Genomic DNA, 56,326 nt, shown 5'->3' on the forward strand with positions numbered 1-56,326 from the left:
TCAAACGCAATCTGCTGGTGATGGGCCTCGCCGTTCTGCTGAGCGCCTGCGGTTTCCAGCTGCGTGGTACCGGCACCAATGAACTGACGATCAAGGAGCTCGACCTGAGCGCCCGCAACGCTTATGGCGAGACCGTCACCCAACTGCGTCAGGTGCTGGAGTCCAGCGGCGTCAAGGTTTACAACGGTGCACCGTACAAGCTGTACCTGGCTGACGAGCAGGAGAGCCAGCGTATCCTCAGCTACGCCGGGGCCGGCCGTACGGGCGAATACCAGGTCAGCACCGTGCTGAACTACGACATCGTTGGCGAACATAACCTGAACCTGCTGAGCGACAAGCTCGAAGTGCAGAAAGTGTTCATTCACGACGGCAACAACCTCGTCGGCTCCGATCAGGAAGCCAACGACGCCCGTCGCGAAACCCGTCGCGAATTGGTTCAGCGCATGATGCTGCGCCTGCAACAGCTGACGCCGGGCCAACTGCAGCAATTGCAGCAAGCGGCCAACGACCGTGCCCGGGCCGAAGCCGATGCACTGAAGGCGGCACAGAAGGCTGAAGCGGAAACACCGCGTCAGTCGCCGCTCGAACTGCCGCAGCAGTAAGACGTACGGGGCGCTCAGGCGCCCCGTACGCCCTCTCTTATGAAGCTCGCTCCCGCTCAACTCGGCAAACACCTGCAAGGCGCGCTCGCGCCCGTCTATATCATCAGCGGCGATGACCCGCTGTTGTGTCAGGAAGCCGCCGACGCCATCCGCAGTGCTGCCCGCCAGCAAGGTTTCGACGAACGCCAGGTGTTCGCCGCCGACGCCAATTTCGATTGGGGTACCTTGTTGCAGGCCGGCGCCAGCATGTCGTTGTTCGCCGAAAAACGTCTGCTGGAGCTGCGCCTGCCTTCAGGCAAGCCCGGTGACAAGGGCGCTGCCGCACTGATCGAATACTGCTCACGCCCCGCCGAAGACACCGTGCTGTTGATCAGCTTGCCCAAGCTCGACGGCAGTGCGCAGAAGACCAAGTGGGGCAAGGCGCTGGTCGAAGGTCAGCAGACCCAGTTCATTCAGATCTGGCCGGTGGATGCCAATCAGCTGCCGAGCTGGATTCGTCAGCGCCTCTCCCAGGCCGGGTTATCGGCCAGTCAGGATGCGGTCGAACTGATTGCCGCACGCGTGGAGGGCAACCTGCTCGCCGCCGCGCAGGAAATCGAAAAGCTCAAGCTGATGGCCGAAGGTGGGCAGATCACCGTCGAAACCGTGCAGGCCGCGGTGGCCGACAGTGCGCGCTTCGACGTGTTCGGCCTGACCGATGCCGTACTCAAAGGCGAACCGGCCCACGCCTTGCGCATGCTCGAAGGCCTGCGCGGTGAAGGCGTCGAGCCACCGGTGATTCTCTGGGCTCTGGCACGGGAGTTGCGCCTGCTGGCCAATATCTCGCTGCAGTACAGCCAGGGCACACCGCTGGACAAGTGCTTCAGTCAGGCGAAACCGCCGGTCTGGGACAAACGCAAACCGCTGATGAGCAAAGCCCTGCAACGCTACTCGGCGCCACGCTGGGCGCAGTTGCTGCTTGAAGCCCAGCGCATCGATGCGCAGATCAAGGGTCAGGCCGCCGGCTCGCCATGGATGAGCCTGAGCCGATTGGCGTTGTTGATGGCGGGCCAACGCCTTTCGCTGCCCGCCGAATAATCTGTCATACCGCAAACGACTCTTCGCGAGCAGGCTCGCTCCCACATTGAAACGCATTCAAATGTGGGAGCGAGTCTGCTCGCGAAAGCGTCAGAACATTCCTACCTATCAGGGACTGGACAGGCGTCCAACATCGGCAGATTATTTCCCCCGCAAAACCACTCAATCGAGAGAACCCTCATGAGCAAAAAGCCATCAAAACATGGCCCGAACAAGGCCAAATCCATCGTCGCCCAACCCCTGTTCCGCAGCCGCCAGGAACGACCGTCCAAGGGCAAAGGCAGCTACCGCCGCGAAGCCTTCCAGTCTGACAGCTGGGAGGCTTCTTACTTTCTGGCTGCCTGAAGCGCAGTACCCCCCGGTCATGTTAAGGTCTGTACCTGAATCGTATCCCCTGGAACCGTGCATGCCCTTTCGTCTTTCCCGTCGTTGGCCCGTTCGCCAACTGATCGCTGCCTCCAGCTTCATTTTGCTTGTCGCCTGCGCGGAAAAACCTACCGCCGCCGATGCGCAACCTCTCCAAGCCGCCCCTGTCGCAACAGCCCCGGCAATCATCCCGCCGGTAGTGCCGTCCGCCGACCCTCTTGATCTTCAGCCCACCCAGACCTTTGCCGAATGGCAGGCCGGTTTCCGCAAGGATGCCCTGGCGGCCGGGATCCGCGCCGAGCTGTTCGATCGCGCGTTTGCCAATGTCAGCTTCGATGCCAGCGTGATCAAGGCCGACCGCAGCCAGCCGGAGTTCTCACGTCCGGTGTGGGAATACCTCGACGGCGCCCTCTCGCCACTGCGAGTGCGCAAGGGCCAGGCGCTGATCAGTCAGTACGCCGACATCCTGCAAAGCATCGAACAGCGATATGGCGTCGATCGTCAGGCACTGGTGTCGGTGTGGGGCATGGAAAGCAATTTCGGCCAGTTCCAGGGCACCAAGTCAGTGATCAACTCGCTGGCGACCCTGGCCTACGAAGGTCGTCGTCCGGGCTTTGCCCATGCGCAACTGATTGCGGCGCTGCAGATCCTGCAACAGGGCGATATCACCCCAGAGAAGATGTTGGGCTCGTGGGCCGGTGCGATGGGCCAGACCCAGTTTATTCCGACCACCTACAATACCCACGCGGTGGATTTCGACGGTGACGGTCGCCGCGACATCTGGGGCAGCCCGGCCGATGCTCTGGCCTCTACCGCGCACTACCTGCAAAGCTCCGGCTGGCAGCGTGGTCAACCGTGGGGCTTCGAAGTGCAATTGCCGAGCAGCTTCAACTACACCCTGGCCGATGGCGCGATTCGCAAAACTGTCGCCGAATGGCGTCAACTGGGCGTGAGCCTGCCCAATGGCAGTCAGGCACCGGCCGGCTCGGAACAATTGTCCGCCGCCCTGCTGCTACCAGCCGGTTATCGTGGCCCGGCGTTTCTGATCCTCGACAACTTCCGGGCGATCCTCAAATACAACAACTCGTCGTCCTATGCACTGGCGGTGAGCCTGTTGTCCGAGCGCTTCAATGGCGCTGGCCTGATCAACGGCACGTGGCCGAAAGATGATCTGCCACTGAGCCGTACCGAGCGTATCGAATTGCAGACCCTGCTGAGCGCACGCAATTACGATGCAGGCACGGCTGACGGGATCATCGGCGCCAATACGCGCAAGGCGATCCGCAGTGCCCAGCAGGCGTTTGGCTGGCCCGCGGACGGGTACCCGACGCATAAGTTGCTTGAGAGCCTGCGTACTCAATAAAGCAAAATCAAAAGATCGCAGCCTTCGGCAGCTCCAACAGGGTATGTAGCAATCCCATACAGGAGCTGCCGAACGCTGCGATCTTTTTGCGTCACCCGAGCATTATCGGGTGACCACATCCTGCTCCAGCATCAACTCCTTCTTCCCTGCATCCAAGCGAACCAGCGCCCCCATCGGCAGGGTCAGGTTCGGATCACAATGCCCGCTGCGCCACCCCGACAGCACCGGAATCCGCAACGGCTCGAACGTCTGCTTGAGCAGACGGTTCAACGCATCGATATCGACCCCGGCCACATCACCGACCAGCACCCCGCGCAATCGGGCCAGTTTGCCGGCCAGACGCATCTGCGTGAGCAAACGGTCGATGCGATACAGCGGCTCGTTGACGTCCTCGATCAGCAGAATCACCCCTTCCACGTCGATTTCATAAGGCGTCCCCAGCGTCGAGGCAATCATCGCCAGATTGCCGCCGAGCAAGCGCCCGTGAGCGATGCCCGGTTCGACCGTGGTCAACGGATAAGCCACTGGATGGCTCAGCACACTGCCCGCCTTCAACTGACCGCGCAGCATGGCGAAGAATGAGGTGACCGTCGGTGGTTCCTTGTCGCCCAACAGATCGGCGTTGAGCAGCGGGCCGTGGAAGGTCACGAACCCGGCGTAGCGACTGATTGCCAGATGCAGCGCGGTGATGTCGCTGTAGCCGACAAACGGCTTGGCGTGACGACTCAGCAGGTCGTAATCGATCCGGTCCAGCAAGCGCGGCGTACCGTAGCCGCCACGCAGGCAGATGATCGCGTCGACTTCTGAGTCGGCGAATGCCGCGTGCAGGTCATGGAGGCGTACGTCATCGCTGCCGGCCAGATAGCCATCCTTCTCGTAGACACCGGGGAACACCTTCAGCGCATAACCGCGGGTGCGCATCCACTGCACAGCCTTTTGCGTGTCCAGCGCGCCGGGGCCGGCGGGGGCGATCACGCCGATCAGCCCTTCGGATGGCAGCGCCGGTACGGGTTTATGCGGAAAAAGGCTGTGGGTCGGTCGAACGGTCATCCATGGTCTCCCTGTGAACTCATGCACACACAGTAGTCAGGTACAAAGACAAACAAAAGAGTGCGCGGCAGGCGCAAACAAAAATACCCGCCGAGGCGGGTATTTTCGCAAAGCGCTCAGCGCCGGATCAGGAACCGAGCAGCTCGGCCTTGACCAGTTTCGCCTGCTCATCGGCGTGGTACGACGAACGTACCAGCGGACCGGAAGCGACGTTCTTGAAGCCCATCTTGTAGCCTTCTTCGGCGAACCAGGCGAAGGTGTCCGGGTGCACGAAACGCTGCACCGGCAAGTGGCTGCGGGACGGTTGCAGGTACTGGCCCAGCGTCAGCATGTCGATGTCGTGTTCACGCATGCGCTTCATGACTTCGATGACTTCGTCGTCGGTCTCGCCCAGACCCAGCATCAGGCCGGATTTGGTCGGAATGTGCGGCATCATCTGCTTGAAACGCTGCAGCAGGGTCAACGACCACTGGTAGTCCGAACCCGGACGCGCAGCCTTGTACAGGCGCGGCACGGTTTCCAGGTTGTGGTTGAACACATCCGGCGGCTCGGCGGCAGTGATTTCCAGGGCGATGTCCATGCGGCCACGGTAGTCCGGGACCAGGGTTTCCAGTTGTACATTCGGCGACAGCTTGCGGATTTCGCGAATGCAGTCGGCAAAGTGCTGGGCACCGCCGTCACGCAGGTCGTCGCGGTCAACCGAGGTGATCACCACGTACTTGAGTTTCAGATCGGCGATGGCGATGGCCAGGCTTTCCGGCTCGTTGACGTCCAGTGGTTTCGGACGACCGTGGCCAACATCGCAGAACGGGCAACGACGGGTGCAGATGTCACCCATGATCATGAAGGTCGCGGTGCCGCCGGAGAAGCACTCGCCCAGGTTCGGGCAGGACGCTTCTTCACAGACGCTGTGCAATTTGTGTTTGCGCAGCAGGCTCTTGATCCGGTCGACTTCCGGCGAAACCGGAATGCGTACGCGAATCCAGTCGGGCTTCTTCGGCAGTTCGGTGGTCGGAATGATCTTTACCGGGATGCGTGCAACCTTCTCGGCGCCGCGCAGCTTGACGCCGGCTTCAACCTTGGGACGCGGGGCCGGGCGCTCGGTCACGTCGAGCGTCGGGATCATGGTTTGCACTGCATCAGTAGTCATATCAGTCGATTCCGCCCGTCAGGGTCGTCTGCTCAGCATAGTCGAGGTGTTTGACGAGCTGCGCGCGCAGCCGGGCACTTACCTCGGCAAATTCAATCGATCCTGCGTGATCGCTCAGCTGGGTCATCGCCAGCCCGGCATAGCCGCAGGGATTAATCCGTCGAAACGGTTCCAGGTTCATATCCACGTTCAAGGCCAGGCCATGAAAGGAGCAACCGTGGCGAATCCGCAAACCCAGAGAAGCGATTTTCGCTCCGTCGACGTAGACGCCGGGAGCATCTGGCTTGGCGGCGGCGGTGACGCCGTAGCTGGCCAGCAGTTCGATCAGGCACTGTTCCATGCGCGTGACCAGATCACGTACGCCGAAACCCAGCTTGCGCACATCCAGCAACAGGTAGGCGACCAACTGGCCCGGGCCATGATAAGTCACTTGCCCGCCGCGATCGACCTGTACTACCGGGGTATCACCCGGCAGCAGCAGGTGTTCGGCCTTGCCGGCCTGACCCTGGGTGAACACCGGAGGGTGCTCGACCAGCCAGATTTCGTCGGCGGCATTGCTGCCGCGTTCGTTGGTGAAGCGTTGCATGGCATGCCAGACCGGCTCGTAAGCCATCTGGCCAAGTTCGCGAAAGCCCAGCGTGCCCGGCATCACAACACCATGTGCACGAAACCGGAAGCCCGCAGTTCGCTGTTGATGTTGTACAGCTGATCCTGGTCTGTCGCGACGATGTGCAACTGGATGGTGGTGTACTTGCCGTTGCTGCTTTGACGCTCGTCGATGCGCTCATCATTGATGGTCGCGTGTTTCTTGACGATGTCGATGATCTTGTCTTTGTTGCCGACGCCCGTATCGCTGATCACCTTAATCGGATAATCAGTTTGCGGAAATTCGATCTTTGGCGCCTTTACTTCGGTATCGGTCATGGCGTAACGGCCTCTAGAGCGCAAGCCGTGGTAACGCACATGGCCCCGCACCGGAACGGGGCGGGGCCATGCAGGTCAACACAAATCAGTTGAACAAGCCGTAGAAGAATAGACGGATGCTATCCCACATGCGGCGGAAGATACCACCCTCCTCGACAGCGTCCAGAGCGATCAGGTCGGCGCTGTGCACCACCTTGTCGTCCAGTTTCACTTCGACTTTACCGATCACGTCGCCCTTGGCGATTGGCGCGGTCAGTTGCGGGTTCATGGTCATGCTGGCAGCGAGTTTTTTCAGCTGGCCTTTTGGCAGGGTCATGGTCAGATCCTCAGCCAGGCCGGCCTTGACCTGGCTGGTGGTGCCTTTCCACACCGGGGCCTGAGCCAGTTCGGTGCCCTTCTGGTAGAAGGTCTGGGTTTCGAAGAAGCGGAAGCCGTAGGTCAGCAGCTTCTGGGTTTCAGCGGCGCGGGCCACTTCGCTGTTGGTGCCGAACACCACAGCAATCAGACGTTGGCCGTCACGTACAGCCGAGGACACCATGCAGTAGCCGGCTTCGTCGGTGTGACCGGTTTTCAGACCGTCAACGGTCTTGTCGCGCCACAGCAGCAGGTTGCGGTTAGGCTGCTTGATGCCGTTCCAGAAGAACTCTTTCTGCGAGTAGATCGCGTAGTGAGCCGGGTCTTCGTGGATGATCGCACGGGCCAGGATCGCCATGTCGTGAGCCGACGAGTAGTGCTCAGGGTTCGGCAGACCGGTCGGGTTCATGAAGTGCGAGTTGGTCATGCCCAGATCGGCGACCGTCTTGTTCATCAGGTCGGCGAACGCGTCTTCGCTGCCGGCGATGTGCTCGGACAGCGCCACGCTGGCGTCGTTGCCGGACTGAATGATGATGCCGTGCAGCAGGTCGCTGACGGTCACTTGCGAGCCGACCTTGATGAACATCCGCGAACCGCCGGTACGCCAGGCGTTTTCGCTGACGGTCACCGGGTCGTTCTCACCGATCTGGCCGCGACGGATTTCCAGCGTAGCGATGTACGCGGTCATCAGTTTGGTCAGGCTGGCTGGCGGCAGACGCTGGTCACCGTTGTTCTCCACCAGCACGTTGCCGCTGCTGGCGTCCATGAGCACGTAGGCTTTTGCAGCCAGTTGAGGTGGCGACGGCATCATCTCGGCCGCGAAGGCGGCTGGCGAGAGGAGCAGCGGGACTAGCAGACACAGGCGTTTGGCAAAGGTGGTGATGTTCATCCGTCTCTCGAAATCGCTAATGGAAACTTGCCCGAAGGCAAAACTATTCAGACAGCCTTCTAACGGGCCATCGCGTGTTCAGTTGCTCACTCCAGTCACCCTTGCCGGGCTTTTGTTCTTCGACGAGCCAACAACCTGGTCCACCCCCAAAAACCGCAAGTGAACCGTCAATCAAGTGCTACGTTTCTTACTCGGTGACCACGCTCGGCGAGCCGAGATTGGCCAGGCGTACACTGTTCTGCACCTGGGCGATTTCACCCGGCGAACCGATCGGCCCCAGGCGTACCCGGTGCAGGGTCTGCTGATTGCGCACGATCGAGCTGATGAACACCGGAGCGCTCACCATCCCGCTGAGCTTCGACCTCAGGAGTTCTGCAGCGTCCGGGTTGGCGAACGCGCCCACCTGCAGATACTGGCCAGACGCTGGTGCAGAAGCGTTTTTTTTTGCGCTGATCTGTACAGGGACAGTGTCAGAGGCATGTTGTTGCGGCGGCGGGGTCCACTGCTCGATGGTACCGGCCGACGCCGTGATCACCGGGGCGCTATTCTGCGCGACTTGCGGCTCGTTGAGCATCAGCGGCGCCGGACGGCCCTTGGCGGCCCACCATTGTTGCGGATCGATACCTTCGACCTTGACCCGCGCGGTGCCGATTTCGGCATAACCGAGCTTCTTCGCGGCCGCGTAGGACAAGTCGATGATCCGGTCCGAATAGAACGGCCCGCGATCATTGACCCGCAGGATCACGCTCCGGTTGTTGTCCAGATTGGTCACACGCACGTAACTGGGCAGTGGCAGAGTCTTGTGGGCGGCACTCATGCCGTACAGGTCATACACTTCGCCGTTGGCGGTGTTCTGCCCGTGGAACTTGGTGCCGTACCAGGAAGCGGTGCCCGAGGCGACGTAGGTCTTGGATTCCTGCAACGGGAAATAGGTCTTGCCCAGCACGGTGTACGGGTTGGCCTTGTAAGGACCGGTGTGCAGGGTCGGCGTGGCGTCGGGGATGCGCGAAACATCGACATCCCACCACGGCGCGCCATCTTTGTGCGCGCGGTTGATGTCCAGCCCCGGCTGCGCACGCACCGCAGTGGACGGGGTCTTCTGGGTCGGCGCGCGGCTGGTCGAACAGCTGGCGACCAGCACCGCCAACGCGGCGAATGCCACCAGCTTCAGGGGTTTATTGATAGGCAATGCCCGCATTACTTGACGCCCCGTGCTTTTACCAGCTCTTCAGACAGTTGATGTACGGCCATGGCGTACATCACGCTGCGGTTATAACGCGTGATCGCGTAGAAATTCTTCAGGCCCATCCAGTATTCAGGGCCGTTGTCGCCTTCGAGGCGAAATGCAGTAACCGGCATATCATCGCGCAGCGCATCATGACTTGACCAGCCCAGCGCCCGCAACTCTCCAACCGTTTTCGTCGGCTCGATGCCGGTGGTCAGACCTTCGTCGACCTGTTCGCCGCGCACGTCGGCGCGGCTCACCACCGGTTCCCCGGCGACCCAGCCGTGACGCTTGAAATAGCTGGCCACGCTGCCGATCGCATCATCCGGATTGGTCCAGATATTGATGTGACCGTCACCGTCAAAATCCACCGCATAGGCGCGAAAGCTGCTCGGCATGAATTGCGGCAAGCCCATCGCCCCGGCGTACGAGCCCTTGAGGGTCAATGGATCGACCTGTTCCTCACGGGCCAGCAGCAGGAACTCACGCAATTCCTTGCGGAAAAATTCGGCACGGGGAGGATAGTCGAATCCGAGCGTGGACAATGCATCAATCACCCGGTAATTGCCGGTATTGCGTCCGAAAAAGGTCTCGACGCCGATGATCGACACGATGACTTGTGCCGGTACGCCGTATTCCTGCTCGGCACGGGCCAGTACGGCCTCGTGCTGGCGCCAGAAGTCCACACCACGGGCGATGCGCGCGTCGGTGATGAACATCGGGCGATATTCTTTCCACTGTTTGACCCGCTCGGCGGGCTTGGAGATGGCGTCGAGAATCGCCTGCTTGCGCTGGGCCTCGCGGAACACGGCCATCAGTTGCTCGCCGGCAAAACCGTAGTCGCGGGTCATTTCGCCGACGAATTCAGCCACCTGTGGCGAGCCTTCGTAATCGCCGGCCAGCACTTCCTGCGCGCTGCCAAGGATGCCGACCAGGCCGACCCACGGCGCGTAACGAGTCGCCCAGCTGCGCATGACTTGCATTGAACTCTTCACCTTATTCAAACCTGTGCGATCCACTTGCGATGCGTATGAATCGACATCAAAACCCCAAACGCTGACAGCAGTGTCACCAGCGAAGTTCCTCCGTAGCTAATGAAGGGCAACGGCACCCCCACCACCGGCAACAGGCCACTGACCATACCGATGTTGACGAAAACGTAAACAAAAAACGTCATGGTCAACGCACCGGCGAGCAATTTGCCGAACAGCGTCTGCGCCTGGGCGGTGATCACCAGGCCGCGACCGATCAGCAACAGATAGATCAGCAGCAGCGCGCAGATGCCGACCAGACCAAACTCTTCGCCGAGTACCGCGATGATGAAGTCGGTATGGCTCTCCGGCAGAAAGTCCAGGTGCGACTGGGTGCCCAGCAGCCAGCCCTTGCCGAACACGCCGCCGGAACCGATCGCGGCTTTCGACTGGATGATGTTCCAGCCAGTGCCCAGTGGATCACTTTCCGGATCGAGGAACGTGAGGATCCGCTGCTTCTGGTAGTCGTGCATGATGAAGAACCACATGGCGATCGCCACCGGCACGGCCGCAGCCAGCACGCTGAGGATCCAGCGCCAGCGCAGCCCGCCCATGAACAGCACGAACGCGCCGCCGGCCAGAATCAGCAGCGACGTCCCGAGGTCGGGTTGGCGCACGATCAGAATGAACGGCACACCGATCAGCATCAGGCTGATGCCGACGTGCTTGAGCTGCGGCGGCAGCGTGCGCTTGGACAGATACCAGGCAATCGTTGCCGGCATCAGGATCTTCATGAACTCCGAAGGCTGGAAGCGGATCACTCCGGGGATGTTGATCCAGCGCGTCGCACCCATGGCGTTGTGGCCCATGATGTCCACCACCATCAGCAGCACCACGCCGACCACATAACCGAGCGGCACCCAGCGGGCCATGAAACGCGGTTCGAACTGGGCGATGACGATCATCGACACCAGGCCGATGCCGAACGAAGTGGCTTGTTTGCCCAGCAGATCCCAGCTCTTGCCGCTCGCCGAATACAGCACGAACAGACTGCCCGCGGCGAGAATCAGCAGCAGGATCAACAGCGGGCCATCGATATGCAGACGTTGCAGCAGCGTCGCACGACGACGCATCACATCCTCACTGGAGAGCATGCGATCAAAATTATTCATCACGGGCCGTAGCCTCCGCACTGATAGGACCGGCGTATTCGGCCTTCAATCGACCCTCCTGATCCAGAAGCCAGGCATCCATGACCTGACGCACGACCGGCGCGGCGACACCGGAGCCGGACTCACCGTTCTCGACCATCACCGAAACAACGATTTTCGGGTTGTCGGCCGGAGCGAAACCGACGAACAAGGCGTGGTCGCGGTGGCGCTCCTGAACCTTGGACCGGTCGTATTTTTCACCTTGCTTGATCGCGACCACCTGAGCCGTACCGGACTTGCCGGCGATGCGGTATTGCGCACCGATTGCCGCCTTGCGCGCGGTCCCTCTGGCGCCGTGCATCACTTGCTGCATGCCGTGGTTGACCTTGGTCCAGTCCGACGGATCGCGCAGGACGATATCCGGCATCGGGTTTTCATCTACCGGTTTGGCACCTTCTATGGTCTTGGCCAGGTGCGGCCGGTTCCAGATGCCTTTGTTGGCCACCAGCGCCGTGGCCTGCGCCAGTTGCAAGGGTGTGGACTGCATGTAGCCCTGGCCGATCCCCAGAATCAGGGTCTCGCCCGGGAACCACGCCTGTTTGCGCGTCGCACGCTTCCACTCGCGGGACGGCATCAGGCCGGGAGATTCTTCGAACATGTCCAGCGAGACCTTCTGGCCGATGCCGAACTTGTTCATGTAAGCCGACAACCGATCAATGCCCAGCTTGTGCGCCAGGTCATAGAAGTAGGTGTCGTTGGAACGCATGATCGCCGTGTCGAGGTCGACGAAGCCGTCACCGGTGCGGTTCCAGTTGCGGTACTTGTGATCGTAGTTGGGCAGCATGTAGTAACCGGGGTCGAACACCCGGCTCGACGCCGTCACCACACCGGCATCGAGACCGGCAATCGCCACCGCCGGCTTGATCGTCGAACCCGGCGGGTACAGACCGCGCAGCACCCGGTTGAACAGCGGCCGGTCGATGGAATCGCGCAGCTCGGCATAGGCCTTGAAGCTGATGCCGGTGACGAACAGGTTCGGGTCGAAACTCGGCTGACTGACCATTGCCAAGACTTCACCGGTGTTCGGATCGAGCGCCACCACCGCGCCGCGCCGCCCGCCCAGTGCAGCTTCCGCCGCTTCCTGCAGTTTGATGTCCAGACTCAGGACGATGTCCTTGCCGGGAATCGGATCGGTCCGCTTGAGCACGCGCAGCACGCGGCCGCGGGCGTTGGTCTCGACTTCCTCGTAACCCACCTGCCCGTGCAGTTCCGGCTCGTAAAAACGCTCGATGCCGGTCTTGCCGATGTGATGGGTGCCGCTGTAGTTGACCGGGTCGAGGGTCTTCAGCTCCTTCTCGTTGATCCGCCCCATGTAACCCACCGAGTGCGCAAAATGCGCGCCCTGCGGGTAATGACGCACCAACTGCGCGACCACTTCCACCCCAGGCAGGCGGAACTGGTTCACCGCGATCCGGGCGATCTGCTCTTCGGTCAGCTCGAACAGAATCGGCACTGGCTCGAACGGCCGGCGCCCCTGGCGCATGCGTTTTTCGAAGATCACCCGGTCCTCGGGCGTCAGCTGCAGCACTTCGACGATCACGTCGAGCACTTGCTGCCAGTCGCCGGAGCGCTCGCGGGTCATGCTCAGGCTGAAGCTCGGACGGTTGTCCGCCACCACCACGCCGTTGCGGTCGAAGATCAACCCGCGGGTCGGCGGAATCGGCTGCACGTGGACGCGGTTGTTTTCCGAGAGTGTCGAGTGGTACTCGTACTGGATCACCTGCAAGTAGTACAGCCGCGCAATCAGTACGCCGATCAACAGCATGACCGCAACAGCCCCGAACACGACGCGGCTACGCACCAGGCGGGCGTCCTTTTCGTGGTCCTTGATGCGGATCGGCTGAGACATGAGGGCAGGACTACTTGTGGTAAGGGTGACCGGACAGCACGGTCCAGGCACGGTACAGCTGTTCGCCGATCAGGATCCGCACCAGCGGGTGCGGCAAGGTCAGCGGCGACAACGACCAGCGCTGGTCGGCGCGAGCGCAGACTTCCGGCGCCAGCCCTTCGGGGCCACCGACCATGAAGTTGACCGTGCGCGAATCCAGCCGCCAACGGTCGAGTTCGACCGCCAGTTGCTCGGTGCTCCAGGGCTTGCCATGCACTTCCAGCGTGACGATCCGCTCGTTCGGCCCGACCTTGGCCAGCATGGCTTCGCCTTCCTGGCGGATGAAACGGGCCACGTCGGCGTTCTTGCCACGGGTATTGAGCGGAATTTCCACCAGTTCCAGCGCCAGCTCGGACGGAAGACGCTTGGCATACTCATGCCAGCCTTCTTCCACCCACTTGGGCATGCGTGAACCGACGGCGATCAGTCGCAGTCGCACAGCAATCCCTTACAGCTGGTCTTTGTTGAGCTTGGTGAAATGCTCGTGGGTGTTTTCCGGGCTGTGGTGCTTGGCGTCTGCCGCACGGCTTTGCTCGGCACCGGCCCACAGGCGCTCCAGGTCGTAGAACTGACGTGCCGAGGCAGTCATCATGTGCACGATCACCAGGTCCAGATCGAGCAGCACCCAGTCGCTGTCGCCCTTGCCTTCTTCGCCCAGCGGCCTGGCGCCTTGCTTTTTGACCTCTTCACGGACCTTGTCCAGCATCGCGTTGATCTGGCGATTGGAGGTACCGGTGGCGATGATCATGTAATCGGTGATGCTCTGCTTGTCGCGAACATCGATGATCTGGATGTCTTGTGCCTTGACGTCTTCCAGGGCTGCCACGGCAACCTTGACCAGCTCGTCGCCCTTGAGCGGCTCATTGGTGTTGGCGACTTCCGGCAGCGGCGCGCTCTTGAACGTGCCTTTGCGCTTAACTTTGCTTACATCTTTGTCGGTCATATAAAACTCGTTTTGCTCATGTATTCGGCGGCTTGGCGATACGTGGATTCGTATCAGTGAAGCACGCCTTGTTCAGTTCGACGCACGGTACAGACCGTGCGCATCGATGTAGGCCAGGACCGCGTCGGGCACCAGGAAACGTACCGACTTACCGCTGGCCAGCAGTTGACGGATCTGGGTGGCGGAAACCGCGAGCGGTGTCTGCCAGACGAATGCAATCTGTCCGCTCGGCCCTTTGACGGCCAGCGGGTCGCTCACCGAACGCGCTGCCAGCAGGTTGCGCAAGGCATCCGGCGGTTCGCTGTCGGCGTCCGGGCGCTGTAGCACCAGGATATGGCAATGCTGGAGCAACTCCTCCCAGCGGTGCCAAGTGGGCAGGCCGCAAAATGCGTCCCAGCCCAAAAGCAGAAAAACCTGGGTCTCGGCGGCCATTTCGGCACGCATCAACTCCAGGGTATCGATGGTCCAGGACGGTTTGTCCCGCTGCAATTCGCGGGCGTCCACCACCAGCGGCGGCACTCCGGCCACCGCGCACTCAACCATGGCCAGCCGATCCTGCGCCGACACCTGCGGCGTATCGCGATGCGGCGGCCGGGCGCTGGGCATCATGCGCAGCTCGTCGAGCCCGAGCGCTTCAGCGACTTCCAGCGCACCGCGCAAATGGCCGATGTGCACCGGATCGAACGTGCCGCCCAGCACGCCAATGCGTTGCGGGCGAGACTCGCTGCCGGTTTGCGGCGCTGTCAGGTCGAGGTCGGTCAAGTCAGACCGTCGCCTGGCCGCGCAGCTGGCCATCACCGACCACGATGTACTTCTCGCAGGTCAGCCCTTCGAGACCCACCGGGCCGCGGGCGTGCAGCTTATCAGTAGAAATGCCGATCTCGGCACCCAATCCGTATTCGAATCCATCGGCGAAGCAGGTCGGGGTGTTGATCATCACCGATGCCGAGTCGACTTCCGCGACGAAACGTCGGGTGTCGGCGAGGTTTTCGCTGACGATCGAGTCGGTGTGGTGCGAGCCGTAATGGTTGATGTGTTCAATGGCTTGATCCAGTCCGTCGACCACGCGAATCGACAGGATCGGCGCCAGATACTCGGTACTCCAGTCGTCCTCGCTGGCCGCATTCGCGTCAATGATCGCCCGGGTGCGCTCGCAGCCACGCAGCTCGACGCCTTTTTCGCGGAACTGGGCTGCCATCGACGGCAGGAAATCCTTGGCAACACTTTGATCGACGAGCAGGGTCTCCATCGCGCCACAGATGCCATAACGGTAAGTCTTGGCATTGAAGGCGATGCGCTGGGCTTTCGCCAGATCGGCGTGGGCACTGACATAAACGTGGCAGATGCCGTCCAGGTGCTTGATCACCGGCACGCGGGCGTCACGGCTGATGCGCTCGATCAGGCCACGGCCACCGCGCGGCACGATCACGTCGACGTACTCAGGCATGGTGATCATCGCGCCGACGGCGGCACGGTCGGTGGTTTCGACCACTTGCACCACGGCTGCCGGCAATTCGGCCTCGGCCAGACCGCGCTGGATGCACGCGGCAATCGCCCGGTTGGAATGAATCGCCTCGGAACCACCGCGCAGGATGGTCGCGTTACCGGACTTCAGGCACAGGCTGGCGGCATCGATGGTCACGTTGGGCCGGGATTCGTAGATGATCCCGATCACACCCAGCGGCACGCGCATCTTGCCGACTTGAATGCCGGACGGGCGGAAGCTCATGTCACGGATCGCACCGACCGGATCCGGCAGTGCTGCCACCTGGCGCAGGCCGACGATCATGCCATCGATGCGCGCGGGAGTCAGTTCCAGACGTTCCAGCAAGGCTGGCTCCAGACCATTGGCGCGACCAGCGGCCAGATCCTGTTCGTTGGCTGCGGCCAGCTCGGCGCGCGCAGCGTCCAGCGCATTGGCAGCAGCCTGCAAGGCGCGGTTTTTCTGCGCGGTGCTGGCACGGCCGATGACCCGGGAAGCTTCGCGGGCGGCGCGACCCAATCGGGTCATGTAGTCAAGAACGGACTCAGTCATGGTCTGCTGGGGTCTTGGCAAAGAGGAAAGCGGCAGATTATAGCTGTCGCGTCCCGGGACTAACAGCGGTGACGGGCGGATGGTCGAAATGGACTGCAATTTGCCGACGTTCAGCCGTAATTAAGCCGGGGATTGTTATCATCGCGACCTCCTTCGCCTGGATAACCACCGTTTGCCATGTCCAACCTGACCGTTCGCGCCACCGCCGAGCGCCTGCCACTGGGCCTTCCGAACACTTTTTTCGACCGTGACGCGCAAGTGCTGGCGCGCGATCTGCTCGGCAAAGTCATCCGCCACCGGGTCGGCGATCTGTGGCTCAGTGCCCGGATCATCGAAACCGAAGCCTATTACTGCGCGGAAAAAGGCAGTCATGCCTCCCTCGGCTACACGGAAAAGCGTAAGGCTTTGTTTCTGGATGGTGGACACATTTATATGTATTACGCCCGTGGCGGCGATTCACTGAACTTCAGCGCTCAGGGGCCGGGCAATGCGGTGTTGATCAAATCCGCCTACCCATGGGTCGATGAGGTCAGCGGGCCGGCGAGCCTGGCGCAGATGCTGTTGAACAATCCCGATGCCCAAGGCCGCCCGCGTCCTTCGCAAAAACTGTGCGCCGGCCAGACGTTGCTGTGCAAGGCGCTGGGCTTGAAGGTACCGATGTGGGACGCCAAGCGTTTCGACCATGAACTGCTGCTGGTGGAAGACACCGGCCCGACGCCGACGCAGATCATTCAGACCACACGCCTGGGCATTCCCCAGGGCCGCGACGAGCACCTGATGTACCGGTTCGTCGACGCCACGTATGCCCAGTGGTGCACGCGGAACCCGTTGCGCCGGGGTCAGGTCGAAGGTCGCGATTATTTCCTGCTGTAAACACGTAACCCTGCAGGAGCTGCCGCAGGCTGCGATCTTTTGATCTTTTAACAGCAAAGATCGCAGCCTGCGGCAGCTCCTACAGGGATCATCAATGGTTTGGAGTTTTTTGGTATGGGCCCATGGCTCGATAGCGTAACCGGATGGCTGGCGGCCAATCCGCAGTGGCTGGCCGCTGCGGTGTTTATCGTCGCATTCGTGGAGTGTCTGGCCATTGCCGGAATAATCGTGCCGGGCACCGTGCTGTTGTTTGCCGTCGCCGTACTGGCCGGCAGCGGTGCACTGTCGTTGAGTGAAACCCTGCTGCTGGGCTTTCTCGGCGGGATTCTGGGCGATGCGGTGTCGTATTACCTGGGCCGTCACTTCCACCAGAACATCCGCCGCCTGCCGGGTTTGCGCCACCATCCGGAATGGATGGCCGGGGCTGAAACCTACTTCCAGCGTTACGGCATCGCCAGTCTGCTGGTCGGGCGCTTCATCGGTCCGCTGCGACCGATGCTGCCTATGGTCGCCGGGATGTGCGACATGCCCTTCCCGCGCTTCGCCGCCGTCAGCCTGCTGGCGGCGGCCGGCTGGAGCGTCGCCTACCTGCTGCCGGGCTGGGCCACCGGCGCGGCGATCCGTTTGCCGCTGCCGGAAGGTTTCTGGCTGCAGGCCGGCATCGTCGCCGCCAGTATCGCAGTGATGGTCGGCCTGAGCGTCAACAGCAGCTTGCGCCAGCATCGTCGGGCGACGATCTGGATCAGCAGCATGAGCCTGTTGATTCTGATCGGCCTGTTTATTGGCTATCCGTATCTGCACGCCCTCGACCAGGGCGTGATGACCCTGGTGCAGGAACATCGCCAACCGATGCTGGACGAGATTGCGGTGACGTTCACCCTGATCGGTGAATTCCGCAACATGCTGATGTTCAGCGCCCTGCTCACCGGCCTGTTGCTGCTGTGCCGGCAATGGCGTCAGGCAATCTTTGCCGGCGGCACGCTGCTGTGTACCGCGCTACTGAACACCGTCACCAAACAGTTTTTCGCCCGGGTCCGCCCGGAGGTGCTGACCGATCCACTGACCAGCTACAGCATGCCCAGCGGCCATGCCTCGGGTTCGTTTGCATTGTTTCTGGTACTCGCAGTCCTCGCCGGTCGCGGCCAACCGCCGCGCATGCGCCTGACCTGGCTGCTGCTCGGCTGCATTCCGGCGCTGTCGATTGCGTTGTCACGAGTCTATCTGGGCGCGCACTGGCCGACAGATATTCTGGCGGGTGCGATGCTGGCGGCATGCGTGTGTGCGGCGGGCCTGTGGCTGAGTCAGCGCAAGGCGCCGCTCAACGCCATGCCGTTCAAGGTCTGGTGGCTGATTCTGCCGGCACTGCTGGTGCTGTTCAGCCTGTTCGTTCTGCGGCATTTGCCGGACACGATGTTGCGTTACGCTTATTGAGAAGCAAAAGATCGCAGCCTGCGGCAGCTCCTACAAGGTTTTGATTTCACATGCGCAAGATGGCGCGGGTATGAAATGAATCTCATGTAGGAGCTGCCGCAGGCTGCGATCTTTTTCGCTCAGGCGAACAGCTCGCCCTGCAGCTCATCGAGCAGCGCCTGGATCGCATCCAGTCGCTGCTGCGGATCGTCGAGTTGCAGCAGGTCGATCTTGTCTTCTTCGGCGAACGGCAGCAGATACGCCAGTTGATTGGCCAGCGACTGCTGCCCCAGCGCTTCGGTGCCCATGTTCAGCGCCTCGACCATCGGGTGCTCGGCCAAGGCCTTGAGCAACGCCACCAGATCGGCGTCTTCGTCCTGCAGCGGTTGCTCCGGCTCATCGTCCAGCCATTCGACGTCGGCAAGGATCAACTGATCGCGCTGCACCTCTGTGCGCAACACCTGAAAACGCCGCCCGCCCTGCACCCGGATCCCGAGCAGACCGTTGTCCTGTTGCTGGAAATCGGTGATCCGCGCCTCGCAGCCGACCAGGGCAAAGCCTTCGGGCGCAACGCCGACTTCGTGGCCGTCGAGGATGCACACTACGCCGAAACCGCCACCCTGTTTCATGCAGCGGCCGATCATGTCCAGGTAGCGCGCCTCGAAGATCTGCAAGTCGAGGTTGCAGCCGGGAAACAGCACTGTGTTCAGCGGGAAAAGCGGCAGACTCATAGACATTTCCTTAGACCACCATCGACACCGCCAACGGCAGGAACACCGCCGTGGCCACGCCCATCAGACTCATCGCCAGCGCCGCGAAGGCGCCGCACTCATCGCTTTCCTGCAGCGCCACCGAGGTGCCAACCGCGTGTGCGGTCATGCCCAGCGCCATGCCGCGCGCTTCAGGACTGTGCACGCCGAGCCGGGTCAGCAACGCCGGGCCGAAGATCGCGCCAATCACTCCGGTGATCAACACGAACACCGCCGCCAGCGCCGCGACACCACCGATCTGCTCGGCCACCAGCATCGCAATCGGCGAAGTCACCGACTTTGGCGCCATGGTCATCAAAATCATGTGCTCGGCGCCGAACCACCAGCCGAGCAACACGCCCATGCCCGTGGCGACTACCCCGCCTATCACCAGCGTAGTAAAAATCGGCCAGAACAATTGGCGGATGCGCTTGAGGTTCAGATACAACGGCACCGCCAACGCCACCGTCGCCGGGCCCAGCAGAATGCTGAGGATCTCGGTGCTCTTGCGGTACTCGGCGTACGTCAGACCGCAGCCGACCAACACGCCGATCACCAACAGCATGGAGACCAGCACCGGTTGCAGAAAGATCCAGCGGGTTTTCTCGAACGCCGCCAGCACCAGTTGATAGGCACCGAGGGTGATGCCGATGCCGAACAGCGGATGATGAATGACCGAAGCCCAGGCACCTTGCCAATCGAAGAGCATCAGGATTCCTCCGACCGGGGCGCGTGGCGCTTGACCAGCCGTTGCATCAGCACCCCAGCGAAGGCCATCGACAGGATCAACGACAGCACCAGCGCGCCGACAATCGCCCAGAAATCAGCAGCAATGTCGCTCGCATACACCATCACGCCCACCGCTGGCGGCACCAGCAGCAACGGCAGATAACGCAACAGGCTGCCGGCCGCGAGGTTCAGCGGCTCGCCGACTTCACCACGCATGATCAGGAACACCAGCAACAGCAGCAGGCCGATGATCGGCCCCGGCAGCACCGGCAACAGCAAATGGTTGAGTGCCGTGCCGAGCAGTTGAAACAGCACCAGCATGGTCAGGCCACGTAACAACATCAGACATCTCCCCCGCAAGTCCTCGGCATTATAAGCACGGCGGCGCTATGGATCGGCATTCGCCAAAAGCATGGTCGGTTGACCGGAGCAAAACGCCATGATGATCTACAGTGGTTCGCAGGGCGGTCAAATCCCCCACCTGAAAAACTATAAAACCGATGAACCCAAGGAGAGTCTCAATGCCCTATGTTCCCGTTGCAGAGCTCAAAGATTATGTCGGCAAGGAACTCGGACGTTCCGAATGGCTCACCATCGATCAGGAGCGTATCAACCTGTTCGCCGAAGCCACCGGGGATTATCAGTTCATCCATGTCGATCCGGTCAAAGCCGCGCAAACGCCTTTTGGCAGCACCATTGCCCACGGTTTCCTGTCGCTGTCGCTGATCCCGAAACTGATGGAAGACATCCTCGTGCTGCCGCAAGGCCTGAAGATGGTGGTCAATTACGGCCTGGACAGCGTGCGTTTCATCCAGCCGGTGAAGGTCAATTCAAAAGTGCGCCTGAAAGTCGACCTGGCCGAAGTCACCGAGAAAAAACCCGGTCAATGGCTGCTCAAGGCCACCGCGACGCTTGAGATAGAAGGCTCGGACAAACCGGCCTATATCGCCGAACCGCTGTCGCTCTGCTTTGTTTGAGTCACCGGATGCGAAGCAGCGCACGCTGTTTCGCATCCGCGCTGTTTTCCCGGCTGTATAAGGTCACATGGCTGCGGCATACTCGGTCGCCTAATTGCCCGGATCCCGCTATGCGCCCACTCGCTTCTCTTGCACCCCTTGCCCTGACCCTGATGCTCACCGCGTGCGGCGACGGCGAATCGCTGTTGCCCCCGGATGCAAGGCTGCCGGACGGCGGACGCTATCGCGGTGAACTGGTCAACGGCTTGCTGCAAGGCCAGGGCCGCGTCGACTATCCCAACGGCAGTTGGTACGCCGGACAATTCGACAAGGGCCAATGGCATGGCCAGGGCGAATGGCACGGTAGCAACGGCGAGGTTTACCGCGGCCAGTTCCAGCAGGGCCTGTTCGACGGCCAAGGCAGTCTGACCACCAACGCCAGCAGTTACACCGGCGGTTTCAAGCAGGGCCGACGCGATGGCGAAGGCACGCTGAAAGAAAACGGCATGACTTACCGTGGCGAGTTCAAGGCTGACCAGTATTCCGGGCTGGGGCGTCTGGAAATGGACGACGGCAGTTCCTATCAGGGCCAGTTCGCCCACGGCAAACCCAACGGCGAAGGCCAGCGCGGCGATGCCAGCGGCAACACCTTCAGCGGCCATTTCGTCAACGGCCAGCTCGAAGGCAATGGCACCTTCAACAGCGCCGATGGCGACATCTATGTCGGCGGCTTCAAGAACAGCCAACTGCACGGCAAGGGCCGCTATGAAAACGCCGACGGCGACGTCTGGCTCGGCCAGTTCAAGGAAGGCGCGCTGACCGGCAAGGGCGAATTGATCGGCGCCGACGGCAGCCACTACATCGGCTATTTCAATGACTGGCGCTTCAGCGGCCAGGGCCGTTTGAACCTGTCTGACGGCAGCTTCTACATCGGCGAGTTCGACAGCGACAGCTACGCCGGGCGCGGCACCCTGGTGCTGACCGACGGCACCGTACTCAGCGGCACCTGGATCAACGGCCAGCGCGTGCGTGACGCCGCCGGCAAGCTGCTGCCCGACACCCTCGAACTCGGCTTGCTGGCCCAGGGCCGCCTGCTCGATAACGCGCTGGCCGCCGTGCCCGCCTCGACCCCGGCGGTGGAGTTGTACACCCTGACCCTCGGTGGCGACGGCAAGCAAAGCGTGTTCCTGCGCGAGTCCGACTACGTCGCCAACATGCTCACCACACGTTTCGGCGCTTACGGCCAGATCCGTCTGGTCAACCACCGTGACCACCTCACCGACCGGCCGATGGCCACCCGCGAAAACCTGCGCCGCGCCGCGCAGACCCTGGCCGAGCGCAGCGGCCCGGAAGACCTGGTGTTCATCTACCTGACCAGCCACGGCACCGCCGAACACGAACTGGTGCTCGACCAGCCGCGCATGGAACTGGCCGACCTGCCCGCCGACGAACTCGCCACGGTGCTGGCGCCGCTGAAAAACCGCGACAAGGTGATCGTGATTTCATCGTGCTATTCCGGTGGTTTCATCCCCGCGCTGAAAGATGAGCGCACCCTGATCATGACCGCCTCGCGCGCCGACCGCGTGTCGTTCGGTTGCTCGGAAGAAGCTAACTTCACCTACTTCGGCGACGCCTTGTTCGCTCAGGCGCTGAACCAAACCGACGACTTGGAGCAAGCCTTCAAACTGGCCAAGGCCACCGTCGCCGAGCGCGAACTGGCGGACAACTTCGAAGCCTCGGAGCCGCAGATCTGGGCGCCGAAAACCGTGCTGGCGCACTGGCAACTGCTGCGTAAGCAGCAGGCCAGAAAAGCGTTGCAGAGTGCTGCGTTGAACGACGGAGCCACAAACAGCAACTAAGCTGAACAGTATCAAGGGAGAAACACTATGTACTTGACGCCTCAGCACGTTTTGCTTGCCGGAGCCACCGGACTGACCGGTGAGCACCTGCTCGACCGTTTGCTCAACGAGCCGACGATCACCCGCGTGCTCGCCCCGTCCCGCCGGCCGCTGGCGGAACATCCGCACCTGGAAAACCCGGTGGGCGACCCGCAGGCGTTTCTGCCGCAGCTCAGTGGTCGCGTCGATATCGCCTATTGCTGCCTCGGCACCACCATCAAACAGGCGGGTTCCGAAGCCGCGTTCCGCGCGGTGGATCTGGACATGGTCGTTGCGTTCGCCAAACGCGCGCGGGAGATGGGCGCGCGACACCTGATCGTGATCAGCGCACTGGGCGCCGATCCGAAATCGTCGATTTTCTACAACCGGGTCAAAGGTGAGATGGAGCAGGCGTTGCGAGCGCAGGACTGGCCGCAATTGACCATCTGCCGACCATCGCTGTTGCTGGGCGATCGCACCGAGCCGCGCCTGGGCGAACAGCTGGCCGCGCCTTTTTCCAAATTGATTCCCGGCAAATACCGCGGCATCGAAGCCTGCCAACTGGCCCGGGCGATGTGGCGTCTGGCACTGGAAGAACAGGATGGGGTGCGGATCGTCGAGTCGGATGAGCTGCGCAAGCTCGGCAAGTAGTTTTGTGGTGCCTGGGCTGGCCTCTTCGCGGGCAAGCCCGCTCCCACAGTAGTCTCCAGCGAACACAAACCTGTCGCACGACATCAATCACTGTGGGAGCGTGGCTTGCCCGCGAATGGAGTGCGCAGCACTCCCCTAAAATCCACCCGTCGCCTGAAACCCGACGCCGATCACGGTCAGCAACGACAGCGGCAACAGCAGCGTATCGAGCAACGCACTCGCCGGCAGGTCCACCCCCGGATAGCTCGGCGCCTCAGCGCCGAAGCGATCCATCGCACAACATCCGCCATTCATCGCATACAAATCCAGACGCGTTCCGGAATACACCACTGGCGCGCCAGGTTTGGCTGCATCCAGCGTGCGCGCGGTGGCGCAACCGGCCAGTTGCAGCGCCAGCACAATCGTCAGCAGCTTATTCATCGCTGCTCAGATGATGCTCGCCCCAACGCGGCAGCATGTCCTGCGGAATGCCCAACAGATTGAGAATCCGCGCGACAACGAAATCGATCAGGTCGTCGATGGTCTGCGGCTGGTGATAGAAGCCTGGCGACGCTGGCAGGATGGTCACGCCCATGTTCGACAGCTTGAGCATGTGTTCCAGATGAATGCTCGAATACGGCGCCTCGCGCGGCACCAGAATCAACTGGCGACGCTCCTTCAAGGTGACGTCCGCTGCGCGTTCGATCAGATTGTTGCAGGCACCGGTGGCAATCGCCGACAAGGTACCGGTGGAACACGGCACCACAACCATCGCCGCTGGCGCGCCGGAGCCCGAGGCCACCGGCGACATCCAGTCTTCCTTGCCGTACACACGGATCTGCCCGGCAGCCGCTCCGGTGTACTCGGTGAGAAAAGCCTGCATCATCTGCGGCTTGGGCGGCAGCGTGACATCCGTCTCGGTGGCCATCACCAGCTGCGCAGCCTTGGAGATCAGGAAGTGCACTTCACGATCTTCGCGCACCAGGCAATCGAGCAGGCGCAACCCGTACTGCGCGCCGGACGCGCCGGTCATCGCCAGCGTGATGCGTTCCGGACCGCCGCTCTGGGCAAACGAGTTCATTGCAGGGCCTCGGCGAGCTTGCCGTGCAGGCCGCCGAAGCCGCCGTTGCTCATGATCACCACATGGGTGCCGGGCTGAGCCTGGCTCTTCACCCGTTCGATGATGCCTTCGAGCGAATCGCTGACAATCGACGGCACGCTGCACAGTGCCGCGGTGGCTGCCAGATCCCAACCGAGGTTGGCCGGGGCATACCAGATCACCTGATCGGCATCGACCACGCTGTCCGGCAGACCGTCACGGTGCGCGCCGAGCTTCATCGAGTTGGAGCGCGGTTCGATAATCGCAATCAGCGGTGCGTCGCCGATGCGCTTGCGCAAACCGTCGAGGGTGGTGGCGATGGCCGTCGGGTGGTGGGCGAAGTCGTCGTAGATGGTGATGCCGCGCACTTCGGCGACCTTCTCCATCCGGCGCTTGACGTTCTTGAACGCGCTCAGCCCGGCAATGCCCATCGCAGGCACCACACCGACATGCCGCGCCGCGGCCAGAGCAGCCAATGCGTTGGCCACGTTGTGCTGACCGGTCAATTCCCATTCAACGGTGCCTTGGGACTCACCTTCGAACAGCACTTCGAACGCCGAGCCATCGTCCTTGAGCAACTTGACCTGCCACTGACCGCCGGCACCGGTGGTTTGCACCGGGGTCCAGCAACCCATCTCGATCACGCGCTGCAAGGCCGGCTCGGTGGTCGGATGGATCACCAGGCCTTCACTCGGAATAGTGCGCACCAAGTGGTGGAACTGTCGCTCGATCGCTGGCAGATCGGGGAAGATGTCCGCGTGATCGAACTCAAGGTTGTTGAGGATCGCGGTACGCGGGCGGTAATGGACGAATTTCGAACGTTTGTCGAAGAACGCGCTGTCGTATTCGTCAGCCTCGATCACGAAGAACGGCGTACCGCCCAGACGGGCCGACACCGAGAAATTCTGCGGCACGCCGCCGATCAGGAACCCCGGGCTCATGCCGGCGTGTTCCAGCACCCAGGCGAGCATGCTGCTGGTGGTGGTTTTGCCGTGCGTACCGGCGACCGCCAGCACCCAGCGCCCTTGCAGCACGTGATCGGCCAGCCATTGCGGGCCGGAGACGTACGGCAGGCCTTTGTTCAGCACATATTCCACCGCCGGGTTGCCGCGCGACATGGCATTGCCGATCACCACCAGATCCGGTGCCGGATCAAGTTGGGCCGGGTCGTAGCCCTGGGTCAGTTGAATGCCCTGGGCCTCAAGCTGCGTGCTCATCGGCGGATAGACGTTGGCGTCGGAGCCGGTCACGTGGTGGCCCAGCTCTTTGGCCAGAACCGCCATCGAGCCCATGAAAGTCCCGCAGATACCCAGAATATGAATGTGCATAGTCGACCTCGTAAAACATCGCCGCAGGTTAGCGCAGGGAGGGGGAAATCGCACTCTTTAGCTGATCACCATCACCCCACCTGTAGGAGCTGACGAGTGCAACGAGGCTGCGATCTTTTGATCCTGTAAAGAACAAGATCAAAAGATCGCAGCCTCCGGCAGCTCCTACAGGGGGATTTATGCGGTTCGGGCGATTCCGTGTTTGCGCAGCTTTCTGTAGAGGGTGTTGCGGCTGACCCCGAGCTGCTGCGCGGTCTGGGTCATGTGCCAGCGCGCTTGCTCCAGCGCATTGAGCAACGCCAGGCGTTCGGCGTCCTCCAGCGGATGCTCGGACTCAACCGTCTTCAGCGCAAGCGGCGGCTGCGCCTGGCGAATCATCGCCGGCAAATCCTCCACCCCGATCCGCCCTTCATCGCACAACGCCGCCAGCGTGCGCAGGACATTGCGCAACTGCCGCACGTTGCCCGGCCAGTTGAACGCCAGCAACGCCTGACGGGCCGCCTCGTCAATCACGATTGTCTCGCCGCCGGCCTCCTCGGCCAGCAGGAAATCCAGCAACTGCGATTTATCACTGCGTTCGCGCAGCGCCGGCAGCGCAACTTCGAGGCCATTGAGCCGGTAATACAGGTCTTCACGGAAGCTGCCGTCTTCGACCCGCTCCAGCAGATGGCGATGCGTGGCGCTGATGATCCGCACGTTGACCGCCTCCGGCTCGCCGCCGATCGGCACCACCTGCCGGTCTTCCAGCACACGCAGCAAACGGGTTTGCAGCGCCAGCGGCATGTCACCGATTTCATCGAGAAACAAGGTGCCGCCATCGGCCTGCTGCAGCTTGCCGCGCATGCCGTCCTTGCGCGCGCCAGTGAAACTGCCACCGCGATAACCGAACAGCTCGCTCTCGATCAGGCTCTCGGGGATCGCCGCACAGTTGAGGGCGACGAAGGCTTTGTTGGCACGCTGGCTGGCATGATGCACAGCTTTGGCGAAGGCTTCCTTGCCGGAGCCGGTTTCGCCATTGATCAGCAGCGGCACGTCGCGCTCGAACACGCGCAGCGCCTTGCGAAAATCCGCTTGCAGCGCGGCGTCACCGAGGCAGATGCCCGCCAGTGGCTGAGCTTTGGCCACGACCGGGGCCGGCATGATCTTCGCCGGTTTGCGCGACTCGCCACGCAGCAAGGCAAACAGATGCCGCCCATCGCGGGTGCGCAGCGGCCAACTGGCGCTGGCATTGGCGCTGGCGCGACCGAGCAGCTCATCCAGCGAGCAATCGAAAAATGCTTCCACCGGTTTGCCGAGCAAACCACCGCGAATATGCCCCAACAGGTTCAGCGCACTTTGGTTGACCGCGCTGATCCGCCCTTCGCCGTCAAACGCCAGCAGCCCTTCGCTGAACAAGCCGACGGATTCGGCCTGCAGATGAAAACGCAGCAACCACTGGTTATCGAAGCAACGCAGGAAATAGCAGCTCTCGATCATCTTCGCCGACAGATTGACCAGCGCCATGGTGTGGAACTGGCTCTGGCGCGAAACGTCGTGGCGCGCCGAGGAGACGTCGAGCACTGCGAGCAATTCGCCGTGCGGGTCGAACACCGGGCTCGCCGAGCAGGTCAGGCCGGTGTGGCGGCCACGAAAGTGTTCGTCCTGATGGATGGTCAGCGCCTGGCGCTCGACCAGGCAGGTGCCGATACCGTTGGTGCCTTCGCAGGCTTCGCTCCAGTCGGCGCCGAGCCAGAGCCCGGCACGTTCGAATATCTTGCGCTCGGCGGGTGCGGTGACGCAGTTGAGGATCACTCCTCGCGCGTCGGTCAACAGCACCGCATGACCGGCGCCGGACAGTTGTTGATGCAGGCTGCTCATTTCATTGCCGGCAATCTGTAACACCTGTTGCAGGCGCTCGCGGCTTTCAAGCACGCGCCCGTGTTCGAGCACCGTAGGCGCCATCGTCAGGGCCGGATCGAGGTGGTAGTCCTCAAGACAGCGCAGCCACGAACGGGCAATCGACGGATCGGCACCCGGCCCGTGCAGGTGCGGCTTGCCCTGACTGACGGTGAGAACCTGCTGGGCATGGCGACTCAAATGGTTGTCGTGCATTTCTTATTATTCTCCCCGAAAGGTCGACGCAAACCTGGTGTAGGAGCTGCCGAAGGCTGCGATCTTTTGATCTTCAAAAACAAGGTCAAAAGATCGCAGCCTTCGGCAGCTCCTACAGGGTTTCTGTTGGCTGAGGATCCTCCAGGCAGGCCGGCATTGCAATGCTGGCAAGACCAGCCGGTCACAGGCTGTGCCAAAAGCGGTACAAACTGTCACCCGCTCTGTACCGAAACCATCACAGGCTGCGTCCGCCCGTCCGACACAAACTACGCAAGGCCTTGATTTGCCTGCCCTGCGCGGCAATGGCCCGACCTTTGCTCTACGCTTATAGCAAGCGCACTTGCGCGTTTCTCTAATAAGTACAAAGCCAAGGAGAACAACATCATGCGTTACGCTCACCCCGGTACTGAAGGCGCCAAAGTCTCGTTCAAGAGCAAGTACGGTAACTACATCGGCGGCGAGTTCGTCGCGCCTGTCAAAGGTCAGTACTTCACCAATACCTCGCCAGTGAATGGCCAGCCGATTGCCGAATTCCCCCGCTCCACTGCCGAAGACATCGACAAGGCACTGGACGCCGCCCATGCCGCTGCCGACGCGTGGGGTGCGACCTCGGTGCAGGCGCGCTCGCTGATCCTGCTGAAAATCGCCGACCGCATCGAACAGAACCTCGAAACCCTGGCGATCACCGAAACCTGGGACAACGGCAAAGCCATCCGCGAAACCCTCAACGCCGACATCCCGCTGGCGGCCGACCACTTCCGCTACTTCGCCGGGTGCCTGCGCGCCCAGGAAGGCAGCGCGGCCGAAATCGACGGCAACACCGTGGCCTATCACATCCATGAACCGCTGGGCGTGGTCGGCCAGATCATCCCGTGGAACTTCCCGCTGCTGATGGCCGCGTGGAAACTCGCCCCGGCACTGGCCGCCGGCAACTGCGTGGTGCTCAAACCTGCCGAGCAGACGCCGCTGGGCATCTGCGTGCTGATGGAGCTGATCGGTGATCTGCTGCCACCGGGCGTGCTCAACGTGGTGCAAGGCTTCGGCAAAGAAGCCGGCGAAGCACTGGCCACCAGCAAACGCATCGCCAAGATCGCCTTCACCGGCTCGACCCCGGTCGGCTCGCACATCATGAAATGCGCCGCCGAGAACATCATTCCTTCCACCGTGGAACTGGGCGGCAAGTCGCCGAACATCTTCTTCGAAGACATCATGCAGGCGGAGCCGAGCTTCATCGAGAAGGCTGCCGAAGGTCTGGTGCTGGCGTTCTTCAACCAGGGCGAAGTCTGCACCTGCCCGTCCCGTGCCCTGGTCCAGGAATCGATCTATGACGAATTCATGCAAGCGGTGATGAAGAAAGTCAGCCAGATCAAACGCGGTGACCCGCTGGACACCGACACCATGGTTGGCGCCCAGGCGTCCGAGCAGCAATTCGACAAGATCCTGTCGTACCTGGAAATCGCCAAGGGTGAAGGCGCCGAGCTGCTGACCGGCGGCCAGGTGGAAAAACTCGAGGGCAATCTGGCGACCGGCTATTACATCCAGCCGACCCTGCTCAAGGGCACCAACAAAATGCGCGTGTTCCAGGAAGAAATCTTCGGCCCGGTGGTGAGCATCACCACGTTCAAGGACGAAGCCGAAGCCCTGGCGATTGCCAACGACACCGAGTTCGGCCTCGGCGCCGGCCTGTGGACCCGCGACATCAACCGCGCCTATCGCATGGGCCGCGCGATCAAGGCCGGTCGCGTATGGACCAACTGCTACCACCTGTACCCGGCGCACGCCGCGTTCGGCGGGTACAAGAAGTCCGGCGTCGGCCGTGAAACCCACAAGATGATGCTCGATCACTATCAGCAGACAAAAAACCTGCTGGTGAGCTACGACATCAATCCGTTGGGCTTCTTCTAAAATCGGGGGCAACACAGATAATTCTGTGTTGCCCTCCAAACAGCTATCGCTGGCAAGCCAGCTCCCACAGGGATCTTTGCAGATCTTGATCGCGGGTACACCACAGAAACTGTGGGAGCTGGCTTGCCAGCGATGGCGTCCTCAATGACACAACACAAGGCCTGGCCGCTCTGGCACGGCACTTGCGTACCCGTCATTCAGGTTTTGCAAAAAAACTGCCGCTGCGTGAACAGCTTCCATCCACCTCAACCGCTGCACCCGAAAGTCCAACAGATCGAACAATAAAAAACAGAGAGGACTTATGACTTCCACCACACAGCTCAAACCCACACTCGGCACCCTGCACCTCTGGGGCATTGCCGTCGGCCTGGTGATTTCCGGCGAATACTTCGGCTGGAGTTACGGCTGGGGCACTGCCGGCACCCTCGGATTTCTGGTCACGGCGCTGATGGTCGCGACCATGTACACCTGCTTCATCTTCAGTTTCACCGAACTGACCACCGCAATTCCCCACGCAGGTGGGCCGTTTGCCTACAGCCGCCGAGCGTTCGGCGAAAAAGGCGGGTTGATCGCCGGCATCGCCACGCTGATCGAATTCGTCTTTGCCCCACCGGCGATTGCCATGGCCATCGGCGCCTACCTCAACGTGCAATATCCGGGACTCGACCCGAAAATCGCGGCGGTCGGCGCTTATTTCGTGTTCATGACCCTGAACATCCTCGGTGTCAGCATCGCCGCCACCTTTGAACTGGTGGTCACGGTGCTGGCGGTCGCTGAATTGCTGGTGTTCATGGGCGTGGTTGCACCGGGCTTCAGTTTCAGCAATTTCGTGCTCAACGGCTGGTCCGGCGCCAACGAGTTCACACTGGGTTCGATCCCCGGGATTTTCGCAGCGATTCCGTTCGCCATCTGGTTCTTCCTCGCCATCGAAGGCGCGGCCATGGCCGCCGAAGAAGCCAAGGATCCGAAACGCACGATTCCCAGGGCCTATGTCAGCGGCATTCTGACCCTGGTATTCCTCGCCATCGGCGTAATGGTGATGGCCGGCGGTGTCGGCGACTGGCGCCAGCTGTCGAACATCAACGATCCACTGCCGCAGGCAATGAAAGCGGTGGTCGGCAACAACTCCTCGTGGATGCACATGCTGGTGTGGATCGGCCTGTTTGGCCTGGTGGCGAGTTTCCACGGGATCATCCTCGGCTACTCGCGACAGTTCTTTGCCCTCGCCCGCGCCGGTTACCTGCCGAAAAGCCTGGCCAAGCTGTCGCGCTTCCAGACCCCGCACCGGGCGATTCTGGCTGGCGGCGTGATCGGCATCGCGGCGATCTACAGCGACGGCCTGGTCAACCTGCAAGGCATGACCCTGACCGCCGCGATGATCACCATGTCGGTGTTCGGCGCAATCGTGATGTACATCATCAGCATGCTCAGCCTGTTCAAACTGCGCAAAACCGAACCGCACCTGGAACGCACCTTCCGCGCCCCGGGCTACCCGGTGGTGCCGGCGATTGCGTTGTTTCTGGCGGTGGTGTGCCTGGTGGCGATGGCGTGGTTCAACACGCTGATCGGCTGCGTGTTCCTCGGCTTCATGGCCGCTGGTTACCTGTACTTCCAGCTGACCGCCAAACAACGCGCCGACGCCCCGGCAGACGCTATGCTCGAAGGTATCTGAACTGCCATATAAAAGTGCACAGCGCCCATCCAGGCACTGTGCTGGAACTCTGTAGGAGCTGCCGAAGGCTCGGGCCGCGTTCGGACGATCTTTTGATCTTGTTTTTAGAAAATCAAAGTCAAAAGATCGCAGCCTGCGGCAGCTCCTACAGGGGGTTTATCGTTTACAGGAGGATATTGTGGCCGCATTTACCCATTCCGTCGGCGCCCAGACCTATCGCTTCGACAGCCTCAAGGACGTCATGGCCAAAGCCAGCCCGGCGCGCTCGGGGGACTTCCTGGCTGGCGTTGCCGCGCTCAACGACGGTGAACGCGTGGCCGCGCAAATGGCGCTGGCCGACATTCCGCTCACGCATTTTCTGCAGGAAGCGCTGATTCCCTACGAAGCCGATGAGGTCACCCGACTGATCATCGACACCCACGACAAACAAGCCTTCGCCGTGGTCAGCCACCTCACCGTCGGTGGTTTCCGTGACTGGCTGCTCAGCGATGCGGCGGACGAGACCAGCCTGCGCAAGCTCGCCCCCGGCCTGACCCCGGAAATGGTCGCCGCCGTGTCGAAAATCATGCGCGTGCAGGATCTGGTGCTGGTGGCGCAGAAGATCCGCGTGGTCACAAAATTTCGCGGCACACTCGGCATGCGCGGACGCCTGTCGACCCGCCTGCAACCGAACCATCCGACCGACGAACCTTCCGGCATCGCCGCCAGCATTCTCGACGGCCTGCTGTACGGCAACGGCGACGCGATGATCGGGATCAACCCGGCCACCGACAGCATCGCCTCGATCTGCGCGATGCTGGAGATGCTCGACGCGATCATCCAGCGTTACGACATTCCGACTCAGGCCTGTGTGCTGACCCACGTCACCACCTCGATCGAAGCGATCAATCGTGGTGTGCCGCTGGATCTGGTGTTCCAGTCGATCGCCGGCACCGAGGCGGCCAACGCCAGTTTCGGCATCAATCTCAATGTACTGCAGGAAGGCTATGACGCGGGGCTGAGCCTGAAGCGCGGCACCCTCGGGCAGAACCTGATGTATTTCGAGACTGGCCAGGGCAGCGCGCTGTCGGCCAACGCCCACCACGGTGTCGACCAGCAGACCTGCGAAACCCGGGCCTACGCCGTCGCGCGGCACTTCAAGCCGTTTCTGGTGAACACCGTGGTCGGCTTTATCGGCCCGGAATATCTGTACAACGGCAAGCAGATCATCCGCGCCGGCCTCGAAGATCATTTTTGCGGCAAGTTGCTCGGCGTGCCGATGGGTTGCGACATCTGCTACACCAACCACGCCGAAGCCGATCAGGACGACATGGACACCTTGCTGACGTTACTCGGCGTAGCCGGGATCAACTTCATCATGGGCATCCCCGGTTCCGACGACATCATGCTCAACTACCAGACCACCTCGTTCCACGACGCGCTCTACGCCCGTCAGACTTTGGGCCTGAAACCGGCGCCGGAGTTCGAGCAATGGCTGGCGAACATGGGTATTTTCACCCAGGCGGACGGCAAGGTCCGCTTTGGCAACAACCTGCCGCCGGCCTTCCGCCAGGCGCTGGCGCAACTGGGATGAGTGTGATGGAAAAACCGCCTGTGGACCCGCAAAACCCTTGGCTGGAGTTGCGCCGCCTGACCCCGGCGCGCATCGCCCTGGGCCGTACCGGCACCAGCCTGCCAACCCGCGCCCAGCTGGATTTCCAGTTCGCCCACGCTCAGGCGCGGGATGCGGTGCATCTGCCGTTCGATCATGCCGGACTCAGCGCGCAACTGCGCGAACGCGGGCGCGACAGTTTATTGCTGCACAGCGCGGCGACTGATCGCAACAGCTACCTGCAACGTCCGGATCTGGGGCGCAAGCTCAGCGACACCTCGGCGCAGGCCCTGCATGAGCACGCGCAGGCCAATCCCGGCGGGGTCGACGTGGCGATTGTGGTGGCGGACGGTTTGTCGGCGCTGGCGGTGCATCGCCATACCTTGCCGTTTCTGAGCCGTCTGGAGGAGCAGATGAGCACCGACGGCTGGTCACTTGCCCCCGTGTTGCTGGTGGAGCAGGGTCGAGTGGCCATCGGTGACGAGATCGGTCAGTTGCTGGGCGCAAAAATGGTCGTGATGCTGATCGGCGAGCGTCCGGGCCTCAGCTCGCCCGACAGCCTCGGTGTGTATTTCACCTACAATCCAAAAGTCGGGCTGACCGATGCCTACCGCAATTGCATCTCCAATGTGCGGCTTGAGGGCTTGAGCTATGGCATGGCGGCGCATCGCTTGTTGTATCTGATGCGCGAAGCCTGTCGGCGGCAGCTGTCGGGGGTCAACCTGAAGGATGAAGCGCAAGTACAGACGCTGGAGTCGGACACGGGTGCGGACATGAAGGGAAACTTCCTGCTTGATCCACCCACAACCTGAACCGTTTCCGCATTGCGTTTCTGCGCTGCTTTAAGGCAGGATCGAAGCACGGCCGCAGGGTTTCCCATCGCCGTCAGAGCAGTTGAAGACAGCCACTTGAAGACGAGACCTATCATGCGGATTATTCAAGCGACCCTCGAACACCTGGATTTGCTGACCCCGTTGTTCGTCAAGTATCGCGAGTTCTACGGTTCCCTGCCTTACCCGGATTCCTCCCGCGCGTTTCTCGAAAAGCGCCTGCGACGCAAGGAATCGGTGATTTATCTGGCCCTGGCCGATGATGACGACAAGAAACTGATGGGGTTCTGCCAGCTGTATCCAAGTTTCTCCTCGCTGTCGCTCAAGCGCGTGTGGATCCTCAACGACATCTATGTCGCCGAAGATGCCCGCCGCCAGCTGGTGGCCGACAACCTGATCCGCACCGCGAAGAAAATGGCCAAGGAAACCCAGGCCGTGCGCATGCGCGTGTCCACCAGTGCTGACAATGAGGTGGCGCAGAAGACCTACGAATCCATTGGCTTCAAGGAAGACACCGAGTTCAAGAACTACGTGTTGCCGATCAGCGACGAGCTCTGAAATCAAAAGATCGCAGCCTGCGGCAGCTCCTGCAGGGATAACGCATTCCAAAGGTAGGAGCTGCCGCAGGCTGCGATCTTTTGATCTTTTATCAAACCCGAAGTCTGCCTGACATTTATTCACCCCCCGACATCCCTCGCTACAAAACCAACGCGCTTTTCACCTCTCAGACCGTATAATCCCGAGCTTTCCGGCTTGTAAGAAAAACTACACCCCGCTGTAGGCTTACACCCGAATCATCCGCACAGGCCTGCCGAGTCGGGCCGTCACCACAGGTGCCCCCATGGATTTCAACCCGCTCGACCTTATCCTGCATCTCGATGTGTACCTCGATTTGCTGGTCACCAACTACGGGCCGTGGATCTACGCGATTCTGTTCGCGGTCATCTTCTGTGAAACCGGTCTGGTGGTGATGCCGTTCCTGCCGGGTGATTCGCTGCTGTTCATCGCCGGTGCCGTGGCGGCGGGCGGTGGCATGGATCCGGTGCTATTGGGCGGTCTGTTGATGCTCGCGGCGATCCTCGGCGACAGCACCAACTACGTGATTGGCCGAACGGCGGGCGAAAAACTGTTCAGCAACCCGAATTCGAAAATCTTCCGTCGCGATTACCTGCAAAAAACCCACGATTTCTACGACAGGCACGGCGGCAAAACCGTGACCCTGGCGCGCTTCCTGCCGATCATCCGCACGTTTGCACCGTTCGTCGCCGGCGTCGGGAAAATGCCTTATCCGCGTTTCTTCGCGTTCAGCGTGTTCGGCACCGTGCTGTGGGTCGGCGGTCTGGTGACCCTGGGTTATTTCTTCGGCAACGTGCCGTTCATCAAAAAGAACCTGTCGCTGCTGGTGGTCGCCATCATCCTGCTGTCGCTGGTACCGATGATCATCGGTGTGGTGCGCAGCCGTTTCGGCGGCGCCAAAGTCGAAACCCACTGATCCGATGTGGTCACTGAGCGCCTGGCGTCGCCGGCGCATTCTGGCCAGGCACCCGATTGCCGACGAGATGTGGCAACGGGTGCGCCATCACCTGAGTTTTCTCGACGGCATCAGCGCCGCCGAAGACCAGTGGTTGCGTGAAGCCTGCGTCCTGTTCCTCGAAGAAAAACACCTGACCGCCCTGCCCGGTGTTGAATTGCATCAGGAACAACGCCTGTTGCTCGCCGCCCAGGCCCAGTTGCCGCTGCTCAATCTCGGCGACTTGAACTGGTATCAGGGTTTCCACGAAATCGTCCTTTATCCCGATGACTTTCTCAGCCCGCAACGGCATCGCGATGCCAGCGGTGTCGAGCACGAGTGGGACGGTGAACACAGCGGCGAAGCCTGGCAACAGGGCCCGATCATCCTCGCCTGGCCGGGGGTGATGGCCAGTGGTGGCTGGGAAGGCTACAACCTGGTGATCCACGAACTGGCGCACAAACTCGACATGCTCAACGGCGACGCCAACGGCCTGCCGCCGCTGCACGCCGACATGCGCGTCAGCGACTGGGCCGAGGTCATGCAACACGCCTACGATGACCTCAACCGCCAGCTCGACCGCAACCCCGACGCCGAAACTGCCATCGACCCTTACGCCGCCGAAGACCCGGCGGAGTTCTTCGCGGTCACCAGCGAATACTTTTTCAGCGCCCCGGATCTGCTGCACGCGGCTTATCCACAGGTCTACTTGCAACTGCAGCTTTTCTACCGGCAGGATCCGTTGGGAAGGCTGCGGCAACTTCAGGCCACAGACCCGGTCTATCAGGCGCACGCGTAAACGCTGCACGACTTCTGGTACGTGGCGTCGGCGTAGGAATATGCCTATAATCGCCGCCACTTTTTGGTCAATCCGGCCAAGTGTTTTTGGTCAACTACGGGGGCAATGCCCAATGAGCTACAGCAAGATTCCGGCTGGCAAAGACCTGCCGAACGACATCTATGTCGCGATCGAGATCCCGGCCAACCACGCGCCGATCAAATACGAAATCGACAAAGACAGCGATTGCCTGTTCGTTGACCGTTTCATGGCCACCCCAATGTTCTACCCGGCCAACTACGGTTACATCCCGAACACCCTGGCTGACGACGGTGATCCCCTCGACGTGCTGGTTGTGACCCCTTACCCGGTTGCTCCAGGCTCGGTGATCCGCGCGCGCCCAGTCGGCATCCTGAACATGACCGACGACGGCGGCGGCGATGCCAAAGTCATCGCAGTGCCACACGACAAGCTGTCCCAGCTGTACGTCGACGTGAAGGAATACACCGACCTGCCACCGCTGCTGATCCAGCAGATCGAGCACTTCTTCGCGAACTACAAAGATCTCGAAAAAGGCAAGTGGGTCAAGATCGAAGGCTGGGCTGGCGCTGACGCCGCTCGCGAAGCGATCACCAAGTCGGTTGCTGCCTACAAGGGCTAAGCACCTGCTGACTGCAAGATGCCTGAAGAAAACCCCGGTTGATCCGGGGTTTTTTGTGCCTGAGCAATGGCGTTTTAAACAGTGTGTTTATCACGGACTACAGAAAAGTTTCGATGTGAGTGATTTCCCACAAGCACGTCTTACATCCAGTCGCAAAATACAGCCTTTTTTTGAACACCCGGTTTATTCAAACCGCTCTGGCACGGCCGTAGACTCGGTGTTTATGAGAAAGAACACTAGCGGTCCAAGATTCAAGGCACTCCTGGAAGCAGCGAACATCACCACCACGGGATTCGCAAAGTTCTGGGGCACGGAAGCCCAAAACATTCATAACTGGTACACCCGGGGTGTCCCGGCGTATCGCATGGAGGAAGTCTCGCGCCTGCTCTCGGTCAACAGCGAGTGGCTGAAGACCGGCGAAGGCAGCAAGGAGTTACCGCGCCTGCAGACGCCTGCCAGCAACGGCGACACCTTTGATGCCGAGGCCATCTGCGGCGTCTACACCGTCATAGACCCCAGGGACATCGAACTGCCGTTTTTCAAGGAAACGCCGATCACCAACGGCGCCGGCAAAACCCACGTCATCCTCGACCCCGAACAAACCATCCGCCTGCCCCGCGCCCACCTCGATCAACTGGAAATCCGCCACACCGACGCCATCTGCGCACACATGATCGGCAACAGCATGGCCGAGCGCATCGAAGACGGCTCTATCGTCGGCATCGACCGCGGCCTGACCCAAGTCGTCGATGGCGAAATCTACGCCATCGAACACGACGGCATGCTGCGCATCAAATACCTGCACCGTATGCCCGGCAACGCCCTGCGCCTGCGCAGCCATAACAGCGCCGAACACCCGGACGAAATCTTTCGCGCCGCGCAGATCGAAGAGCAACGAATCCATATCCTGGGGTGGGTATTCTGGTGGTCGACCCTGGGCAAACGCCGGCCGGTGGTGCCGTTTCTCTGATCGGATACGGACCTTCGACCCTGCACCACCCCCTGTGGGCGCGAGCCTGCTCGCGAAGAGGCCCCGAAAATCAGTACAAATGACTAATTTTGCCCTCCGCAGTGGCTCTATTCCGCACTTGAGACTGGGAATCCCCGACAAAACTCAGTATCCTGCGCCCCACATTTGCGCATCGCCCCGCTCCTGCGGCCCAGATGACGCCTGACGCGGCAGACCAACGTCTGACCAAGTCCCACAGCCGGACGCAGATCCGGGTGTACGTTTTGAAGGCTGACGCGGTTTACCAAAAATAAACCAAGCCAGTCCCCGAGAAGCCGGCCACAAGCCGGCTTTTTAATGCCTGCTAAAAAATGTCCTATTCGGCCTTTCGGCATATAAATGAGCCGAGACACGGCGACTTACGCTTTTACCGCACCAGCGCTAACTCGCGAAGGCATCCTCAGCGAGCGTTAATTTATACTCGCCCGCCAGTCAGTTAAAAACACCCATCAGCACAGGGATGCGCCCATGTCCGTTCCAACCTACGATCAGTTCATTGAGCCGATCCTGCGTTTTCTCGCCACAAAGCCCGAGGGTGCTATTGCTCGGGACGCGCACGAAGCAGCAGCGAAAATGCTGCAACTGACCGAAGCACAACGCGAAGAACTGATCGCCAGTGGCCAAGCTACCTACAAGAACCGATCAGGTTGGGCGCACGATCGTCTCAAGCGTGCAGGCCTTTCCAGCAGTGCCAAACGCGGTTATTGGAAATTGACTGATGTAGGCGTGCAGTACGCCAAGGAGCATGCATTTCCACTGTCGGCCAAGGATGTGGAGCACTTAGCTATCGGCTACATGAATGTGAAGCTGAAAGTCGCGCCTGATGCCGAGCCACTGGATGACCAACCAAATGTAGAGCCAGATTTGGCCTCAGCCACCGAAAGCCCCGACGACCGACTGGAGCGAGCGCTAAAAGAATTGCGCGATGCCACGGCGGCCGACCTTTTGGATAACTTGCTGCAAGTCAGCGCCAACCGCTTCGAAGTGATCGTGCTGGATGTACTTCATCGCCTGGGTTACGGCGCCAGTCGTAATGATCTGCAACGTGTCGGCGGTTCCGGTGATGCCGGCATCGACGGCATTATTTCGCTCGATAAATTGGGGCTGGAGAAGGTTTACGTTCAGGCCAAGCGCTGGCAGAACACGGTTGGCCGGCCTGAACTGCAGGCGTTCTACGGAGCGCTCGCTGGGCAAAAAGCCAAGCGTGGCGTTTTCATCACTACGTCCGGCTTCACAGCGCACGCTGTCGACTTTGCCAAATCGGTGGACGGTATTGTGTTGGTAGACGGCACGCGGCTCGTGCATCTGATGATGGATCATGAGGTGGGCGTGACATCACGTTTGTTGCGGTTGCCGACGCTGGATCGCGATTATTTTGATGAGGAATGAGTTCAGTGGTGAGTCAATTTGGCCCGGTTATTCGATTCCTATATTGGGCTTGCCGTGAAAAGTGATGGCACATTAGAATCACGACAATTGTTCTACCAACCCCCACGGATCGAGGGTTACATCAGCACGGGGCGAGGCCGGGACTGAATTCAGTATAGGTTGATGTGCAGGTCAAGGAGACCACTATGTCGGACGTTAAAAGCATCAAGGATCAGAAGCTTCTCTACCATCTCACTTCAGTTGAAAACCTGGATGGGATTTTCAGGGATGGCTTGAAACCTCGCGCCGGCCTCTCGGGTTTCAAAGACGTCGCAGATGCTGAAATCCTGAAAAAGCGGCAGGCTCTGCAGCTCGACAACTACGTCCCCTTCCACTGGTTTGCGAAGAATCCATTTGACGGAAGCGTTCAGCGCAGTAGGCCAGAGGCACAATTTGTGTTGATCTCGGTCTACAGATCAACAGCCAAGCAATACGGCTGGAAAGTCATTCCACGCCACCCGTTAGCAGGCGACTCAATACAGCTACTTGATTACGAACAGGGTTTCGAAGCCATCGAGTGGAATGTCATGAGCAGTCGCGATTACCTAGACCCTCATTGCAAAAGCATCTGCATGGCAGAGTGTCTCGCACCGGGGGTTGTTAAACCTGATGCCTTCTTCAAAATCTTCACCCCCAGCGAAGAAGTTGATGCACTTTGCGTAGCTAAATTACAGGCGGCCGATGTTAATGTGCAGACCAGCGTAAACCAGAGAATGTTTTATCAATGATCTATACCAACCTGAATCCAGAGAAAGCTCTGATTTGGCGTATCGTCCATCGCGATAACCTGCCCTGGATTCTGGACAACGGTCTGCATTGTGCAAACTCGGAAGTACAGGCACCTCAGTACGTGAATATCGGCAACGTCGAATTGATCGACAAGCGCCGTACCCGTCAGGTGCCTATTGCGCCCGAAGGCGTTCTGGCCGACTACGTGCCCTTCTATTTCACACCTTTCTCGGTGATGATGCAGAACATTCACTCTGGGTGGAGTGTTCAGCAACGCAGCAACGACGAGATCGTGATTCTGGTCTCGAGCCTTTATCGCGTTGAAGAGCTTGGCCTACCGTTTGTCTTCACAAACGCACATGCTTACCCGAGTTGGACAAACTACTACAGCGATCTGGCGAATCTCGACCAGGTCGATTGGTCTATCCTTCAACGGCGCGACTTCAAGCGCGATCCTGACGACCCTCGCAAAATGGAGCGTTATCAGGCTGAGGCGCTGATCCACCATCATTTACCGATTACGGGACTACTGGGCATCATGTGCCACACCGATGCAATGAAAGTACGCATAGAAGCAGACGTTGCCGCCAGAGGCCTGACGTTGCCGGTTCATGCGCGCCCCACATGGTATTTCCAATGATCAGATTCACCCAAGGCAACCTGCTGGAAGCCAAAACCGAAGCCCTCGTCAACACGGTGAACACCGTTGGCGTGATGGGTAAGGGCATCGCGCTGATGTTCAAAGAGCGCTTTGCGCAGAATTACCGCGTGTATGCAGCGGCATGTAAGGCCGGGGAAGTAGAAACCGGCAAGATGCATGTGACGGCCACCAACGAACTCGATGGCCCCCGCTGGATCGTGAATTTCCCGACCAAGCGCCATTGGCGTTCTCCGTCGCAAATGGCGTGGATAACCGAAGGTTTGCATGACCTGCGACGGTTCCTGCTTGAAAACGATGTGAAGTCCGTTGCTGTTCCTCCGCTGGGCGCTGGTAACGGTGGTTTGAAGTGGCCCGAAGTGCGCGAGCAGATTGTAGAAGTGCTGGGTGACCTGGATGTCGATATATTAGTGTTCGAACCCTCCAATCAGTATCTGAATGTCGCTAAGCGCGATGGCGTTGAGCAGCTCACTCCGGCACGCGCACTGATTGCTGAACTGGTTCGGCGTTATTGGGTTCTGGGCATGGAATGCAGCCTGCTTGAAATTCAGAAACTGGCTTGGTTTCTTGAGCGTGCAATCGAGAAAACTCCAGATACCGAGAATCCGCTAAACCTCAAATTTGTCGCTCATAAATTCGGTCCGTATGCCAATCGATTGGAGCATCTGCTCAACAATCTGGATGGCAGCTATCTACATTGCGACAAGCGCATCAGTGATGCTGGAATCACCGATGTCATTTGGTTTGATCAAGATCGCAAAACGTTTTTGCAGACCTACCTCAAGACCGAAGCCAAGGAATACTCCCAGGCTTTAGAGCGAACGGCCGAATTGATCGATGGTTTTGAGTCACCTTTCGGCATGGAGTTGCTGGCGACCGTTGATTGGTTGCTGATTCGGGAAAGGATTGCTCCAACCATTCCTGCGGTACGTAAAGCAATGAAGAATTGGGACGGCGGAGCCGCAGCTGCGGTGCGTAAAAACAAGTTATTCGATGATCAGGCACTAGGCATTGCGATCGCTCGTCTGACATCCACCAGCTTCAGCCCGGAAATAGCGGCCTGACATCGTTATGAAATGGGGCAAGAAGTACTTGCCCCCTTACCATGCCCTGACTGAAACGGGCATCGCAATAAGCCATTAGCACATCCGCCCTAATTGCCCCGCGCCCAACCTCACCACTAAATTTCCATTCTGTTTTTGTGCATTACAAAAGCGCCAAGGAATGGAGCAACACCATGTCGTCGTTTTTCAAACTCAATCAATTCGCTGTTCTACTGACCGTACTCCTGACCGCTACCACTTCAGCCTTGGCAGACGAGCCGAAGCTCGTTGGTGACTGGTGGATCATTTACGGCAACGGTATTCCCCACAAGAATATCATGTATGTCGCCGACAGCACTTCAGTCGTGCCGTCGAAGCACACCAAGGGGGCCAAGTTGGTCGCCGTGACACTGGTGTATGAAGAACCCGGCAAACCGATGATCGATGCCTACAACCTCGAAGTTCAGTGTTCGACGAATAAGGTCCGAATGCTCAATGGCCAGTCGGTTGATCGCATCGCCTACATGATGCGCAACCTGAAAGTTAATGACCAATGGCAGCAGCCGAAGGAGTTCTGGGTGCAGCGCACCAGCGAGTTCGTTTGCTCACCTGCCAAAAAGGACATGATCGCGCTGGGCAAGATGGAGTACCTGCAGATGATTCAGGGTATGCAGCAGATGTTCTTCAAACTGGCGCCGATTCAGGAGAAAGGCCAGATGATGGATAACCTCGACTCGATCCTGGGCAACAAGTAAGCGGCGGGAATAACGATGAACCCATGGACTAAAACGTTATTGGCGCTGCTGATAACGCCCGCCGTTTTGCTGATCAATGGCTGCCACTTGATTGCGCAGTCGCGCTGGGAAGGACGCGATGTTCAGGAAGCGCTCGATCTGTTTGGCAAACCCGACTCGATGAAAAAACAGACCGGGGCCAACGGCGAGAATCTGGCTGTGCTCACCTGGTATAAATCGTCCAGTTGGACCACCACGGAAGCGGCCGGTACTTCAATGAATCACACCGGTAACGGCATGGTTTACACCGAGTATTACCAGACGGTCGGCCACAGTTCCGATTGCAAACTCGAAGCCACCGTCAACAAGGCGAAAAAGATCGTGCTGTTCAGGATCGAGGACGGAAAGATCATTCACGGCAAGTGCATCAACGTGCCGTTCGTGCCCGGTTATATTCCGCCCGGTTTCTAGTGCAACCCTGAGCAGGTACCTGCTCAGGGATAACTGAACGACTTCACCAACGTCAACTCCCCCACCACCCGCATCGGCACCACAAACGTCTCCATCTTCTCGCTCGGCGTGCCTTCCTCGGTAATCACCGACACCTGCGCCGTGGTCAGCGGCTGCACCGCCTCTTCCCCGCCTTCATCATCCCCGCGATAACCACCGCCGAAGTAGTTCACATACACCAGATACTGGCCCTTGATCGGTGCCGGCATGGCGAAGATTTCCGGGCCGTAGCCGGTAGTGACGTCGACGTCGAGCGCCGCGCCATTGGGCGCGACTCGATCGCCGTACCAGATGTGCGCGCCGTCGGGGGTGATCAGGTGCAGGTCGAGGTCGGTACCGTCGCTGTCCCACGACAGCAACACGCGCAGTTTGGCCGGAGTCGCGCCGCCGCTGGCGTTGAGGAACTGCGTGCGATGGCGTTGCTGGCCGTCGGGGCTGCGCACTTCGACGCTGTTGCTGCCGTTGGGGAAGGAGAACGGACGGTCGAAGCGGCCGCTGTCGTCGATTTTCAGCGGCATGCTGACACCATTGACGATCAACCGGCCGGGCTCCTTGTTCTTGGGGGTGGCTTTGATTTCGCCGCTGATGCGCGCGGTGTTGGCCTGGCCGACCGGGGTGTTGACCGAAGAAGCCGGGTAGTTGACGGTCTGGCGGAAGTTTTCGCCTTCGCCCTCGGGCGCGCCGGTGCGCCAGCCGCCGACCGGGGTGTCGAGTTTGACGCTGTCGGCGGCCATCGCCATCGGCCATGCATTGAACGCGCAGAGCAACAGCAAGACCTGTGGATAACGGAGTGTCATGGTCTATTCCAGCAAGAGGTGACGGGCGAGCCCTTCGATGTAGGTTTCATCCTGGCCGTTGGGATGTGCTTCAAAGGCCAGGTGCAGGTATTCGTGAGTCAGGTCGAGGCGATCCTGCAGCGTGAGCACGCCGCGCACGTAGATGCGCTGGCGTTCGCGATCGACGAACGGGCGGCCGAACGCCAGTTTGCACACGGCGAACGTGCTGACTTCGTTGTAGCCGGTTTCGCTTTCCAGGGTCGGACGCCAGCCGCGACGCTGCTTTTGCAGCCAGTCTTGCGCGGCAGGCAGCGCTTCGCAGGAAGCGACCGGGTTGTCCCAACGGCTGAGGCTGGCGCGCGGATAAGCGTGCAGCAGAATCGCGTCATAGCGCTGGCCGGCGCTGGCCTGCTCGACGGCTTGTTGCCAGGCGAGTTTGTCCGGGCCGGGTTGATCGGAGTGATAGGTGACGGTGCTGCCGGCCAACACCAGATCCGCGGTCCACGCCGCGATGTTGCGCGACTCGGCGGAGGCCGGGCGCGGAGCGACGCGCTGACGGTTGCTGCTGTCGTCGATGCTCAGGCAATCGCCGTTGCGCGTGGCGTTTTGCAGCAGATAGGTGCGGATCGCCACGGCCAAGGCTTTGGCAGCTTCGGCGGGTTCGGGTTTGGCTTCGCGCTCAAGGACGCGGGCGACGTATTCTTCGCGATCAAGTCTGGCGACCAGTTTGTCGTTGAGCAGAAACAGTTCGCCGGAACTGTGGATATCCAGCGCATTGCCGTTGGCGAATTCGACGCGGTAGTCGCCCTGCAAAGGCCCGGAACCAGCGACGCGCTCACCCGACATGACTCGCGAAAGCGGATAACGCGAGAACAGTCCGACCTCAACACAACGCCCTGCTTCCGCCGGCCAGGAAGCAGGCAACACCGTCGCCAACGCCTGCCCGTAATGGCGCAAAACCATCTGACTGGTGCCCCGGCCACCGGCCCAGATCGGCGAGCCGTCCGCCGTCCAACCGGCGAAACCACCCTGGCGCGACTGCGGATCCTGATCGCCGAGCCAGCTCCAGGTCTTAACCCGCAGGCGACCACCCAGTTCGCCGACGACATTGCCGTCCGCCGCATTCAGCACGACGTCGAGCAACACGCGACGCATCTGCTCCTGCGCTGGCAGCACCGACAACACCTTCAGCAAGTCCGTCACGGAAACCCGAGTAGCCGGTTGCACGGTCGGCAAATCCAGCAACCACGACGGGGCCTGCCGCGCCTGCCAATACGTGCGCCAATCGGCAGCTGTGATGCCCAACCGCGCAGGCTCGAAGTACAAGCCGCAGGATTTCACCAACGCCTGATCACGCTCGATCCTGCCGCCCGCCGAACAGCAATAAACCTCGTCCTTCGACTGTCCGCGACACTCATACGCCGGCTCGCGGGCACCGGTATCCACCAGCCACGCATAGACGAACAATTTCCACAGGCTGCCCAGCGGCGTCTCCAGCGTCGACGGCAACGGCTCGCGAGCGATCAGTTGCGTGTGATTCAACGACAGCAACTCACCCTTGTACGCCAGCCGCAGCGGCTCATCCTGCGCCGTCGCCAGCGCAGGCATCACACACATCAGCAGCCACAGCAGCGGCCGGTTCATGTCAGTTGACCGTGACCTGACCGAGGGCGGCTTTCGCTTCCCGGGCCTGATGCTGCGGCGCGTAGACCTGAGTGAAACGCACCGGCGGCAAGTTGAACTGGCCCTTCTGCGAGAAGCGCACCAGATGGCGCAAACGCAATTCGCCGCTCAGCGCATCCACCGGCACCGCGTAGGCCAGTTGCCCCGGCTCGAAGCGCGCCTTCTCCAGCGCGGTCGGCTCGGTGCCGTCCTTGCCCTGCAACTTGATGCCCCAGGTAGTGCGCTCGACATCGGCACCCGGTGGCAGCGGCACTTCAAGCATGCCGTAGCGCAGCGGTTTCGGCGCCTTGCTGGTGAGGATCACCTCGTCCAGGTACAGGCTGTCACTGGACAGCGGTTTAGCGCCGACCGGCTCCAGTTTGAAGGTGAACGCTTCGTCGCCCGGCACCAGTCGCGACAGACGCCGGGTGATCGTCACGGCCATTGGATCGACCGCCGGTTGCTGGGTCTGGAAGCTCAGCGCCGCGCGCAGCGGACGCTCCTGAGTGCCGGACACCGACAACACGCTCGGCACCGGCGTCGCACCCTGCCAGGTCCAGTACATCTCGCCGGTGGCGCCGTAGTTTTTCTTCCAGCCTTCACCCGGCAGCAGCGCGATGGTCGGCGAGGCCTGAGCGATGCTGCGTTGCAACCAGCTCAGCGCCAGCGCCCGTTCGAGGGTCGATTGCTGTGGCAACAGACGTTGCAGCAACGCCGTCGCGCGGGCCTGATCGAACGCTTGCAGCGACAAATTCAGCGCTTCGGCAAACGGCTGCGAACTGACCGCCAGACGCTGTTGCGCCGCACCGACCTGTCGATTGAACGCCTCCGGCAACGCGACTTTCGACTGCGTGGCCAGCGCCGCAGTCAATACCCGCGCCGCCGCCAGCCCTAGCGCCGAATCCGGATCGCTCATCACCAGGCTGTCTTCACCGTCGTCCATCAGGGTTTCGGCGTTGCCCTCACCGGCCTTGGCCAGATCGTCCATCAAACCGCTGAGCAAGGTGTTCACCGGCAAGTGCATCTGCCGAGCGAACGACAGAATCAGCGCCCGCTGCAGCAATGGCGTGTTCGGCGCTTGCTTGGCGTAGACCTCCAGCACCCGCTGCCAATGCTCCGGCGGCAAAGTCAGTTCCAGCACCTGACTGGCGTTCCAGTCGGCGTAGTAAGCGTAAGCAGTGAGGAAGGCGTCCGGCTCGCCGTCAAAGCCCCACCATGTAAAGCTCGCCGACGGTCCGGCCATCTGCACCAGACGCAGGCGGCTGTTCTGCATGATCAGGCGCAGTCGATCGCGGATCTGCGGGTTCGACGCCAGCGACGGATAAGCAATGCTCAGCGGCAGCAAGCGGCTGGCGGTCTGCTCGACGCCACCGTACGGGTAGCTCAGCAGATCATCGAGCGCGGAACGGAACAGCGCTTGCGGACTGTCATCCAGACGCAGGCGAATATCGGTGGCATCTGCTGGCAAACTCAACGGTGTGTCGCCGCTGGCCACGTCGAGGCTCTGGGTTTGCGTGACTTGCCAGCCGTCACCGGTCGCACTCAGGCGCACGGCGAGGGCGTCAGCGGTTTTGCCGTCCTGTACCAGTTCGGCAGTCCACTCACCCGAGGCCAGGGCGAACGCTGGCAGCGGCACATAGTTGATGCCGTTGTTCAGCGTCACCGGCAGGCGTTGTTCGGCGCCGGCGTAATGGCTGACCAGCTCAGCCTTGACCGGTTTCTCGGCCTGGCTGAAAGCGAATACACCGAGTTGTGGCTGATCGCCCTTGCGGAATTTGCTCGGCCCGCTCCACTTCAGGTACAGCGGTTTTTCCGAACGGACGAACTGCTTCTTCTGCCCGACCTGGCCGTCATCGGCGATGGCCCGCGCGGTGATGCGCCAGCGGGTCAACGAGTCCGGCATCTTGAAGGTGAAACGGGCTTTGCCGTCGGCACCGGTCAACAACTCTGGCTGCCATGCGGCGGTGTCGACGTCTTCACGACGCGGACGCTCCAGCACTTTCACCCCGCGCTCACTGCGGTTGGCCTTGCCCGGTGCGCCGGGGCTGCCCGGCAACGCCACGTCGTAACTGATGAACGACAGGCTGGCGCTGGTGCGCACGTTATTGCGCCGTGGGTGGTAGAAGAACTGGTCGATGGTCGGCGCGACTTCCGGTTGCAGCGCGTAGACCATTTCATCGACCACGCTGACGGTCAGGTGCGCCGGTACGGCTTTGCCGGCGAACTGCGTGGTCAGGTCGACGGTGACGGTGTCGCCCGGCTGATACACCGCTTTGTCGGTGCTGATCGCCACGTCGATTTGCGGTGCGACCACCTTGATCCCGGCGTTCTGGAAGCTGTACTGCCCGCCCTTGGTGTACAGCACCGAGAAGGTCAGGTTCGGCGCGAAATTGTCTTTCACCGGAATCCGCGCGCGGTATTGGGTGTCGCTGAGTTTTTCCAGCTTCAGCCAGTCGCCGCCTTTAGCCAGCAGCGCGGTGGCCTCGACCTTATCGCGCTCCAGCGACAGCAGGGCATCGTTGACCGGCTCCGGGAAGGTGATCAGCGCCAGCGCTTCATCGCCAGCCTTGTACTCAGGCTTGTCGAGGACGATTTCCACAGTGCCCGGCACCGCTTTGACACCCTCCCCCGTAACCGAATGACCGGTGGCGCCGAGAACCCGACCGTGCTGATCTTTCAGCGTCAAGTTGTAAGTGCCCGGACGTTCGAAGGCAATGCTGAAGCCCTTGTCGGTCGCCGCCAGTTTGCCTTCACCGGTGCTCTGGTCTTCCAGGCGCACCCAGCTGTAGGTGCTCGGGGTGACCGCTTTGCTCTGCTCGCTGCCGCCCTCGTTGACGTAGCGGAACGCGACTTTGTCGTTGACCGCGCTGAAGCGTTGCGGCGCGCTCAGGCGGAAGCTCGCGGCGCCACGGTCGATGAGGATTTCCTTAGTGGTCTTGACCCGATACGCCGCGCCATCACTGGCAAACACGGTGAGCATGTAGCGGCTCGGTTTGTCGGCGGCCGGCAGGTCGAGGGTCGCGTTGCCCTTGCTGTCGGTGGTCAGTTCGGTGCTGGTCAGCTCCACCGGGAATTGCCCGAGGTATTGCAACTCGTTGTCGACCATCGACAGTTGTTGGGCACGCAGGCTCAGGCTCAGTTTGGCGTTGGCCACTGGTTTGCCGTCCGGGTACAGCAGCACCAGACTGCCCTTCACCGGCTCACCAGTGCGGTAATCCTGCTTGGCCAGATTCAGCGAAATTTCGAAGTGCGGCTTGATGTATTCGGCCACACGGAAAGCGCTGCTGTAGGCCTGATCCTTGTAGTTGAAGCGGATCTCGTAACCACCGGCCACGGCATTGTCCGGCAACTGGAACCGGCCTTGTGTACCGGCCTTGGAATCGAGTTTCAGGTCGAGGTGTTGCAGCTCGGTGCCGGTGGCATCCAGTACGCTGACCGTTACGTCAGCCGCACCCGGCAATACCGAATCCCGCGCATTCTTGAATTCGCGACCGACGATTTTCAGCGACACCCAATCACCCGGGCGATACAGCGGCCGGTCGGTGAACGCGTAGAGTTTGGTGTCGTAGATTTCGCTGTCGTAGTAGAAGTTTTCCGAGACAAACACCCCGCCCTCTTCGTCCTCGCCAATGACGAAGGAACGCTCGGGGCTGACGTGTTTCAGACGCAGCAAACCATCGGCATCGGTGGCACCGCTGCTCATCACGCCGAGGCCGTCAGTCCACAGCACATTGACCTTCGGCACCGAACTGCCTTCGTGTTTGCGCGCGGCCCAGACCAGCAATTCATCACCGGCAATCTTGCTCACCGCCACGGTGTTGGAAACGAAGACCATGGTGGTCGCGCGGTACTTGCCGATCAGCGCTTCGACCAGGTACAGACCCGGCTTCAGGTTGCCCAGCGGGATGTACACGTTACCCGGCGCAACGCTGACGAACTCGCTGGACGACCCGGCCAGATTGACGCCGGCCGGCGGCTGGATCGGTTTGGCCTGCCACAGCGGATAACGGAACTGGCTGACCACCGGCAGACCCGGAATCAGCGCGAATTGCGGCTGCGCGTCGTACGGCGTCGGCGCAGCGATGGCGGTGCCCATCTTCAGCTCCGGCACTTCCTCGGTGACCTGCTTGCGCGACTCGTAGGAGAACGCGCGCTGCATCACCCGCCGCGATTTGCGGTACCAGTTGTCCCACAGGTACGCGAGGGTGTTGGACAGGCCTTCGCCCTTGAATTGGCCGTCGCTGACCACCCGGTGCAGGTTCTTCTGGCGCTTGAGGAAATCCAGCGGTTTGTCGATGCGGTACACGCGAATGTCGGCGCCGCCATACGGCTCCATGCGGAAACGGCGGTAGTCGCGGCCCGGTGCTTCGAGACGCACCATCGCCTGCTCGTCGGCGGCGAAACTGCTGTCGGCCAGCAGGAAGAAGCTTTCACCGGCGACTGGCGTGTAGCCGCTTGGCTCCACCGAATCTTCAGCGTTGACGGTCGCCAATGGCAGCAACAGCGCCAGCAGCAGAGGAATTCGAGCGCAGAGTCGCAGCATGCGGGCACCGGTCATTGGGAGAGAAAGTTCAGTCGATAGACGCCGATGAAGTTGGGGTTGGCTGCGTCGGGTATCCATCGGGTGTCCTTCCATGTCATGAGTTGCTGCAGGCTTGCCGAACGCATGCCGTTGTCAGTGGGGGTGGTCGTGCCGGTGTGATAGGCGATATAGCGGCCCATCCAGATCATCAGGTGCTGGTCGTCGCCCTGATCGAAAAACATCAGGTCGCCGGGGCGTGCCTGGGACACGTCGCGGCTGACCAGATGGCTGTTGAACTGAATCAGTTTGATCGCGTTGACGTACGGCCCGACCTTGCCGCCGCCCTGCTGCCATTGCTGGGCGAGCTTGCGCTGCTCATCGCTGAGCGACAGTTCCGGCGGCAGGTAGCGATTGGACAGGCCATTGCTGCGCAGCCATTTGTCGTCGTGGACCTTCAGCGCTTCGTTGGCGGCAAAACGCACGAGGCCTGCGCAGTCCTGCTGATACCAGCGCGGGCTCGGGCCCTGGCTCAGTTGCTCCTGAGCGATGCGCACGAACCAGGCGCGGAATACCTGGGACTGCGCCGGATCCAGCGCAGGCGTTTCGATGGCTCGGGCACTGGCGCTGAGCAACAGCGCGAGCAGGCCGAGGCTGCGGATCAATGCCGTCACAGCGCTTTCCATTCCAGCGGCAGCCATTGCCAGTGGCCGTCTGGCTCGCTGCCTTCGGGCAAGGTCAGGGCGTATTTGCCCATACCGCCGAGGGTGCGCAGTTTCGGCATCAGGTAGGTTTGCGCGGCGTTGTAGAACACCGGCTCCATGTCCTGCGGCAGGCTGTCTAGGGTTTCCTGCTGCATCAGTTGCGCCATCGAATCCGGGCCGAAGTAGATCGGCATCAACACATCTTTCGGCAGCACGTCAGCCATCGGCGGGAAGCGCTTGTCGAGGGTGCCGAGGGCCTTGTCGACCAGTTTGTCGTCGAGGGAGAACAGCAGCGTCGAACCGTGACGCGCGAGGCTGACTTTCATGAAAGCGCGGCCGCTGATCGCGTCCGGGTTCTCGGCAGTCTTGGCGGCGTACGGACCGAAGTTGGAGCTGACCTGACGCTGCCAGACATGACTCTGACCTTCCTGCTTCTCGACCACTGGAAACGCGTGTTCGTCGACATTCGACTCGTAGGCGCCCACCATCGAACCGAACAACGTGCCCAGGTCGCCATCGAGCTTGCTGCTGTCCTCATCCTTAAGGCTGGCGACCAGCAACGGCGTGTACAACCGCGAATCGGCGTACCAGCACAGGCCTGCCGCACCGGCGACGTGCTCGGTGAGTTTCTGCGCCACGGCTTCGTCGGCGCCGAGTTTCACCAGCAGCGGTTTCTGCGGTTCCGCCGCCACCGGCAAGGTCACGCAGGCACTGGCGCCCAGCGGCATGGCTTGCCACACCGGTTTGAAATCGAAGTCCGGTTGGTTATCCAGCTCATCCATGGCGAGATAGCTGTGCCAGCCTTTGTCGTCCATGTCGAAACGCAGCCCGGCGAAGTTCGGGATGAAGCGCTGATAGCCCATCGCAAGGACGCTGGAATTGACCGACAGACGCTGTTTGATCTCCGGCGCCCTGGCCGGCAGACCGAAGGCCTCGGGGAACAGTTTGTCGCCGTTGAGCAGCGCGGCCAGCGCCTGCGGCGAGACGTGCCCGGACTCTTCCGATTCGCCATTGGCCGGGTCGTAATATTTGTTCGGGTTGGACAGCACCACCAGTTTGTCGCCACGCGACGCGAACAGCAGTGATTTGCTGGCGTTGTAGCTGAGCTGGTACAGCGGCACTTCGTCACCGCCGACCTTGAGGCTGCCGAACACGCTGAGCTGCGCATCGTCCAGCGCGACTTTCGCCAACGGCTCAAGCAGCTTCGCCAACCCGCCGCGATCCATCACCAGCAGGAAATCCTTGAGCCGGCCGTCGGCACCGCGCCACAACGCTACATCGGCCGGTTGGTCGAAAAGCTGCTCGATCAGGCTGTCCTGCAGCTTCAAGTCGTGTTCGTAGATGATCCGGCGCAGGCTGCCGATCAGGCCGAGACGGTCGGCGTGGGTTTCGTAATAGAAGACGAAATCTTCGGTGAGCGTGGCCTTGAGGAACGGCACCGTCAGCAGGTCCTTGGGCAGCTGGCTCAGGGAGCGGGTTTCCAGCAGCGCATCCGGACGGCTCAGGCCGAGCTTGTCGCTGGCCAATGCCGCCGCCGGCACCTTGGGCTTGTGCAGCAGCCAGCCGAGACCACCGGCCACCCCGGCCACCAGGGCCAGGCCGATCAGCAGCGCCGGCCAGCGCCGGGAAGGTTGGCCGGCAGGAGTCGGGACAGCCGGAGAAGCAGCGTTATCACTCATGTTCACAAAACCCGAAGTTCATCCGTGGAGCGGGATGCTTAATAGTTGAAAGTCTTGACCAGCAGCAGATCACCGATCGCCCGCAGGGGCACGATGAATGTTTCGCGTTTTTCGTCGACCGTGTTTTCGTTGAGCACCAGCGTGATTTGCGAGGTGATGACCTCGTTCTGGTTGCTGGCCTCCTCGAAGTTATAGCCGCCGTCGCCGAAGTTGCCCCAATAGTTGACGTAAACCAGATAGGTGCCATGCAGCGGCGCGGTCATGGTGAACATTTCCGGGCCGGGGCCATCGACGCCATCCGGATCCAGACCGCCGCCGTTGGTTAATGCCGTGTGGGCGAAAAACGCATGCTGGCCGTCCGGGGTAATGATGTGCAGATCGAGTTCGGCCTTGGGATCATCCCAGCCGAGCACCACGCGGATCTTCGCCGGAGTGCGCAAGTTGTTCGCTTCATAGAACTGCACACGCTTGAGCGACTGCCCCTCGGCACTGCGCACTTCGACACTGTTGGAGCCGGCGCCAAACGCATAAGGCCGGGCGAAACGCCCGTCATCGTCGGTGTACAGATTCAATGGATTGCCGTTGACCGCCAGCGTATGCGGCCCGCGCTGATGACCGATAGCCTTGAGCTGGCCCTGGATCATCGTGCGATTGCGCTGGATGCCACGATCGATTGGCGGGGTGGGATAGGCGACTTGCGGGTTTTCACTGCGATCAAGCAGGCCGTGATAACGCCAGCCACCGGACGGCTCTGACAGCTCGGCAGTCGGCGCCGCCAGCAGCGCAGGCGCGCAAGCCCAACCGATCAGCAGCCAAAGAAATGAACGCATGTAATGCCTCCTGCCATGCCTGAACGAAACCTTGCACCCGATCCTCGGTACTTCACAGCGGTGGAAACTGCGTTTCGTCTGAAAGACCCCGTGACTAGCGGGTCGTAGAAGGCGCGAAGATTAGCGATTCGGCAGTTTTTTAACAATCGGATACATCTGGATTTGCGGCGAGAATCACGCCGTAAAGTGGACGGTGAGCCGAATAGCCGTCATATTCGGCTCACCAAATGAGCCGAATAGCGATTCTATTCGGCTCACAGCCCTATTACAGGCAATAACCGATGACGACTCAATGGATCTGGCAACAACCTGACTGGCCTGATTTCAACTGGCAGGCCGAACGTCTGGCACCCCTGTTGCGCGAGTGCGTACAGGCACAAGGCCAATTGATGGGCATGGCCGGATCTGTTGGCAACTCCCTGAGCGCTCAGACCGAACTCGATGCACTGCTGCAAAACATCGTGACCTCCTCGGCGATTGAAGGCGAGCAGTTGAATGTCGGCTCAGTGCGTTCGTCATTGGCTCGACGCCTGGGGCTGGAATTGCCCGACGGCGATAAAGTCAGCCAACGCAGCGAAGGCCTGGCGCAACTGATGCTCGACGCCACCCGGCGCTTCGCTGAACCACTGACGCTGGAGCGATTACTGGAATGGCATCGATGGCTGTTTCCGGATCAGGAAAGCGACTTTACCGCAAGGTCGATGCATGTCGGTGCGCTTCGCGGTGACGAACCGATGCAGGTAGTTTCCGGTCGTCTCGACCGCCCTACTGTGCATTTCGAGGCGCCACCGCGCCAAGGTCTCGAGCGGCAGCTCGACAGGTTTCTTGCCTGGTTCGAGGCCAGCCAGCATCAAACAGCGCTGGATCCGTTGCTGCGGGCCGGCATCGCGCATTTCTGGTTTGTCACGCTGCATCCGTTTGATGACGGCAACGGACGCCTGACGCGGACCATCACCGATCTGGCGCTGGCGCAAGGCGAAGCACAGGCCATCCGGTTTTACGCGATGTCGGCCAGCATCCTTGATGACCGAAGCGGCTATTACCGAGTGCTTGAGGCCAGTCAAAAAGCCACACTGGATGTCACCCAGTGGCTCACGTGGTTTCTGCAGACGCTTTTACGCAGTCTGCAGCAAGCCATCGCGCGGATCGAAAGTGTGCTGGGTAAAACCCGGTTTTGGCAGGCGCACCGTGAATCCGAGCTTTTGGTGGAGCAGATCAAAGTACTCGATCGTTTGCTCGACGGTGGAGAGCGCGGGTTCGAACACGGTATCAGCGCGGCGCAGTATCAGGCGGTTGCCAAGGTCTCCAAAGCCACGGCGACGCGACATCTGGCGGAACTGCTGGAAAAGGGTTGTCTGCAGCGAATGCCCGGAGGCGGACGGAGCACGCGATACAAAATCACCTACCCGGACAATTCCTCCAATTGAACCGCTGCCCCATTGGCGAGGGCTTACGAAAGCCCCGCTCATTTGCCCATAAACCCCCTATCTGCTAGTGTCGCGCCGGTTTAACGTCAACCGGAAATCGCCGCCATGGCCCGCAAAAAAGCTGCACTGGATTTCGAACAGTCCCTCGCCGACCTGCAAACACTGGTCGAGCGTCTGGAGAACGGTGAATTGTCGCTGGAAGACTCGCTGACCGCTTTCGAGCAAGGCATCGGTCTGACCCGTGACTGCCAGGCAGCGCTGGCCCAGGCCGAGCAGAAAGTGCAAGTGCTGCTGGAGCGCGATGGCGAACTCGCCGAGGAACCCTTCGACGCGGACCAGCCAGAATGATTGCGGCGTATTCGGCGACCAGCCAGGCGCGAGTCAATGCGGCACTGGAAATGCTCTTCAAGGCGCCGCTGCCGGAGCTGTCGCGCCTGTATGAGGCGATGCACTACAGCGTGATGATCGGCGGCAAGCGCGTGCGTCCGCTGCTGGCCTACGCCGCGTGCGAAGCGCTGGGCGGCAAGGCTGAGCAAGCCAACGGCGCGGCCTGCGCGGTTGAGCTGATCCACGCTTACTCGCTGGTGCACGACGATTTGCCGGCGATGGACGACGACGATCTGCGTCGCGGCCAGCCCACCACCCACAAGAAATTCGACGAAGCCTGCGCGATCCTCGCCGGTGACGGCCTGCAGAGCCTGGCTTTCAGCGCCCTGCTCGATCCGCGCCTGAGCAATCTGGATGCCGACATCCGCCTGCAACAGGTCACGGCGCTGGCGCACGCCGCAGGCCCGGCGGGCATGGTCGGCGGTCAGGCCATCGACCTCGGTTCGGTCGGTCTGAAGCTCGATCAACAAGCGCTGGAGCAGATGCACCGGCACAAGACCGGCGCGCTGATCGAAGTCAGCGTCAAACTCGGCGCTCTGGCCAGCGGCCGTGCCGAGCAGGATGAACTCAAGGCCCTGCAGACTTATGCACAGGCCATCGGTCTGGCCTTTCAGGTGCAGGACGACATTCTCGACGTCGAAAGCGATACCGAGACCCTCGGCAAGCGCCAGGGCGCCGACATCGCCCGCGACAAGCCGACCTACCCGGCCCTGCTGGGGCTGGAGGCGGCCAAGGCCTATGCCCTTGAGCTGCGCGATCAAGCCCTGCACGCGCTGCGACCGTTTGACGCGGCCGCCGAGCCTTTGCGCGACCTGGCCCGGTATATTGTCGAGCGGCGCAACTGACGGCGAATCCGCCAAAAAAGACCAACGCGTGGGCAGGGGGCGATGCATCAGGTAAACTGCCGCATCTTTTATACCTATAACGATTCGCCTGATGCCCACGACGTTTCATGAGATTCCCCGCAAGCGCCCGACCACGCCCCTGCTCGACCGCGCGAACACGCCGGACGGCCTGCGCCGGTTAGGCGAAGCCGAGCTGGAAACCCTGGCCGATGAGTTGCGCCTGGAATTGCTCTACACGGTCGGCCAGACCGGTGGGCATTTCGGTGCGGGCCTGGGCGTCATCGAGCTGACCATCGCGCTGCATTACGTGTTCGACACCCCGGATGACCGGCTGGTGTGGGACGTCGGGCATCAGGCGTATCCGCACAAGATCCTCACCGGTCGTCGCCAGCGCATGGAAACCTTGCGCCAGAAGGACGGCATCGCGGCCTTCCCGCGTCGCGCCGAGAGCGAGTACGACACCTTTGGCGTCGGCCACTCCAGCACCTCGATCAGCGCAGCGCTGGGCATGGCCATTGCCGCCCGCCTGCAAAACAGCGAGCGCAAGGCGATTGCGGTGATCGGTGACGGCGCGCTGACCGCCGGCATGGCCTTCGAAGCGCTGAACCACGCGCCGGAAGTCAACGCCAACATGCTGGTGATCCTCAAC

54 protein-coding genes (2 of these 54 running past the window's edge) are annotated in these 56,326 nt (G+C 61.0%); 28 read left to right on the forward strand and 26 right to left on the reverse strand.

Features of this window, described 5'->3' with window-relative positions; genetic code table 11:
* The 4 genes from L6D63_RS11425 to L6D63_RS11440 all read left to right on the forward strand — a co-directional run.
* Positions 1-602, forward strand: the 3' portion of a protein-coding gene (locus tag L6D63_RS11425) for an LPS-assembly lipoprotein LptE (protein ID WP_041065019.1). The gene continues 4 nt to the left of window position 1, outside the view; only the last 602 of its 606 coding nucleotides appear in the window; its start codon lies off the left edge, out of view; it ends in the stop codon at positions 600-602.
* Between the two features lie 39 nt (positions 603-641).
* Positions 642-1,679, forward strand: a complete 1,038-nt coding sequence (gene holA, locus L6D63_RS11430; protein WP_131671542.1) for a DNA polymerase III subunit delta — start codon at positions 642-644, stop codon at positions 1,677-1,679.
* 180 nt (positions 1,680-1,859) lie between these two features.
* On the forward strand, positions 1,860-2,024 hold the full coding sequence (gene arfA, locus L6D63_RS11435) for an alternative ribosome rescue factor ArfA (protein ID WP_047296807.1): 165 nt from the start codon (positions 1,860-1,862) through the stop codon (positions 2,022-2,024).
* Positions 2,025-2,085: 61 nt separating this feature from the next.
* Positions 2,086-3,408 carry a lytic murein transglycosylase gene (locus L6D63_RS11440; protein ID WP_121187377.1) on the forward strand — a complete coding sequence of 441 codons (1,323 nt, stop codon included), beginning with the start codon at positions 2,086-2,088 and terminating at the stop codon, positions 3,406-3,408.
* A gap of 102 nt (positions 3,409-3,510) precedes the next feature.
* On the opposite strand, the gene L6D63_RS11445 is transcribed toward L6D63_RS11440, so the two are convergent.
* From L6D63_RS11445 to L6D63_RS11505, 13 genes are all read right to left on the reverse strand, one after another.
* Positions 3,511-4,458 carry a S66 peptidase family protein gene (locus L6D63_RS11445; protein ID WP_047296811.1) on the reverse strand — a complete coding sequence of 316 codons (948 nt, stop codon included), beginning with the start codon at positions 4,456-4,458 and terminating at the stop codon, positions 3,511-3,513.
* Positions 4,459-4,585: 127 nt separating this feature from the next.
* On the reverse strand, positions 4,586-5,584 hold the full coding sequence (gene lipA / locus L6D63_RS11450) for a lipoyl synthase (protein WP_162130488.1): 999 nt from the start codon (positions 5,582-5,584) through the stop codon (positions 4,586-4,588).
* A gap of 25 nt (positions 5,585-5,609) precedes the next feature.
* A complete protein-coding gene (lipB, locus tag L6D63_RS11455; RefSeq protein WP_131671541.1) occupies positions 5,610-6,257 on the reverse strand; it encodes a lipoyl(octanoyl) transferase LipB in 648 nt (215 codons plus the stop codon).
* Positions 6,257-6,532: a DUF493 domain-containing protein gene (locus L6D63_RS11460; protein WP_027612895.1), complete on the reverse strand. Its 276-nt coding sequence runs from the start codon at positions 6,530-6,532 to the stop codon at positions 6,257-6,259. Before L6D63_RS11460 ends, lipB begins: the two co-directional genes overlap by 1 nt.
* An 85-nt stretch (positions 6,533-6,617) precedes the next feature.
* Positions 6,618-7,775 (reverse strand): D-alanyl-D-alanine carboxypeptidase family protein, encoded by a 1,158-nt coding sequence (locus L6D63_RS11465; protein ID WP_003228546.1) that lies wholly within the window; start codon positions 7,773-7,775, stop codon positions 6,618-6,620.
* Between the two features lie 187 nt (positions 7,776-7,962).
* Positions 7,963-8,973 carry a septal ring lytic transglycosylase RlpA family protein gene (locus tag L6D63_RS11470; protein ID WP_047296813.1) on the reverse strand — a complete coding sequence of 337 codons (1,011 nt, stop codon included), beginning with the start codon at positions 8,971-8,973 and terminating at the stop codon, positions 7,963-7,965.
* Positions 8,973-9,983 carry a lytic murein transglycosylase B gene (gene mltB, locus L6D63_RS11475; RefSeq protein ID WP_047296814.1) on the reverse strand — a complete coding sequence of 337 codons (1,011 nt, stop codon included), beginning with the start codon at positions 9,981-9,983 and terminating at the stop codon, positions 8,973-8,975. Before mltB ends, L6D63_RS11470 begins: the two co-directional genes overlap by 1 nt.
* A 17-nt stretch (positions 9,984-10,000) precedes the next feature.
* Positions 10,001-11,104 (reverse strand): rod shape-determining protein RodA, encoded by a 1,104-nt coding sequence (rodA, locus tag L6D63_RS11480; protein WP_047296919.1) that lies wholly within the window; start codon positions 11,102-11,104, stop codon positions 10,001-10,003.
* A gap of 31 nt (positions 11,105-11,135) precedes the next feature.
* The gene (gene mrdA, locus L6D63_RS11485) at positions 11,136-13,031 is read right to left on the reverse strand and encodes a penicillin-binding protein 2 (protein ID WP_041064994.1); all 1,896 of its coding nucleotides are present in this window, start codon (positions 13,029-13,031) and stop codon (positions 11,136-11,138) included.
* Positions 13,032-13,041: 10 nt separating this feature from the next.
* A complete protein-coding gene (rlmH, locus tag L6D63_RS11490) occupies positions 13,042-13,509 on the reverse strand; it encodes a 23S rRNA (pseudouridine(1915)-N(3))-methyltransferase RlmH (RefSeq protein WP_003185785.1) in 468 nt (155 codons plus the stop codon).
* Positions 13,510-13,518: 9 nt separating this feature from the next.
* Positions 13,519-14,013, reverse strand: coding sequence for a ribosome silencing factor (gene rsfS, locus L6D63_RS11495; RefSeq protein WP_047296815.1), 495 nt, complete (start codon positions 14,011-14,013; stop codon positions 13,519-13,521).
* A gap of 72 nt (positions 14,014-14,085) precedes the next feature.
* A complete protein-coding gene (nadD, locus tag L6D63_RS11500; RefSeq protein ID WP_047296816.1) occupies positions 14,086-14,808 on the reverse strand; it encodes a nicotinate-nucleotide adenylyltransferase in 723 nt (240 codons plus the stop codon).
* Positions 14,777-16,048, reverse strand: a complete 1,272-nt coding sequence (locus L6D63_RS11505) for a glutamate-5-semialdehyde dehydrogenase (RefSeq protein WP_047296817.1) — start codon at positions 16,046-16,048, stop codon at positions 14,777-14,779. The genes nadD and L6D63_RS11505 overlap by 32 nt, the downstream gene beginning before the upstream one ends.
* Before the next feature lie 177 nt (positions 16,049-16,225).
* Between L6D63_RS11505 and L6D63_RS11510 the strand changes: the two genes are divergently transcribed.
* Together L6D63_RS11510 and L6D63_RS11515 are read left to right on the forward strand one after the other, a co-directional pair.
* Entirely contained in the window at positions 16,226-16,921 is a 696-nt protein-coding gene (locus tag L6D63_RS11510; protein ID WP_131671540.1) for a DNA-3-methyladenine glycosylase, read from the forward strand.
* Between the two features lie 114 nt (positions 16,922-17,035).
* Positions 17,036-18,352, forward strand: coding sequence for a bifunctional DedA family/phosphatase PAP2 family protein (locus L6D63_RS11515; protein ID WP_086793060.1), 1,317 nt, complete (start codon positions 17,036-17,038; stop codon positions 18,350-18,352).
* 119 nt (positions 18,353-18,471) lie between these two features.
* On the opposite strand, the gene L6D63_RS11520 is transcribed toward L6D63_RS11515, so the two are convergent.
* Genes L6D63_RS11520 through L6D63_RS11530 form a run of 3 tightly spaced genes read right to left on the reverse strand, consistent with a single transcriptional unit; the run spans position 18,472 to position 20,151 of the window.
* Positions 18,472-19,062 (reverse strand): LON peptidase substrate-binding domain-containing protein, encoded by a 591-nt coding sequence (locus L6D63_RS11520; RefSeq protein ID WP_007960613.1) that lies wholly within the window; start codon positions 19,060-19,062, stop codon positions 18,472-18,474.
* 10 nt (positions 19,063-19,072) lie between these two features.
* Entirely contained in the window at positions 19,073-19,789 is a 717-nt protein-coding gene (locus L6D63_RS11525; protein ID WP_007960614.1) for an LrgB family protein, read from the reverse strand.
* Positions 19,789-20,151, reverse strand: a complete 363-nt coding sequence (locus tag L6D63_RS11530; protein WP_121187390.1) for a CidA/LrgA family protein — start codon at positions 20,149-20,151, stop codon at positions 19,789-19,791. Before L6D63_RS11530 ends, L6D63_RS11525 begins: the two co-directional genes overlap by 1 nt.
* Before the next feature lie 179 nt (positions 20,152-20,330).
* On the opposite strand from L6D63_RS11530, the gene L6D63_RS11535 reads away from it, so the two are divergent.
* The 3 genes from L6D63_RS11535 to L6D63_RS11545 all read left to right on the forward strand — a co-directional run bounded on the left by L6D63_RS11535 (position 20,331) and on the right by L6D63_RS11545 (position 23,293).
* A complete protein-coding gene (locus L6D63_RS11535) occupies positions 20,331-20,786 on the forward strand; it encodes a MaoC family dehydratase (RefSeq protein ID WP_003228575.1) in 456 nt (151 codons plus the stop codon).
* A 110-nt stretch (positions 20,787-20,896) separates the two neighbouring features.
* Complete coding sequence (locus L6D63_RS11540) at positions 20,897-22,624, forward strand: C13 family peptidase (RefSeq protein WP_131671539.1); 1,728 nt, start codon at positions 20,897-20,899, stop codon at positions 22,622-22,624.
* Positions 22,625-22,651: 27 nt separating this feature from the next.
* Positions 22,652-23,293, forward strand: coding sequence for an oxidoreductase (locus L6D63_RS11545; RefSeq protein ID WP_007968134.1), 642 nt, complete (start codon positions 22,652-22,654; stop codon positions 23,291-23,293).
* A gap of 135 nt (positions 23,294-23,428) precedes the next feature.
* Here the strand turns inward: L6D63_RS11545 and L6D63_RS11550 are convergent, their stop codons facing one another.
* From L6D63_RS11550 to L6D63_RS11565, 4 genes are all read right to left on the reverse strand, one after another.
* Complete coding sequence (locus L6D63_RS11550; RefSeq protein WP_095668218.1) at positions 23,429-23,713, reverse strand: YceK/YidQ family lipoprotein; 285 nt, start codon at positions 23,711-23,713, stop codon at positions 23,429-23,431.
* Complete coding sequence (gene ubiX, locus L6D63_RS11555; protein ID WP_047296825.1) at positions 23,706-24,353, reverse strand: flavin prenyltransferase UbiX; 648 nt, start codon at positions 24,351-24,353, stop codon at positions 23,706-23,708. Before ubiX ends, L6D63_RS11550 begins: the two co-directional genes overlap by 8 nt.
* Positions 24,350-25,699 carry a UDP-N-acetylmuramate:L-alanyl-gamma-D-glutamyl-meso-diaminopimelate ligase gene (gene mpl, locus L6D63_RS11560; RefSeq protein ID WP_047296827.1) on the reverse strand — a complete coding sequence of 450 codons (1,350 nt, stop codon included), beginning with the start codon at positions 25,697-25,699 and terminating at the stop codon, positions 24,350-24,352. Before mpl ends, ubiX begins: the two co-directional genes overlap by 4 nt.
* A 177-nt stretch (positions 25,700-25,876) precedes the next feature.
* Positions 25,877-27,790, reverse strand: a complete 1,914-nt coding sequence (locus L6D63_RS11565) for a sigma-54-dependent Fis family transcriptional regulator (protein WP_095668217.1) — start codon at positions 27,788-27,790, stop codon at positions 25,877-25,879.
* Positions 27,791-28,174: 384 nt separating this feature from the next.
* On the opposite strand from L6D63_RS11565, the gene exaC reads away from it, so the two are divergent.
* The 15 genes from exaC (at position 28,175) to L6D63_RS11640 (ending at position 42,809) form a co-directional block, all read left to right on the forward strand.
* Entirely contained in the window at positions 28,175-29,695 is a 1,521-nt protein-coding gene (exaC, locus tag L6D63_RS11570; RefSeq protein ID WP_047296830.1) for an acetaldehyde dehydrogenase ExaC, read from the forward strand.
* Between the two features lie 301 nt (positions 29,696-29,996).
* The gene (eat, locus tag L6D63_RS11575; protein ID WP_095668215.1) at positions 29,997-31,367 is read left to right on the forward strand and encodes an ethanolamine permease; all 1,371 of its coding nucleotides are present in this window, start codon (positions 29,997-29,999) and stop codon (positions 31,365-31,367) included.
* Positions 31,368-31,545: 178 nt separating this feature from the next.
* Positions 31,546-32,940, forward strand: a complete 1,395-nt coding sequence (locus tag L6D63_RS11580) for an ethanolamine ammonia-lyase subunit EutB (RefSeq protein WP_131671538.1) — start codon at positions 31,546-31,548, stop codon at positions 32,938-32,940.
* A gap of 5 nt (positions 32,941-32,945) precedes the next feature.
* Complete coding sequence (gene eutC, locus L6D63_RS11585) at positions 32,946-33,770, forward strand: ethanolamine ammonia-lyase subunit EutC (protein ID WP_131671537.1); 825 nt, start codon at positions 32,946-32,948, stop codon at positions 33,768-33,770.
* A 114-nt stretch (positions 33,771-33,884) separates the two neighbouring features.
* Positions 33,885-34,346, forward strand: a complete 462-nt coding sequence (locus tag L6D63_RS11590) for a GNAT family N-acetyltransferase (RefSeq protein ID WP_007958617.1) — start codon at positions 33,885-33,887, stop codon at positions 34,344-34,346.
* A gap of 283 nt (positions 34,347-34,629) precedes the next feature.
* Entirely contained in the window at positions 34,630-35,280 is a 651-nt protein-coding gene (locus L6D63_RS11595) for a DedA family protein (protein WP_041064947.1), read from the forward strand.
* A gap of 4 nt (positions 35,281-35,284) precedes the next feature.
* Positions 35,285-36,097 (forward strand): M90 family metallopeptidase, encoded by an 813-nt coding sequence (locus L6D63_RS11600; protein ID WP_131671536.1) that lies wholly within the window; start codon positions 35,285-35,287, stop codon positions 36,095-36,097.
* 112 nt (positions 36,098-36,209) lie between these two features.
* The gene (ppa, locus tag L6D63_RS11605) at positions 36,210-36,737 is read left to right on the forward strand and encodes an inorganic diphosphatase (RefSeq protein WP_003205933.1); all 528 of its coding nucleotides are present in this window, start codon (positions 36,210-36,212) and stop codon (positions 36,735-36,737) included.
* A 223-nt stretch (positions 36,738-36,960) separates the two neighbouring features.
* Positions 36,961-37,707 (forward strand): S24 family peptidase, encoded by a 747-nt coding sequence (locus L6D63_RS11610; protein WP_047296837.1) that lies wholly within the window; start codon positions 36,961-36,963, stop codon positions 37,705-37,707.
* Positions 37,708-38,214: 507 nt separating this feature from the next.
* A complete protein-coding gene (locus L6D63_RS11615) occupies positions 38,215-39,135 on the forward strand; it encodes a restriction endonuclease (protein WP_131671535.1) in 921 nt (306 codons plus the stop codon).
* Positions 39,136-39,320: 185 nt separating this feature from the next.
* The gene (locus tag L6D63_RS11620; RefSeq protein ID WP_047296843.1) at positions 39,321-39,902 is read left to right on the forward strand and encodes a DarT ssDNA thymidine ADP-ribosyltransferase family protein; all 582 of its coding nucleotides are present in this window, start codon (positions 39,321-39,323) and stop codon (positions 39,900-39,902) included.
* Positions 39,899-40,543 carry a type II toxin-antitoxin system toxin DNA ADP-ribosyl transferase DarT gene (gene darT / locus L6D63_RS11625; RefSeq protein ID WP_047296844.1) on the forward strand — a complete coding sequence of 215 codons (645 nt, stop codon included), beginning with the start codon at positions 39,899-39,901 and terminating at the stop codon, positions 40,541-40,543. Before L6D63_RS11620 ends, darT begins: the two co-directional genes overlap by 4 nt.
* Positions 40,540-41,625 carry a type II toxin-antitoxin system antitoxin DNA ADP-ribosyl glycohydrolase DarG gene (gene darG, locus L6D63_RS11630; protein ID WP_047296845.1) on the forward strand — a complete coding sequence of 362 codons (1,086 nt, stop codon included), beginning with the start codon at positions 40,540-40,542 and terminating at the stop codon, positions 41,623-41,625. Before darT ends, darG begins: the two co-directional genes overlap by 4 nt.
* A gap of 173 nt (positions 41,626-41,798) precedes the next feature.
* Positions 41,799-42,359, forward strand: coding sequence for a hypothetical protein (locus L6D63_RS11635; protein ID WP_095668212.1), 561 nt, complete (start codon positions 41,799-41,801; stop codon positions 42,357-42,359).
* 15 nt (positions 42,360-42,374) lie between these two features.
* On the forward strand, positions 42,375-42,809 hold the full coding sequence (locus L6D63_RS11640; RefSeq protein ID WP_047296849.1) for a hypothetical protein: 435 nt from the start codon (positions 42,375-42,377) through the stop codon (positions 42,807-42,809).
* A gap of 23 nt (positions 42,810-42,832) precedes the next feature.
* Here L6D63_RS11640 and L6D63_RS11645 read toward each other — a convergent pair whose 3' ends face one another.
* From L6D63_RS11645 to L6D63_RS11670, 6 genes are read right to left on the reverse strand one after another with little or no spacing between them, the layout of a single operon-like run.
* A complete protein-coding gene (locus tag L6D63_RS11645) occupies positions 42,833-43,645 on the reverse strand; it encodes a YfaP family protein (protein ID WP_131671534.1) in 813 nt (270 codons plus the stop codon).
* Between the two features lie 3 nt (positions 43,646-43,648).
* Positions 43,649-45,268 carry a DUF2300 domain-containing protein gene (locus tag L6D63_RS11650; RefSeq protein ID WP_131671533.1) on the reverse strand — a complete coding sequence of 540 codons (1,620 nt, stop codon included), beginning with the start codon at positions 45,266-45,268 and terminating at the stop codon, positions 43,649-43,651.
* A gap of 1 nt (position 45,269) precedes the next feature.
* Complete coding sequence (locus L6D63_RS11655; RefSeq protein ID WP_131671532.1) at positions 45,270-49,844, reverse strand: alpha-2-macroglobulin family protein; 4,575 nt, start codon at positions 49,842-49,844, stop codon at positions 45,270-45,272.
* Positions 49,841-50,491: a DUF1175 domain-containing protein gene (locus L6D63_RS11660; protein WP_121187413.1), complete on the reverse strand. Its 651-nt coding sequence runs from the start codon at positions 50,489-50,491 to the stop codon at positions 49,841-49,843. The genes L6D63_RS11655 and L6D63_RS11660 overlap by 4 nt, the downstream gene beginning before the upstream one ends.
* Entirely contained in the window at positions 50,476-52,188 is a 1,713-nt protein-coding gene (locus L6D63_RS11665) for a DUF2138 domain-containing protein (RefSeq protein WP_236170331.1), read from the reverse strand. The genes L6D63_RS11660 and L6D63_RS11665 overlap by 16 nt, the downstream gene beginning before the upstream one ends.
* Positions 52,189-52,226: 38 nt before the next feature.
* Entirely contained in the window at positions 52,227-53,018 is a 792-nt protein-coding gene (locus L6D63_RS11670; RefSeq protein WP_047296857.1) for a YfaP family protein, read from the reverse strand.
* Between the two features lie 281 nt (positions 53,019-53,299).
* Between L6D63_RS11670 and L6D63_RS11675 the strand changes: the two genes are divergently transcribed.
* From L6D63_RS11675 to dxs, 4 genes are all read left to right on the forward strand, one after another.
* Positions 53,300-54,445, forward strand: a complete 1,146-nt coding sequence (locus L6D63_RS11675; RefSeq protein ID WP_131671530.1) for a Fic family protein — start codon at positions 53,300-53,302, stop codon at positions 54,443-54,445.
* A gap of 105 nt (positions 54,446-54,550) precedes the next feature.
* A complete protein-coding gene (locus tag L6D63_RS11680; RefSeq protein ID WP_007894317.1) occupies positions 54,551-54,793 on the forward strand; it encodes an exodeoxyribonuclease VII small subunit in 243 nt (80 codons plus the stop codon).
* Complete coding sequence (gene ispA, locus L6D63_RS11685) at positions 54,790-55,677, forward strand: (2E,6E)-farnesyl diphosphate synthase (protein ID WP_131671529.1); 888 nt, start codon at positions 54,790-54,792, stop codon at positions 55,675-55,677. The genes L6D63_RS11680 and ispA overlap by 4 nt, the downstream gene beginning before the upstream one ends.
* Positions 55,678-55,768: 91 nt before the next feature.
* On the forward strand, positions 55,769-56,326 hold the 5' end (the start) of the coding sequence (dxs, locus tag L6D63_RS11690) for a 1-deoxy-D-xylulose-5-phosphate synthase (protein WP_131671528.1). 1,341 nt of this gene lie beyond the right edge of the window; only the first 558 of its 1,899 coding nucleotides appear in the window; it begins with the start codon at positions 55,769-55,771; the stop codon falls past the right edge of the window.

Origin of the sequence: Pseudomonas parakoreensis (genome assembly GCF_021602155.1) — a bacterium.
Classification (GTDB): Bacteria; Pseudomonadota; Gammaproteobacteria; order Pseudomonadales; family Pseudomonadaceae; genus Aquipseudomonas; species Aquipseudomonas parakoreensis.

What these genes read in the sequence shown, in the direction of transcription:
- holA (WP_131671542.1), top strand. Translation starts at nt 642, where the DNA reads ATGAAGCTCGCTCCCGCTCAACTCGGCAAACACCTGCAAGGCGCGCTC.
- arfA (WP_047296807.1), top strand. Translation starts at nt 1,860, where the DNA reads ATGAGCAAAAAGCCATCAAAACATGGCCCGAACAAGGCCAAATCCATC.
- L6D63_RS11440 (WP_121187377.1), top strand. Translation starts at nt 2,086, where the DNA reads ATGCCCTTTCGTCTTTCCCGTCGTTGGCCCGTTCGCCAACTGATCGCT.
- L6D63_RS11445 (WP_047296811.1), bottom strand. Translation starts at nt 4,458, where the DNA reads ATGACCGTTCGACCGACCCACAGCCTTTTTCCGCATAAACCCGTACCG.
- lipA (WP_162130488.1), bottom strand. Translation starts at nt 5,584, where the DNA reads ATGATCCCGACGCTCGACGTGACCGAGCGCCCGGCCCCGCGTCCCAAG.
- lipB (WP_131671541.1), bottom strand. Translation starts at nt 6,257, where the DNA reads ATGCCGGGCACGCTGGGCTTTCGCGAACTTGGCCAGATGGCTTACGAG.
- L6D63_RS11460 (WP_027612895.1), bottom strand. Translation starts at nt 6,532, where the DNA reads ATGACCGATACCGAAGTAAAGGCGCCAAAGATCGAATTTCCGCAAACT.
- L6D63_RS11465 (WP_003228546.1), bottom strand. Translation starts at nt 7,775, where the DNA reads ATGAACATCACCACCTTTGCCAAACGCCTGTGTCTGCTAGTCCCGCTG.
- L6D63_RS11470 (WP_047296813.1), bottom strand. Translation starts at nt 8,973, where the DNA reads ATGCGGGCATTGCCTATCAATAAACCCCTGAAGCTGGTGGCATTCGCC.
- mltB (WP_047296814.1), bottom strand. Translation starts at nt 9,983, where the DNA reads ATGCAAGTCATGCGCAGCTGGGCGACTCGTTACGCGCCGTGGGTCGGC.
- rodA (WP_047296919.1), bottom strand. Translation starts at nt 11,104, where the DNA reads ATGCGTCGTCGTGCGACGCTGCTGCAACGTCTGCATATCGATGGCCCG.
- mrdA (WP_041064994.1), bottom strand. Translation starts at nt 13,031, where the DNA reads ATGTCTCAGCCGATCCGCATCAAGGACCACGAAAAGGACGCCCGCCTG.
- rsfS (WP_047296815.1), bottom strand. Translation starts at nt 14,013, where the DNA reads ATGACCGACAAAGATGTAAGCAAAGTTAAGCGCAAAGGCACGTTCAAG.
- nadD (WP_047296816.1), bottom strand. Translation starts at nt 14,808, where the DNA reads ATGGCCAGCTGCGCGGCCAGGCGACGGTCTGACTTGACCGACCTCGAC.
- L6D63_RS11505 (WP_047296817.1), bottom strand. Translation starts at nt 16,048, where the DNA reads ATGACTGAGTCCGTTCTTGACTACATGACCCGATTGGGTCGCGCCGCC.
- L6D63_RS11510 (WP_131671540.1), top strand. Translation starts at nt 16,226, where the DNA reads ATGTCCAACCTGACCGTTCGCGCCACCGCCGAGCGCCTGCCACTGGGC.
- L6D63_RS11515 (WP_086793060.1), top strand. Translation starts at nt 17,036, where the DNA reads ATGGGCCCATGGCTCGATAGCGTAACCGGATGGCTGGCGGCCAATCCG.
- L6D63_RS11520 (WP_007960613.1), bottom strand. Translation starts at nt 19,062, where the DNA reads ATGAGTCTGCCGCTTTTCCCGCTGAACACAGTGCTGTTTCCCGGCTGC.
- L6D63_RS11525 (WP_007960614.1), bottom strand. Translation starts at nt 19,789, where the DNA reads ATGCTCTTCGATTGGCAAGGTGCCTGGGCTTCGGTCATTCATCATCCG.
- L6D63_RS11530 (WP_121187390.1), bottom strand. Translation starts at nt 20,151, where the DNA reads ATGTTGTTACGTGGCCTGACCATGCTGGTGCTGTTTCAACTGCTCGGC.
- L6D63_RS11535 (WP_003228575.1), top strand. Translation starts at nt 20,331, where the DNA reads ATGCCCTATGTTCCCGTTGCAGAGCTCAAAGATTATGTCGGCAAGGAA.
- L6D63_RS11540 (WP_131671539.1), top strand. Translation starts at nt 20,897, where the DNA reads ATGCGCCCACTCGCTTCTCTTGCACCCCTTGCCCTGACCCTGATGCTC.
- L6D63_RS11545 (WP_007968134.1), top strand. Translation starts at nt 22,652, where the DNA reads ATGTACTTGACGCCTCAGCACGTTTTGCTTGCCGGAGCCACCGGACTG.
- L6D63_RS11550 (WP_095668218.1), bottom strand. Translation starts at nt 23,713, where the DNA reads ATGAATAAGCTGCTGACGATTGTGCTGGCGCTGCAACTGGCCGGTTGC.
- ubiX (WP_047296825.1), bottom strand. Translation starts at nt 24,353, where the DNA reads ATGAACTCGTTTGCCCAGAGCGGCGGTCCGGAACGCATCACGCTGGCG.
- mpl (WP_047296827.1), bottom strand. Translation starts at nt 25,699, where the DNA reads ATGCACATTCATATTCTGGGTATCTGCGGGACTTTCATGGGCTCGATG.
- L6D63_RS11565 (WP_095668217.1), bottom strand. Translation starts at nt 27,790, where the DNA reads ATGCACGACAACCATTTGAGTCGCCATGCCCAGCAGGTTCTCACCGTC.
- exaC (WP_047296830.1), top strand. Translation starts at nt 28,175, where the DNA reads ATGCGTTACGCTCACCCCGGTACTGAAGGCGCCAAAGTCTCGTTCAAG.
- eat (WP_095668215.1), top strand. Translation starts at nt 29,997, where the DNA reads ATGACTTCCACCACACAGCTCAAACCCACACTCGGCACCCTGCACCTC.
- eutC (WP_131671537.1), top strand. Translation starts at nt 32,946, where the DNA reads ATGGAAAAACCGCCTGTGGACCCGCAAAACCCTTGGCTGGAGTTGCGC.
- L6D63_RS11590 (WP_007958617.1), top strand. Translation starts at nt 33,885, where the DNA reads ATGCGGATTATTCAAGCGACCCTCGAACACCTGGATTTGCTGACCCCG.
- L6D63_RS11595 (WP_041064947.1), top strand. Translation starts at nt 34,630, where the DNA reads ATGGATTTCAACCCGCTCGACCTTATCCTGCATCTCGATGTGTACCTC.
- L6D63_RS11600 (WP_131671536.1), top strand. Translation starts at nt 35,285, where the DNA reads ATGTGGTCACTGAGCGCCTGGCGTCGCCGGCGCATTCTGGCCAGGCAC.
- ppa (WP_003205933.1), top strand. Translation starts at nt 36,210, where the DNA reads ATGAGCTACAGCAAGATTCCGGCTGGCAAAGACCTGCCGAACGACATC.
- L6D63_RS11610 (WP_047296837.1), top strand. Translation starts at nt 36,961, where the DNA reads ATGAGAAAGAACACTAGCGGTCCAAGATTCAAGGCACTCCTGGAAGCA.
- L6D63_RS11615 (WP_131671535.1), top strand. Translation starts at nt 38,215, where the DNA reads ATGTCCGTTCCAACCTACGATCAGTTCATTGAGCCGATCCTGCGTTTT.
- L6D63_RS11620 (WP_047296843.1), top strand. Translation starts at nt 39,321, where the DNA reads ATGTCGGACGTTAAAAGCATCAAGGATCAGAAGCTTCTCTACCATCTC.
- darT (WP_047296844.1), top strand. Translation starts at nt 39,899, where the DNA reads ATGATCTATACCAACCTGAATCCAGAGAAAGCTCTGATTTGGCGTATC.
- darG (WP_047296845.1), top strand. Translation starts at nt 40,540, where the DNA reads ATGATCAGATTCACCCAAGGCAACCTGCTGGAAGCCAAAACCGAAGCC.
- L6D63_RS11635 (WP_095668212.1), top strand. Translation starts at nt 41,799, where the DNA reads ATGTCGTCGTTTTTCAAACTCAATCAATTCGCTGTTCTACTGACCGTA.
- L6D63_RS11640 (WP_047296849.1), top strand. Translation starts at nt 42,375, where the DNA reads ATGAACCCATGGACTAAAACGTTATTGGCGCTGCTGATAACGCCCGCC.
- L6D63_RS11645 (WP_131671534.1), bottom strand. Translation starts at nt 43,645, where the DNA reads ATGACACTCCGTTATCCACAGGTCTTGCTGTTGCTCTGCGCGTTCAAT.
- L6D63_RS11650 (WP_131671533.1), bottom strand. Translation starts at nt 45,268, where the DNA reads ATGAACCGGCCGCTGCTGTGGCTGCTGATGTGTGTGATGCCTGCGCTG.
- L6D63_RS11655 (WP_131671532.1), bottom strand. Translation starts at nt 49,844, where the DNA reads ATGACCGGTGCCCGCATGCTGCGACTCTGCGCTCGAATTCCTCTGCTG.
- L6D63_RS11660 (WP_121187413.1), bottom strand. Translation starts at nt 50,491, where the DNA reads ATGGAAAGCGCTGTGACGGCATTGATCCGCAGCCTCGGCCTGCTCGCG.
- L6D63_RS11665 (WP_236170331.1), bottom strand. Translation starts at nt 52,188, where the DNA reads ATGAGTGATAACGCTGCTTCTCCGGCTGTCCCGACTCCTGCCGGCCAA.
- L6D63_RS11670 (WP_047296857.1), bottom strand. Translation starts at nt 53,018, where the DNA reads ATGCGTTCATTTCTTTGGCTGCTGATCGGTTGGGCTTGCGCGCCTGCG.
- L6D63_RS11675 (WP_131671530.1), top strand. Translation starts at nt 53,300, where the DNA reads ATGACGACTCAATGGATCTGGCAACAACCTGACTGGCCTGATTTCAAC.
- L6D63_RS11680 (WP_007894317.1), top strand. Translation starts at nt 54,551, where the DNA reads ATGGCCCGCAAAAAAGCTGCACTGGATTTCGAACAGTCCCTCGCCGAC.
- ispA (WP_131671529.1), top strand. Translation starts at nt 54,790, where the DNA reads ATGATTGCGGCGTATTCGGCGACCAGCCAGGCGCGAGTCAATGCGGCA.